This is a genomic window from Paracoccus sp. J56 (genome assembly GCF_019633685.1).
In the GTDB taxonomy this organism is placed as follows: domain Bacteria; phylum Pseudomonadota; class Alphaproteobacteria; order Rhodobacterales; family Rhodobacteraceae; genus Paracoccus; species Paracoccus kondratievae.
The window spans coordinates 1-54,677 of sequence record NZ_JAFL01000017.1 but is presented as its reverse complement, the minus strand read 5'-3'; the positions used below and the strand labels follow the sequence as shown (position 1 = coordinate 54,677).

The 54,677-nt window shown below is 63.0% G+C and carries 59 protein-coding genes and 1 riboswitch; of the genes, 29 read left to right on the top strand and 30 right to left on the bottom strand.

Annotated features, from left to right (window positions below; all coding sequences use genetic code 11):
- Position 1: 1 nt before the first annotated feature.
- The 4 genes from M511_RS13300 to aqpZ form a co-directional block, all read right to left on the bottom strand.
- Complete coding sequence (locus M511_RS13300; RefSeq protein WP_010396248.1) at positions 2–346, bottom strand: YbaB/EbfC family nucleoid-associated protein; 345 nt, start codon at positions 344–346, stop codon at positions 2–4.
- A 3-nt stretch (positions 347–349) separates the two neighbouring features.
- On the bottom strand, positions 350–2,125 hold the full coding sequence (locus M511_RS13295; RefSeq protein WP_085502440.1) for a DNA polymerase III subunit gamma/tau: 1,776 nt from the start codon (positions 2,123–2,125) through the stop codon (positions 350–352).
- Between the two features lie 59 nt (positions 2,126–2,184).
- On the bottom strand, positions 2,185–2,481 hold the full coding sequence (locus M511_RS13290) for a DUF2218 domain-containing protein (RefSeq protein ID WP_010396242.1): 297 nt from the start codon (positions 2,479–2,481) through the stop codon (positions 2,185–2,187).
- Positions 2,482–2,655: 174 nt separating this feature from the next.
- Entirely contained in the window at positions 2,656–3,342 is a 687-nt protein-coding gene (gene aqpZ / locus M511_RS13285; RefSeq protein WP_085502439.1) for an aquaporin Z, read from the bottom strand.
- A 155-nt stretch (positions 3,343–3,497) separates the two neighbouring features.
- On the opposite strand from aqpZ, the gene M511_RS13280 reads away from it, so the two are divergent.
- The 3 genes from M511_RS13280 (at position 3,498) to M511_RS13270 (ending at position 5,988) form a co-directional block, all read left to right on the top strand.
- Positions 3,498–5,318, top strand: a complete 1,821-nt coding sequence (locus tag M511_RS13280; protein ID WP_085502438.1) for an ABC-F family ATP-binding cassette domain-containing protein — start codon at positions 3,498–3,500, stop codon at positions 5,316–5,318.
- Positions 5,319–5,499: 181 nt separating this feature from the next.
- Positions 5,500–5,706, top strand: a complete 207-nt coding sequence (locus M511_RS13275) for a cold-shock protein (protein WP_010396232.1) — start codon at positions 5,500–5,502, stop codon at positions 5,704–5,706.
- 54 nt (positions 5,707–5,760) lie between these two features.
- Entirely contained in the window at positions 5,761–5,988 is a 228-nt protein-coding gene (locus M511_RS13270) for a hypothetical protein (RefSeq protein WP_010396230.1), read from the top strand.
- Positions 5,989–6,115: 127 nt separating this feature from the next.
- On the opposite strand, the gene M511_RS13265 is transcribed toward M511_RS13270, so the two are convergent.
- The 3 genes from M511_RS13265 to groES all read right to left on the bottom strand — a co-directional run bounded on the left by M511_RS13265 (position 6,116) and on the right by groES (position 8,626).
- Positions 6,116–6,403, bottom strand: a complete 288-nt coding sequence (locus M511_RS13265; protein ID WP_085502437.1) for a hypothetical protein — start codon at positions 6,401–6,403, stop codon at positions 6,116–6,118.
- Positions 6,404–6,662: 259 nt separating this feature from the next.
- Positions 6,663–8,300 (bottom strand): chaperonin GroEL, encoded by a 1,638-nt coding sequence (gene groL, locus M511_RS13260; RefSeq protein ID WP_010396224.1) that lies wholly within the window; start codon positions 8,298–8,300, stop codon positions 6,663–6,665.
- Between the two features lie 38 nt (positions 8,301–8,338).
- Entirely contained in the window at positions 8,339–8,626 is a 288-nt protein-coding gene (gene groES, locus M511_RS13255) for a co-chaperone GroES (RefSeq protein ID WP_010396222.1), read from the bottom strand.
- Between the two features lie 197 nt (positions 8,627–8,823).
- On the opposite strand from groES, the gene M511_RS13250 reads away from it, so the two are divergent.
- The 10 genes from M511_RS13250 to M511_RS13205 all read left to right on the top strand — a co-directional run bounded on the left by M511_RS13250 (position 8,824) and on the right by M511_RS13205 (position 17,062).
- Complete coding sequence (locus M511_RS13250) at positions 8,824–10,158, top strand: glycosyltransferase family 4 protein (RefSeq protein WP_085502436.1); 1,335 nt, start codon at positions 8,824–8,826, stop codon at positions 10,156–10,158.
- 27 nt (positions 10,159–10,185) lie between these two features.
- The gene (locus tag M511_RS13245) at positions 10,186–11,229 is read left to right on the top strand and encodes a TraB/GumN family protein (protein ID WP_010396217.1); all 1,044 of its coding nucleotides are present in this window, start codon (positions 10,186–10,188) and stop codon (positions 11,227–11,229) included.
- On the top strand, positions 11,219–11,554 hold the full coding sequence (locus tag M511_RS13240; RefSeq protein ID WP_010396215.1) for a DUF4440 domain-containing protein: 336 nt from the start codon (positions 11,219–11,221) through the stop codon (positions 11,552–11,554). Before M511_RS13245 ends, M511_RS13240 begins: the two co-directional genes overlap by 11 nt.
- Positions 11,554–12,195 carry a DUF1345 domain-containing protein gene (locus M511_RS13235; protein ID WP_085502435.1) on the top strand — a complete coding sequence of 214 codons (642 nt, stop codon included), beginning with the start codon at positions 11,554–11,556 and terminating at the stop codon, positions 12,193–12,195. The genes M511_RS13240 and M511_RS13235 overlap by 1 nt, the downstream gene beginning before the upstream one ends.
- A gap of 66 nt (positions 12,196–12,261) precedes the next feature.
- Positions 12,262–13,182 carry a manganese-dependent inorganic pyrophosphatase gene (locus M511_RS13230; RefSeq protein ID WP_010396210.1) on the top strand — a complete coding sequence of 307 codons (921 nt, stop codon included), beginning with the start codon at positions 12,262–12,264 and terminating at the stop codon, positions 13,180–13,182.
- Positions 13,183–13,200: 18 nt separating this feature from the next.
- Positions 13,201–14,070: a TIGR01459 family HAD-type hydrolase gene (locus M511_RS13225; RefSeq protein WP_010396209.1), complete on the top strand. Its 870-nt coding sequence runs from the start codon at positions 13,201–13,203 to the stop codon at positions 14,068–14,070.
- Between the two features lie 104 nt (positions 14,071–14,174).
- Positions 14,175–14,618 (top strand): MaoC family dehydratase, encoded by a 444-nt coding sequence (locus tag M511_RS13220; protein WP_010396206.1) that lies wholly within the window; start codon positions 14,175–14,177, stop codon positions 14,616–14,618.
- A gap of 34 nt (positions 14,619–14,652) precedes the next feature.
- Positions 14,653–15,582 carry a bifunctional riboflavin kinase/FAD synthetase gene (locus M511_RS13215; RefSeq protein ID WP_085502434.1) on the top strand — a complete coding sequence of 310 codons (930 nt, stop codon included), beginning with the start codon at positions 14,653–14,655 and terminating at the stop codon, positions 15,580–15,582.
- Positions 15,582–16,022: a YcgN family cysteine cluster protein gene (locus M511_RS13210; protein ID WP_010396202.1), complete on the top strand. Its 441-nt coding sequence runs from the start codon at positions 15,582–15,584 to the stop codon at positions 16,020–16,022. The genes M511_RS13215 and M511_RS13210 overlap by 1 nt, the downstream gene beginning before the upstream one ends.
- A complete protein-coding gene (locus M511_RS13205) occupies positions 16,019–17,062 on the top strand; it encodes a threonine aldolase family protein (protein WP_085502433.1) in 1,044 nt (347 codons plus the stop codon). Before M511_RS13210 ends, M511_RS13205 begins: the two co-directional genes overlap by 4 nt.
- On the opposite strand, the gene M511_RS13200 is transcribed toward M511_RS13205, so the two are convergent.
- Genes M511_RS13200 through M511_RS13190 form a run of 3 tightly spaced genes read right to left on the bottom strand, consistent with a single transcriptional unit; the run spans position 17,059 to position 19,180 of the window.
- A complete protein-coding gene (locus M511_RS13200; RefSeq protein WP_085502432.1) occupies positions 17,059–17,541 on the bottom strand; it encodes a CinA family protein in 483 nt (160 codons plus the stop codon). The genes M511_RS13205 and M511_RS13200 overlap by 4 nt on opposite strands.
- Positions 17,538–18,035 (bottom strand): phosphatidylglycerophosphatase A family protein, encoded by a 498-nt coding sequence (locus tag M511_RS13195; RefSeq protein WP_010396197.1) that lies wholly within the window; start codon positions 18,033–18,035, stop codon positions 17,538–17,540. Before M511_RS13195 ends, M511_RS13200 begins: the two co-directional genes overlap by 4 nt.
- Positions 18,032–19,180: a bifunctional 2-C-methyl-D-erythritol 4-phosphate cytidylyltransferase/2-C-methyl-D-erythritol 2,4-cyclodiphosphate synthase gene (locus M511_RS13190; RefSeq protein WP_085502431.1), complete on the bottom strand. Its 1,149-nt coding sequence runs from the start codon at positions 19,178–19,180 to the stop codon at positions 18,032–18,034. The genes M511_RS13195 and M511_RS13190 overlap by 4 nt, the downstream gene beginning before the upstream one ends.
- 151 nt (positions 19,181–19,331) lie before the next feature.
- Here M511_RS13190 and rpiA point away from each other — a divergent pair, with 151 nt between their 5' ends.
- The 4 genes from rpiA to hflC are packed head-to-tail and all read left to right on the top strand — an operon-like array spanning position 19,332 to position 23,815.
- Positions 19,332–20,057 carry a ribose-5-phosphate isomerase RpiA gene (rpiA, locus tag M511_RS13185; RefSeq protein ID WP_085502430.1) on the top strand — a complete coding sequence of 242 codons (726 nt, stop codon included), beginning with the start codon at positions 19,332–19,334 and terminating at the stop codon, positions 20,055–20,057.
- Complete coding sequence (gorA, locus tag M511_RS13180; RefSeq protein ID WP_085502429.1) at positions 20,054–21,454, top strand: glutathione-disulfide reductase; 1,401 nt, start codon at positions 20,054–20,056, stop codon at positions 21,452–21,454. The genes rpiA and gorA overlap by 4 nt, the downstream gene beginning before the upstream one ends.
- Positions 21,455–21,512: 58 nt before the next feature.
- Positions 21,513–22,715 (top strand): FtsH protease activity modulator HflK, encoded by a 1,203-nt coding sequence (hflK, locus tag M511_RS13175; RefSeq protein WP_085502428.1) that lies wholly within the window; start codon positions 21,513–21,515, stop codon positions 22,713–22,715.
- Positions 22,716–22,717: 2 nt separating this feature from the next.
- On the top strand, positions 22,718–23,815 hold the full coding sequence (gene hflC, locus M511_RS13170) for a protease modulator HflC (RefSeq protein WP_010396190.1): 1,098 nt from the start codon (positions 22,718–22,720) through the stop codon (positions 23,813–23,815).
- Positions 23,816–23,886: 71 nt separating this feature from the next.
- On the opposite strand, the gene M511_RS13165 is transcribed toward hflC, so the two are convergent.
- Entirely contained in the window at positions 23,887–25,068 is a 1,182-nt protein-coding gene (locus M511_RS13165; RefSeq protein ID WP_010396189.1) for an AI-2E family transporter, read from the bottom strand.
- A 192-nt stretch (positions 25,069–25,260) separates the two neighbouring features.
- Positions 25,261–25,383: riboswitch (TPP riboswitch) on the top strand.
- A gap of 76 nt (positions 25,384–25,459) precedes the next feature.
- Here M511_RS13165 and M511_RS13160 point away from each other — a divergent pair.
- Positions 25,460–26,101 carry a TenA family protein gene (locus M511_RS13160; protein WP_010396187.1) on the top strand — a complete coding sequence of 214 codons (642 nt, stop codon included), beginning with the start codon at positions 25,460–25,462 and terminating at the stop codon, positions 26,099–26,101.
- A 3-nt stretch (positions 26,102–26,104) separates the two neighbouring features.
- Here the strand turns inward: M511_RS13160 and M511_RS13155 are convergent, their stop codons facing one another.
- Positions 26,105–26,578, bottom strand: a complete 474-nt coding sequence (locus tag M511_RS13155; protein WP_176224550.1) for an NUDIX hydrolase — start codon at positions 26,576–26,578, stop codon at positions 26,105–26,107.
- A gap of 87 nt (positions 26,579–26,665) precedes the next feature.
- A complete protein-coding gene (locus M511_RS13150; protein WP_010396181.1) occupies positions 26,666–26,989 on the bottom strand; it encodes an FYDLN acid domain-containing protein in 324 nt (107 codons plus the stop codon).
- 148 nt (positions 26,990–27,137) lie between these two features.
- On the opposite strand from M511_RS13150, the gene M511_RS13145 reads away from it, so the two are divergent.
- Both M511_RS13145 and M511_RS13140 read left to right on the top strand, forming a co-directional pair.
- Positions 27,138–27,821, top strand: a complete 684-nt coding sequence (locus M511_RS13145; protein ID WP_010396178.1) for a M48 family metallopeptidase — start codon at positions 27,138–27,140, stop codon at positions 27,819–27,821.
- 52 nt (positions 27,822–27,873) lie between these two features.
- A complete protein-coding gene (locus M511_RS13140; RefSeq protein WP_010396176.1) occupies positions 27,874–28,518 on the top strand; it encodes a GntR family transcriptional regulator in 645 nt (214 codons plus the stop codon).
- A gap of 49 nt (positions 28,519–28,567) precedes the next feature.
- Here M511_RS13140 and M511_RS13135 read toward each other — a convergent pair whose 3' ends face one another.
- The 5 genes from M511_RS13135 to scpA form a co-directional block, all read right to left on the bottom strand.
- Complete coding sequence (locus tag M511_RS13135; RefSeq protein WP_010396174.1) at positions 28,568–29,884, bottom strand: homoserine dehydrogenase; 1,317 nt, start codon at positions 29,882–29,884, stop codon at positions 28,568–28,570.
- Between the two features lie 65 nt (positions 29,885–29,949).
- A complete protein-coding gene (locus M511_RS13130; protein WP_010396172.1) occupies positions 29,950–30,483 on the bottom strand; it encodes a hypothetical protein in 534 nt (177 codons plus the stop codon).
- The gene (locus tag M511_RS13125) at positions 30,471–31,295 is read right to left on the bottom strand and encodes a glycosyl transferase (RefSeq protein WP_085502427.1); all 825 of its coding nucleotides are present in this window, start codon (positions 31,293–31,295) and stop codon (positions 30,471–30,473) included. Before M511_RS13125 ends, M511_RS13130 begins: the two co-directional genes overlap by 13 nt.
- Positions 31,296–31,356: 61 nt before the next feature.
- Positions 31,357–31,845, bottom strand: a complete 489-nt coding sequence (locus tag M511_RS13120; RefSeq protein WP_029372022.1) for a GNAT family N-acetyltransferase — start codon at positions 31,843–31,845, stop codon at positions 31,357–31,359.
- Positions 31,846–31,913: 68 nt separating this feature from the next.
- Positions 31,914–34,058, bottom strand: coding sequence for a methylmalonyl-CoA mutase (gene scpA / locus M511_RS13115; RefSeq protein ID WP_010396166.1), 2,145 nt, complete (start codon positions 34,056–34,058; stop codon positions 31,914–31,916).
- Positions 34,059–34,115: 57 nt separating this feature from the next.
- Between scpA and M511_RS13110 the strand changes: the two genes are divergently transcribed.
- Complete coding sequence (locus M511_RS13110) at positions 34,116–34,643, top strand: DUF4174 domain-containing protein (RefSeq protein ID WP_085502426.1); 528 nt, start codon at positions 34,116–34,118, stop codon at positions 34,641–34,643.
- Positions 34,644–34,770: 127 nt separating this feature from the next.
- On the opposite strand, the gene M511_RS13105 is transcribed toward M511_RS13110, so the two are convergent.
- From M511_RS13105 to M511_RS13080, 7 genes are all read right to left on the bottom strand, one after another.
- Complete coding sequence (locus tag M511_RS13105) at positions 34,771–36,828, bottom strand: acetyl-CoA carboxylase biotin carboxylase subunit (RefSeq protein WP_010396162.1); 2,058 nt, start codon at positions 36,826–36,828, stop codon at positions 34,771–34,773.
- Positions 36,829–36,927: 99 nt separating this feature from the next.
- The gene (locus M511_RS13100) at positions 36,928–37,152 is read right to left on the bottom strand and encodes a hypothetical protein (protein WP_029372019.1); all 225 of its coding nucleotides are present in this window, start codon (positions 37,150–37,152) and stop codon (positions 36,928–36,930) included.
- 66 nt (positions 37,153–37,218) lie between these two features.
- On the bottom strand, positions 37,219–37,464 hold the full coding sequence (locus tag M511_RS13095) for a hypothetical protein (RefSeq protein ID WP_010396156.1): 246 nt from the start codon (positions 37,462–37,464) through the stop codon (positions 37,219–37,221).
- 142 nt (positions 37,465–37,606) lie between these two features.
- Positions 37,607–38,041 (bottom strand): hypothetical protein, encoded by a 435-nt coding sequence (locus M511_RS13090; RefSeq protein WP_010396154.1) that lies wholly within the window; start codon positions 38,039–38,041, stop codon positions 37,607–37,609.
- A 93-nt stretch (positions 38,042–38,134) separates the two neighbouring features.
- A complete protein-coding gene (locus M511_RS19450; protein ID WP_010396153.1) occupies positions 38,135–38,266 on the bottom strand; it encodes a hypothetical protein in 132 nt (43 codons plus the stop codon).
- A gap of 184 nt (positions 38,267–38,450) precedes the next feature.
- Positions 38,451–39,104: a DUF6497 family protein gene (locus M511_RS13085; protein ID WP_085502425.1), complete on the bottom strand. Its 654-nt coding sequence runs from the start codon at positions 39,102–39,104 to the stop codon at positions 38,451–38,453.
- A gap of 24 nt (positions 39,105–39,128) precedes the next feature.
- Positions 39,129–40,661 (bottom strand): acyl-CoA carboxylase subunit beta, encoded by a 1,533-nt coding sequence (locus M511_RS13080; RefSeq protein ID WP_085502424.1) that lies wholly within the window; start codon positions 40,659–40,661, stop codon positions 39,129–39,131.
- A 157-nt stretch (positions 40,662–40,818) separates the two neighbouring features.
- Here M511_RS13080 and alr point away from each other — a divergent pair, with 157 nt between their 5' ends.
- From alr to M511_RS13050, 6 genes are all read left to right on the top strand, one after another.
- On the top strand, positions 40,819–41,838 hold the full coding sequence (gene alr / locus M511_RS13075; RefSeq protein WP_085502423.1) for an alanine racemase: 1,020 nt from the start codon (positions 40,819–40,821) through the stop codon (positions 41,836–41,838).
- The gene (locus M511_RS13070; protein WP_010396139.1) at positions 41,835–42,593 is read left to right on the top strand and encodes an MlaE family ABC transporter permease; all 759 of its coding nucleotides are present in this window, start codon (positions 41,835–41,837) and stop codon (positions 42,591–42,593) included. The genes alr and M511_RS13070 overlap by 4 nt, the downstream gene beginning before the upstream one ends.
- On the top strand, positions 42,593–43,330 hold the full coding sequence (locus tag M511_RS13065) for an ABC transporter ATP-binding protein (RefSeq protein ID WP_085502422.1): 738 nt from the start codon (positions 42,593–42,595) through the stop codon (positions 43,328–43,330). Before M511_RS13070 ends, M511_RS13065 begins: the two co-directional genes overlap by 1 nt.
- A gap of 115 nt (positions 43,331–43,445) precedes the next feature.
- Positions 43,446–44,555 (top strand): PhoH family protein, encoded by a 1,110-nt coding sequence (locus tag M511_RS13060; RefSeq protein WP_010396135.1) that lies wholly within the window; start codon positions 43,446–43,448, stop codon positions 44,553–44,555.
- Positions 44,548–45,066, top strand: a complete 519-nt coding sequence (ybeY, locus tag M511_RS13055) for an rRNA maturation RNase YbeY (protein WP_085502421.1) — start codon at positions 44,548–44,550, stop codon at positions 45,064–45,066. Before M511_RS13060 ends, ybeY begins: the two co-directional genes overlap by 8 nt.
- Entirely contained in the window at positions 45,063–46,016 is a 954-nt protein-coding gene (locus M511_RS13050; protein ID WP_085502420.1) for a CBS domain-containing protein, read from the top strand. Before ybeY ends, M511_RS13050 begins: the two co-directional genes overlap by 4 nt.
- A gap of 6 nt (positions 46,017–46,022) precedes the next feature.
- Here the strand turns inward: M511_RS13050 and M511_RS13045 are convergent, their stop codons facing one another.
- Positions 46,023–46,832 carry a GNAT family N-acetyltransferase gene (locus M511_RS13045; RefSeq protein ID WP_085502419.1) on the bottom strand — a complete coding sequence of 270 codons (810 nt, stop codon included), beginning with the start codon at positions 46,830–46,832 and terminating at the stop codon, positions 46,023–46,025.
- Between the two features lie 258 nt (positions 46,833–47,090).
- The gene (gene fdhA / locus M511_RS13040; protein ID WP_010396125.1) at positions 47,091–48,275 is read right to left on the bottom strand and encodes a formaldehyde dehydrogenase, glutathione-independent; all 1,185 of its coding nucleotides are present in this window, start codon (positions 48,273–48,275) and stop codon (positions 47,091–47,093) included.
- 227 nt (positions 48,276–48,502) lie between these two features.
- Here fdhA and M511_RS13035 point away from each other — a divergent pair, with 227 nt between their 5' ends.
- Entirely contained in the window at positions 48,503–50,134 is a 1,632-nt protein-coding gene (locus tag M511_RS13035; RefSeq protein ID WP_085502418.1) for an acyl-CoA dehydrogenase family protein, read from the top strand.
- Between the two features lie 18 nt (positions 50,135–50,152).
- On the opposite strand, the gene M511_RS13030 is transcribed toward M511_RS13035, so the two are convergent.
- Positions 50,153–51,715: a CYTH and CHAD domain-containing protein gene (locus M511_RS13030; protein ID WP_085502417.1), complete on the bottom strand. Its 1,563-nt coding sequence runs from the start codon at positions 51,713–51,715 to the stop codon at positions 50,153–50,155.
- Positions 51,716–51,811: 96 nt separating this feature from the next.
- Positions 51,812–52,447 carry a hypothetical protein gene (locus M511_RS13025; protein WP_085502416.1) on the bottom strand — a complete coding sequence of 212 codons (636 nt, stop codon included), beginning with the start codon at positions 52,445–52,447 and terminating at the stop codon, positions 51,812–51,814.
- 415 nt (positions 52,448–52,862) lie between these two features.
- Here M511_RS13025 and M511_RS13020 point away from each other — a divergent pair, with 415 nt between their 5' ends.
- Positions 52,863–54,404: a calcium-binding protein gene (locus tag M511_RS13020; protein ID WP_085502415.1), complete on the top strand. Its 1,542-nt coding sequence runs from the start codon at positions 52,863–52,865 to the stop codon at positions 54,402–54,404.
- On the opposite strand, the gene M511_RS13015 is transcribed toward M511_RS13020, so the two are convergent.
- Positions 54,392–54,677 (bottom strand): transposase (locus tag M511_RS13015; protein WP_139824587.1); only part of this gene is annotated, 286 nt, incomplete at its 5' end. The two genes, M511_RS13020 and M511_RS13015, sit on opposite strands and share 13 nt — an antisense overlap.

Genomic DNA, 54,677 nt, shown 5'->3' with positions numbered 1-54,677 from the left:
GTCAGAACGGCATCTTCATGTCGGCGGGCAAGCCGAGTTCGCGGGTCAGCCGCGCCATTTCTTCGGCCGCCTTGTCCTGCGCGCGGCGCTGCGCGTCCTTGATTGCCGCCAGGATCAGGTCCTCAACCACTTCCTTGTCCTCGGCCTTGAAGATGGAAGGGTCGATATCGAGGCCCGTCAGTTCACCCTTAGCGGTGGCGGTTGCCTTGACCATACCTGCCCCGGCCTCGCCGGTAACGGTCAGGCGGTTCAGCCCCTCTTGCATCTCGGTCATTCTGGTCTGCATTTGCTGGGCCGCTTCCATCATTTTCGACAGATCGCCCATGCCGCCAAGGCCCTTGAACATCGCTTAATCCTCGTCCTCGAAGGGGTCCCATTCCTCGACCTCGGCCACAGGGCCTTCGGTCAGCTCATGTGGTGATCTATCCTCGCCCGCGGTCATTTCAACCGTCTCGGGGGCCGGAGCGGGTCGGACATTGGTGATCTTTGCGCTGGGAAAAGACGCAAAGATAGCCTGCACCACCGGGTTATCCATGGCGCGGGCGCGGGCCTCGGCCTCGCGTGCGGCGCGCGCCTCGCTGATTGTGGGCTGGCCGGGATCAGAGGTCACGATGACCGCCCAGCGTTGCCCGCCCGTCCAGCCGCGCAGTCGTTCGGCCAGACGCTGGGCAAAGTCGCGCGGCGCGTTATCGGTCGGCTGAAACTCGATCCGGCCCGGAGAATAGCGCACGAGACGGAGGTGATCCTCGACATCGAGAAGCAGCTTCATGTCGCGCATACGGCGGATCAGCTCGACCACAGACTGAAAATCCGGGAACCCCGCCAGCGCATCAGGCGAAACTGCCAGCGCGGTGGCGCTGCCGTTTTGCTGCACCGCAATCGGCGCTCGCGGTGCGGCGGCCCGCGGACCCTCGCTGCGCTGCGCGGAAGGGGGGGCGCTGCGGTTGAACTCGCCCGCAGCGGCACTGGCCTGCACCTTGCGGATCAGCGCCTCGGGGTCGGGCAGGTCGGCGACATGGGTCAGGCGGATGATCGCCATTTCAGCGGCCATCATCGCATTCGGCGCATTTCCGACCTCTTCCAGCGCCTTCAGCAGCATCTGCCACAGTCGCGTCAGCACCCGCATCGGCACTTTTTGAGCGATCTGCTGGCCCCGCGCGCGTTCATCAGGGCCGACGGTCGGGTCCTCAAGCGCCTCGGGGGTGATTTTTACGATCGAGACCCAATGCGTGATCTCGGCCAGATCGCGCAGGATGGCGAGCGGATCGGCGCCATCGGCGTATTGGGCCTGCAACTCGGCCAAAGCCTCGGCTGCAGCGCCGCGCAGGATCATGTCAAAGAGGTCAAGTACCCGCCCACGGTCGGCCAGCCCCAGCATGGCGCGAACCTGCGCAGCGGTGGTTTCGCCGGCGCCATGGCTGATCGCCTGATCAAGCAGGCTGGTCGCGTCCCGGGCCGAACCCTCGGCCGCGCGGGTGATCAGCGCCAGCGCGTCATCGGTGATCTCTGCCCCCTCGCGCCCGGCGATCTTGCGCAAAAGCGCGATCATCACCTCGGGCTCGATCCGGCGCAGGTCAAAACGCTGACAGCGCGACAGAACCGTCACCGGAACCTTGCGGATTTCTGTCGTGGCAAAGATGAATTTCACATGCGGCGGCGGCTCTTCCAGCGTTTTGAGCAGCGCGTTGAAGGCGCTGGTCGAGAGCATATGCACTTCGTCGATGATATAGATCTTGTAGCGCGCCGAAGCCGCGCGATAGTGCACCGATTCGATGATTTCGCGGATGTCGCTGACGCCAGTCCGCGAGGCGGCGTCCATCTCCATCACGTCGACATGGCGACCCTCAGAGATCGCCACGCAATGTTCGCAGGTGCCGCATGGTTCGGTCGTCGGGCCGCCCTGACCATCAGGGCCGATACAGCTCAGCCCCTTGGCAATGATGCGGGCGGTGGTCGTTTTGCCGGTGCCACGGATGCCGGTCATGATAAAGGCCTGCGCGATGCGATCGGCGGCAAAGGCGTTCTTCAGCGTCCGCACCATCGCATCCTGGCCGACCAGATCGGCGAAGGTTTCGGGGCGGTATTTCCGCGCCAGTACCTGATAATTCCGTTCGCTTACGCTCATGCCTCGGCCTTCTCTGACCGCCGCAGATTAACGGTGCGGGCAGGGCGCGGCAACCGCCCTTACGCGGTTTGCCAGTCAAAGCTCAGCTCTTCACGAAAGGCAAAGCGGGCAATGTGACTATCCACGATATGCCGCATGTGTTCGGTCGTGTCCCCGGGCGCATCCAGCCGGATCTCAAGCGTCTGGGGCGTGGCGGTCAATATCACGACACGATCTTCGGGCATGGCGATGCGGCCGCGTTCGGCGTCGAACTCGACCTCGAACTTATGTGCCCAGTGTTTGCACAGCTGTTGCAGATAGCGGCTGCCGTTGGTGGTCGCAACGCTGCAGCGGGACTGGATGATCGGCTGGGACATGGGGCTTTCCTGTCTTGTGATCGGTCCGGCTGGCGATGGCTGGCAAAGGACGGTGTGAATGATGCGGGGCATCGGCCTGATCCCATGAATAAGGGTGCAAGGCCGCAATGTCCAATCGCCGCAGCATGCCCCGGTTTCGGGGCATGCGCAGGCCGATGCCCGCAGGCAGAGGCGTCAGTTCTGTTCGCCCGCGCCTTTCCACAGCAGGGCGCCGATCACGGCCCCTACGATCGGCGCGACCCAGAACAGCCACAGCTGTTGCAGCGCCCAGCCCCCGGCAAAGATCGCCTGGCTGGTCGAGCGTGCAGGGTTTACCGAAGTATTGGTCACCGGGATCGAGATCAGGTGGATCAGCGTCAGCGCCAGACCGATAGCGATCGGGGCAAAGCCTGCCGGAACGCGGCCGTGAGTCGCGCCAAGGATCACGATCAGGAAGCCCGCTGTCAGCACGATTTCGATCAGCAGGGCCGAAAGCGTGCCATAACCGCCCGGCGAGTGCTCACCGTAACCGTTCGCAGCAAAACCACCCAGATCCACGTCCGCCTTACCCGAGGCGATCAGGTAAAGAACAGCCGCCGCAAGGATCGCGCCAACGAGCTGCGCGATGATATAGGGCAGCAGACTGGCCGCCGGAAAGCGACCGGCAACCGTCAGGCCGACCGAAACGGCCGGGTTGAAGTGACCGCCCGAAATGCCGCCCACGGCATAGGCCATGGTCAGGACGGTAAGGCCAAAGGCCAGGGAAACACCAGTAAAACCGATACCAAGCCCGGGGAAGGCCGCTGCAAGAACCGCGCTGCCGCAACCACCGAAAACAAGCCAGAAAGTACCGATAGCCTCGGCCAGAAGTTTTTTCTGCATTTGAAACCTATTTTTCAGCTTAAGAATGAATCCAGCGTCCACCGGCGGTCTGGATTGTCAATATTTTGTAGTAGCGCGGCCAGAAAATCGGCAAGGAACGCTGGGTCACCACGCGCCCCGTTGACCGCCGCGCGGGGGCGGCCTATCTGCGGGCCATGGCACGCGCTCCTCTTTTGCAACTCACCGATATTTCGCTGACCTTCGGGGGCAATCCCGTGTTCAGCGAGCTGAACATGACCGTCCAGCAGGGCGACCGGCTGGCGCTAGTCGGGCGCAATGGCTCGGGCAAGTCCACGCTGATGAAAGTCATGGCCGGGCTGGTCGAGCCTGACAGCGGTGAGGTCATCACCCCCGCCGGCACTCAGGTCGGCTATATGGAGCAGGACCCCGACCTTTCGGGCTTTGCAACGCTTGGTGATTTTGCCCGCGCTGGTCTGGACGAGGGTGAGGGTTACCGGGTCGAAATGGCGGCCGAGGGGGTGAAATTCGATCCTGACCGCCCGGTCGCGACCGCGTCGGGTGGCGAACGGCGGCGGGCGGCCCTGGCAAGGATGCTGGCGCAGGCGCCCGATCTGATGCTGCTGGATGAGCCGACGAACCATCTGGATATCGAGGCGATCGGCTGGCTGGAAGAGCAGCTTTCGACGACCAGGGCAGCTTTCGTGCTGATCTCGCACGACCGCGCCTTTCTCAGGGCGCTGACCCGCGCGACGCTATGGATCGACCGGGGTGAGGTACGCCGTCAGGACAAGGGTTTTGAGCATTTCGAGGATTGGCGCGAGACTGTCTGGACCGCCGAAGATGAGGCCCGTCACAAACTTGACCGCAAGATCAGGGCAGAGGCCCGCTGGGCGGTCGAGGGCATCAGCGCCCGGCGCAAGCGCAACCAGGGTCGGCTGCGCGCCCTTGCCGCGCTGCGCGAGGAACGCGCCAGCCAGATCCGCCGGCAGGGCACAGCGGCGATGGAGCTGGACGCGGGCCAGCAATCGGGCAAACGGGTGATCGACGCCAAGGGCATCTCGAAAGCCTTTGGTGAGCGGGTGATCCTCAAACCCTTTGACCTGCGGGTGTTGCGTGGCGACCGCGTGGCTTTTGTTGGCCCGAATGGCGCGGGCAAGACAACGCTGATCAAGATGCTGACCGGCGAAATTCCGACCGACAGCGGCGAAATCCGGCACGGCACCAATCTGGAAATCGCCGTGTTTGATCAGGCCCGCGCGGCCATCGACGACAGCGTAACGCTGTGGGATGCGCTGGCGGGGGATCCGTCAATGCGGGTTTCGGGCCGGTCGGATCAGGTGATGGTGCGCGGCAATCCACGCCATGTCGTCGCCTATCTCAAGGATTTCCTTTTTGACGATGCGCAGGCGCGCGCGCCGGTCGGCAGCCTGTCGGGTGGGGAAAAGGCGCGGCTGCTGCTGGCGCGGATCATGGCGCATCCTTCGAACCTGCTGGTTCTGGACGAACCGACGAACGACCTGGATGTCGAGACGCTGGACCTCTTGCAGGACCTGCTGGGCGAATATGACGGCACGGTTCTGCTTGTCAGCCACGACCGCGATTTTATCGACCGCGTTGCCACGACCACCGTGGCGATGGAGGGAGATGGCCGTGCGGTGATCTATCCCGGCGGCTGGTCGGACTATCGTGCGCAGCGTCCCGAAAGTGAGGCGCCCACGCCCCAGCCCAGGAAAACCGCCCCGGCACCTGCAGCCGAAAAGCCCGCAACCAAACCCGCAGCGAAACGCTCGGGGCTGAGCTTTAGCGAAAAAAAGCGGCTAGAGGCCCTGCCAGCCATCATCGAACGGCTTGAGGCCGAGATCGGCAAGCTTGGCGAGTTCCTTGCCCAGCCCGATCTGTTCCAGACCGCGCCTGAGAAATTCGCCAAAGCAAGCGAAGGTCTGGCCGAGCGCCAACAGGCGCTGGCCAAGGCCGAAGAGGAGTGGCTGGCGCTCGCAGAACGGGATCAGGAATAGCCGCCCGGCCCGGAAAATAATGCATAGCCCCTTGCAACCTGCTGCAAGGGGGCCCATGTTAAAAGGGCTAGGTTATTTCTTCCGCATTCCTGTCTCCTTTCCGGCTTCAGACTGTGTTTCGATCTGACTGAGCCGGGTCGCCGCATGTCGCGGGCGACATTAATATTCAGGAGACATCACGATGGCCAATGGCACCGTGAAATGGTTCAACAGCACCAAAGGTTTCGGCTTTATCGCCCCGGCAGATGGCGGCAAGGACGTGTTCCTGCACATCTCGGCGCTCGAACGTGCAAACATCCATCACATCGATGATGGTCAGGCTGTGACCTTCGACATCGAAACCGGCCGCGATGGCCGTCAGTCGGCGCGCAACCTCGCGCTGGCCTGATCGTGGCCTATGGTCCGGCCCGTTTCGGGCCGGACCAATCATAAGGAGGCCCACATGTCAGGCAAGACCGACAGTAAAACCGACAGGTTGAATCGAATCTTTCGCGCTCCGGCACCTTTGACCGCGCTGGATCGTACCACCGCAGAAGCCAAGCTGATCATCGAAGAGCAGACCCAGCGTCGGCAGGAGTTGACCGCCACGCTACGAGCCGCCAGATTAGCCAAGGAAGCCGCTGAAGCCGCCAAAGGCACGCTGGCCTCCAAAGCCCGTAAAAAGAAATAGGCGCTTTGCGCCGATTTCAGAACCGGGTCGCAAGCACACATTTTGCCTAAGCTGGCACCCGTGTGCCCATGCAGTCGCTTTGCCATAATGCCCCGAAGTGTCGGGACAAAAGGGAAAGGACTGCCCGTCATTCAACAAAGAAAAGAGAAAAAGAATGGCCAAGACACAGAGCAGACGCGCGCCGCGCAGAAAGGTCGCGCAAAAACAACGAGACAGACGCCGTCTGGCAATCATGTTCGACAGCAAACAGGGGGTAATCCCGGTCATCGCCGCTGATGATGACGGTGAGGACAAAAGGCCCGCGCAGCTTTAAATCGCGCGTGCAGGGGACAACCGCCCTTTCCGTTAAGCCGCAGCCGCCCTCCGACCGGGGGCGGCTTTTTTTGATGTGCAAAGGAGTTGTGACGACCCACATGTGATCCTCACTGCGGCGAAGAGCCATATTCACGAAGTGAACAATCCCCTGGCCGCAACCTATCAAATATGGGCAGTGATCCAAGGAGGTTCAGGCGTGAACAACTACAAAATAACTACTGCTCCCCCGACGGGACCGGGACATCTTGCGGATCGCCCGAGCATTGCCGTGATCGGACTGCCAGCTTTACCAGCTCCAAATGAAACAGGCCGCCCCGGACGGAGCGGCCTTTTCCTTGCCGGATCGGCGAGGCGGGTGATTACATCATCCCGTCCATGCCGCCCATGCCGCCCATGGCCGGAGCCGCAGACTTCGGCTCGGGCTTCTCGGCAATCATCGCTTCGGTGGTGATCAGCAGACCAGCGACCGAGGCGGCGTCTTCCAGCGCGGTACGAACGACTTTCGCCGGGTCGATAACGCCGAACTTGAACATGTCGCCATATTCTTCGGTCTGAGCGTTAAAGCCAAAGCTCTTGTCGTTCGAGTCGCGCACTTTGCCGGCAACCACAGCACCGTCGACGCCAGCGTTTTCGGCGATCTGGCGCAGCGGCGCTTCCAGGGCGCGGCGGATGATGGTGATACCGGCGTTCTGATCGGCGTTCGCACCGGTCAGACCCTCCAGCGACTTGGCACCCTGAACCAGAGCAACGCCGCCACCGACAACGATGCCTTCCTGAACCGCAGCGCGGGTCGCGTTCAGAGCGTCATCGACGCGGTCCTTACGCTCTTTGACCTCGACCTCGGTCAAGCCGCCGACTTTGATGACAGCAACGCCGCCGGCCAGTTTGGCCACGCGCTCTTGCAGTTTTTCGCGGTCGTAGTCCGAGGTGGTTTCTTCGATCTGCTGACGGATCTGGCTGACGCGGGCTTCGATCTCGCTCTTGTCACCAGCGCCATCAACGATGGTGGTGTTGTCTTTGTTGATCGAGATCTTTTTCGCACGGCCCAGCATGTCGATGGTGACATTCTCAAGCTTCATGCCCAGGTCTTCCGAGATCACCTGACCGCCGGTCAGGATCGCGATGTCCTGCAGCATGGCCTTGCGGCGATCACCAAAGCCCGGAGCCTTGACGGCAGCGATTTTCAGACCGCCGCGCAGCTTGTTGACGACCAGGGTGGCCAGAGCCTCGCCCTCGACGTCTTCGGCCACGATCAGCAGCGGCTTTTGGGTCTGGATGACCGATTCGAGCAGCGGGACCATCGGCTGCAGCGACGAGAGTTTTTTCTCGTGCAGCAGGATGTAGGCGTCTTCCAGCTCTGCAACCATCTTGTCGGCGTTGGTCACGAAATAGGGCGACAGGTAGCCGCGGTCGAACTGCATGCCTTCGACGACGTCAACCTCGGTTTCCATGCCTTTGTTTTCTTCGACGGTGATCACACCCTCGTTGCCAACGCGCTGCATGGCTTCGGCGATTTGCTGGCCGATGGTGGCTTCACCGTTGGCCGAGATGGTGCCGACCTGGGCGACTTCGGATGAATCGTTGACCGGACGGGCAGCGGCTTTGATGGATTCGACGACTTTGGCGGTGGCCAGATCAATACCGCGCTTCAGATCCATCGGGTTCATGCCGGCGGCAACCGCCTTCATGCCTTCACGGACGATGGCCTGGGCCAGAACGGTCGCGGTGGTGGTGCCGTCACCCGCTTCGTCATTGGTGCGCGAAGCGACTTCGCGGACCATTTGCGCGCCCATATTTTCGAACTTGTCAGCCAGTTCGATTTCCTTGGCGACCGAAACACCGTCCTTGGTGATGCGCGGGGCGCCGAAGGATTTGTCGATCACGACATTGCGGCCTTTGGGGCCCAGCGTCACCTTGACGGCATCGGCGAGGATGTTCACGCCTTTCAGCATGCGGTCGCGGGCGTCGGTGTTGAATTTGACTTCTTTCGCAGCCATTTGAGGTGCTCCTTGAATGGGTTAGCGTAAATGGACGATCAGCCGATGATGCCCAGGATGTCGCTTTCCTTCATGATCAGCAGCTCTTCGCCATCGATCGTAACTTCGGTGCCCGACCATTTGCCGAAGAGGACACGATCACCAGCCTTGACCGCAGGGGTGATCAGCTCGCCCGAATCTTTGCGCGCGCCCTCGCCAACGGCGATGACCTCACCTTCGGCCGGTTTCTCTTTTGCGCTGTCGGGGATGATCAGGCCGCCTTTGGTCTTTTCGTCTGACTGGACGCGACGGACCAGAACGCGGTCGTGCAGCGGTTTGAAAGCCATTGTAGAACACTCCGGTGTTTCAGGTTGCAGTGTTGCGGCTGTTGGCACTCGCTTGTGGTGAGTGCCAATGCCGCCCATCTAGGCTGGCAATCCAGAGCTGTCAACGGTCTGCCATCGGAAAATTTTACTTGGAAATCCGCTTGACGGAGTTTCCGCCCCGTGGCTACGCCCAAGGAAAAGCAGTTCGGGCGGATAAGATGGTGGAACGGCGTCTCAAGGCCCTTGTCATCGCCGAAGCGGCCAACCCCGAATGGGTTTCGGTGCCGCTGGTCGGCTGGTCTTTGGCCAACGCCCTGCGCCGCGTCGCCGATGTCCATATCGTCACTCAGGTCCGCAACCGAGAGGCCATCCTGCGCGCCGGCCTGATCGAGGGGCGGGATTTTACCGCCATCGACAGCGAGAAACTGGCTGCGCCGATGTGGAGGCTGGCCGAACGGCTAAGCATGGGCAAGGGCGTCGGCTGGACGATAAAGACCGCCATCTCGACCCTTGGCTATGGCTATTTTGAACGGCTGGTCTGGCGCGCTTTTGGCCCACAGATCCGCGCCGGCGCATATGACATCGTGCACCGCGTGACGCCGTTGACGCCGACTGCAAACAGTCTGCTTGCCCCGCGTTGCCGTCAGGCTGGCGTGCCCTTTGTCCTTGGCCCGCTGAACGGCGGCGTGCCATGGCCCAAAGGTTTCGACAGCGAAAGACAACGCGAGAAAGAATGGCTCTCTTACGTTCGGGGCGCTTATCGGGCGTTGCCGGGCAGGGGGGCGATGCTGCGCGATGCCTCGGCGATCATCTGCGGCTCGCTTCACACCCGCAACGAGATCCCTGCGCGCCATCACAGCAAGGCAGTCTGGCTGCCCGAAAACGCCATCGACCCGGCGCGTTTCAGCCTGACTGCCCCGCAACCGGGTACCCTGCCGCTGCGGGGTTGCTTCATTGGCCGGCTCGTGCCCTACAAGGGCGCGGATATGGCGATCGAGGCAGCATTGCCCCTGCTGCGGGCCGGAAAGCTGGTGCTCGACATCGTTGGCGACGGGCCGCAGGCCGGTGCGCTGCGCGATCTTGTCGCGCGCGAAGGCGCAGGGCAGGCGGTCCGCTTTCACGGCTGGCTGGCGCATGAAGAGGTTCAGGGCGTCGCAGCCCGGGCGCAATTGCTGGTCTTTCCCTCAGTGCGCGAATTCGGGGGCGGCGTCGTCCTTGAGGCGATGGCGCTTGGCGTCGTTCCCGTGGTGGCCGATTACGCCGGGCCGGGCGAGCTTGTCGATGATGCGACCGGCTTGCGCATCCCCATGGGAAGCCGGGCCGAGCTGGTCGCAGAATTACGCCGGCAGTTGCAGGCCATTGCTGCTGATCCTTCGGTCCTGCCCGGCATGGCCGCAAGGGCGCAGGCACGGGTAATGCGCGACTTTACATGGGACGCCAAGGCCGCGCAGGTCGAACGGATCTGGCGCGCTGTTCTGGCCGGAACGCCGCTGCCACAGGAACTGTCACCGCCCGGCCGGACTGGCATCGCATCTGCACCCATGCCATGCTGATCCCCAGACGATACGGGAACCGAACGCATGCGCCTGAAGCCGACCTTGACCGCCCTTTTTGTCGCCGCAACACTGGCCCTGCCGGCAGCGGCACAGGAATGCGTCGGGCAAAACCTCTTTGACCAGTTGCCGCCCGAGCGGATGGCCGAGATGCAGGCGGCGGTCGAGGGGGTACCCTATGCGCATGGTCTGTTCTGGCGCGCGGAAAAAGGTGATCAGCGCATCACCCTGATCGGCACCTATCACTTTCCCGATCCGCGCCACGACCTGATCTTGCGGCACTTCACCCCCGAGATCGGGGCCGCAGCCAAACTGCTGGTCGAGGCCGGCCCCGAGGAAGAGGCCCTGCTGACCAAGGCCCTCTCGTCGGATGTGGCGCTGCTTGTCAACGCCGAAGGGCCGACCCTGCCCGAGCGGCTGAGCGAGGATGAGTGGCAGGCACTGTCCTCGGCGCTGGAAAAGCGGGGCGTACCGCCCGTCAACGCCAGCCGGATGCGGCCCTGGTATGTCGCGGTCATGCTTGGGGTGTCGCCCTGCATGCAACGGATGATGCAAGACGGCGACGGTCTGGACGGGCTGGACCGGCTGCTGATCCGAAAGGCCGAGGCGGCCGATGTCCCGGTGCAGGCGCTGGAACCCTGGAACGCCCTGTTCACCGTGTTCGAGGGCATGACCCCGCGCGAGGAAGAGGACATGATCCGCGCTGGTATGCCCGCCGCCGAACATGCCGACGACTATACCGTGACCATGACCGAGACCTATTTTGCAGAGAACGGCTGGCTGATTCTGGAGTTCTCGCGCTTTAACGCCTATTACAACTCGGGCCTGTCCCGGGCCGAGGTGGACGCCCAGACAGAGATGGCGCAGGACAGGATGTTGAACCAGCGCAACGCCCGCTGGATTGAACCGCTTGAAAAGGCCGCGGCGGCAGCCGCCGAACAGGGCAAGGGCGTCGTCGCCGGTTTCGGCGCCCTGCATCTGCCCGGCGAAAAGGGCGTGCTGCGCCTGCTGGAAAGCCGTGGCTGGAAAATCAGCCCGATCAGGGTGGAGGGGATTGGCGATGGCGGATGAGCTTTGGCGCGAAGAGCGCGAATTCTGGCTGGCGGGCGTGGCCGAGGCGGGGCGCAAGCTTGACACCTCTTGCCTGATGGCATTTCCCCGGACCGGCATCCTTGACCGCACGGCGGCGATTGCCGCGTTGCAGGCCGCGCCGCGCTGGCAGGAGATCACGATGACCGAACGGGCCAGTATCGAGACCGATGATGTCTGCGTGCTTGCCTATCACGCTACCGCCCGCCGCGCGGGGGCAGACACATATCGCGCCTTCTGCACCACCACCTGGATTCAGCGCGCTGGCGACTGGCGCATCCTGCAACACCAGCAAACGCCGGTGTGATGCTGCAGGACCTGCGCCGTCACCGGCGTTTTCTGTTTAGCTTTGCGCTGGGGCTGGCAGCAGGTCTGGGGTTGTACCGGTTACAGATCGTCGACCGGCTGCTGATCTTTTCGGTCCTGTTTTGCACGACTTATCTGGTGCTGACCGGGTTGCTGATGCGTGGCATCGACGCGCGGGCCATGCGCCATCAGGCCGATAGTGATGATGAAGGTATGGTGCTGATCGTTCCGCTGGCAATCGGGACAGTGGCGATCAGCCTGGTCGCGATCCTGATGACCATCCGTGCTCCCCACGCGGGGCTCGCACTGCGTCCGGCACTGGCGCTTGCCTGGGTTCCGCTGGGCTGGCTGATGGTCCATACGGTCATGGGCTTTCACTATGCCCGGCTTTGGTATGGGCGCGGCCCCCACGGGACCGAGGCGCGCGATCTTGGTTTTCCCGGCCTTGCGCCACAGGGCGACGCGGATATCTGGGACTTTCTTTATTACAGCTTTACCCTGGGGATGGCAGCGCAGACCGCGGATGTAACGGCGCTAAGCACCCGAATGCGACGGGTGACGCTGTTTCACTCGGTCTTTTCGTTCTTTTACAATACGGTGCTGCTGGCGCTGGCGGTCAATGCTGCGGTTGTGCCGGGTTGATAGACATTACCGGCCCGCGCCCCTATAACCCCGGCGAATTTTCCGCCCAATTTGCAGGGGACCCCCATGATCAAGGTTTTCGGCCACAAAGCTCCCGACACCGACTCGACCGGCTCGCCCATCATCTGGGCGTGGTATCTGAACGAAGTGCGCAAAACCCCGGCCAAGCCGGTGTTGCAGGGCGAGCCGAACACCGAGGCCGCCTGGATGCTGTCGAAATGGAATCTTGATAAGCCCGAGATCATCCCGGACGTCGCGGCTGGCGATCAATGCGTGATCGTGGACACCAACAACCCCGCCGAACTGCCCGATTCGCTGGCCGAGGCCGATGTGATCGAAATCATCGACCACCACCTGCTGGCCGGCGGCATCCGCACCCGCCTGCCGATCAATATCACCATCCGTCCGCTGGCCTGCACCGCGACTATCATGCATGACCTGATCGGCGACGAGGATCTGGCCCGTGCACCGCGTGCAATCAAAGGCGCGATGCTGACCTGCATCCTGTCGGACACGCTTGAATTCCGCAGCCCGACCACCACGCCGCACGACCGTTTTGTGGCCGAGAAACTGGCCAAGGACCTTGGTATCCCGATCCCCGAATATGCGGCCGAGATGTTTGCAGCCAAGTCGGATGTGTCGGCCTTTACCGACGAGGCGCTGCTGCGCATGGACAGCAAGGAATATGAACTGGGTGGCAGGCAGCTGCGCGTTTCGGTGCTGGAAACCACTGCGCCCCAGGTGCTGCTGGACCGCAAGGCCGCGCTGATGGCCGCCATGCCCAACGTTGCCGCCGCGGATGGTGCGGATGAGGTGCTGCTTTTCGTCGTCGATATCCTGAACGAAGAGGCGACGCTGCTGGTCCCGAACGATTTTGTCAGACGGGTCGCTGAAAAAAGCTTTGGCGCCACCGTGACCGGCGATACCGTCGTGCTGCCCGGCGTCATGTCGCGCAAAAAACAGATCATTCCGGCTCTGGCCGTCTGACCCCAAAAGGCCGTTTTCATGACCCAGATCATCCGCGCGCTCGACGAGATCGCACTGAATTACGATGTCCTGTTCTGCGATCTTTGGGGGTGCCTGCACAACGGCGTTGAGGCCTATCCGGCCGCCGTCGCCGCCTTGCAGGGCTTTCGCGCCAGGGGCGGGCGGGTGGTCCTGATGACCAATGCGCCGCGGCCGCGCAAATACGTGGCCGAGCAGCTGGACGGTATGGGCGTGCCCCGCGATGCATGGGACATGATCGTCACCTCGGGCGATGCGGCACAGGATGCGATGTTTGCCGGCGCTGTCGGCCGCCGCGTCTGGGCCATCTCTCAGCCCAAGGACGAGGGGTTTTTCACCGATATCCCCGAGGAATGGCGCGACGCCCCTCCGATCCAGAGGGTCGAGCTGGACAAGGCCGAAGGCATCGTCTGCTGCGGCCTTTTTGATGATCTGACTGAGGTACCTGACGATTATCGCGCCCGGCTGATGCTGGCGCGCGAACGCGGGCTCAAGCTGCTTTGCGCCAACCCTGATGTGGTGGTCGATCTGGGCGAAAAGCGGCTTTACTGCGCCGGTGCACTGGCCGAGCTTTACGAAGATCTGGGCGGCACCTCGCTGTATTTCGGCAAGCCGCATCCACCGATCTACGACCTTGCTCGGCGCAGGCTCGGACTGGACGACAGGGCCAGGATCCTTGTGATCGGGGACGGAATCGCGACCGATATCTCGGGCGCCGTGGGTGAGGGGCTGGATGCGCTGTTCGTGACCGGCGGCCTTGCTTTTGATCAGTTTGGCCCCGATGTCGAAAACCCCGAGCCTGCGCGGCTGCAGGAATGGCTGGCCCTGCGCGCGCAGGATCCGACCTATAGCATCGGCAGGCTGCGCTGAGCGGGTAATAATCGGTCCTCTTTTTGTGGTCGAGCGTTATTTTCTTGCGCGCCCGGTGCGTTGCTGCTATGCAGCATACAGCCACTCATCGGGAGCATTGAATGATGCTGGACAACCTTCCGCGCGGCACGATCGTCATCGAGGATCTTGAAGTCGGGATGATGCGCTACCTGCAGAAGGTAGTCACCGACGAGGATATCGAGATGTTCGCCCAGATCTCGACCGACCGAAATCCGGTGCATCTGGACGATTCCTATGCCCGGGACACGATCTTTCAGGGCCGCATCGCACACGGGATGCTGACTGCTGGCCTGATCTCGGCCGTGATTGGTGAGCAATTGCCCGGTCATGGCACGGTCTATCTGGGCCAGACGCTTAAGTTCATGGCGCCGGTCCGACCGGGTGATCTGGTCCGCGCCGAGGTGTCGGTTGAGGCAATCGATCACGCAAAGCGCCGCGTGACCCTTGCAACCCGCTGCCTTGTCGGTGATACGGTCGTCCTGAAAGGCGAGGCGGTCGTTCTGGCGCCAAGCCGCAAATTCGACTGAGACAGGGCCGGTCGCCGGCCCGGCGGGGGCCTGATTGCGCATCCATAACGACTGGAAAGCTCTGCCGCTCGATGCCCGCGGGGCGACTGTCGCCATGGGCAATTTCGACGGCGTTCATCTGGGGCATCGCTCGGTTATCGACGCGGCTCGTGCCGCCTGCGATGCGCCCCTGGGCATCATCACCTTTGAGCCGCATCCGCGCGAATTCTTCTTTCCCGACGCCGCGCCATTCCGGCTGATGAACGCGGAATCGCGGGCGAACCGGCTGGCGCGGCTGGGGGTCGGACATCTGTATCAACTGCCCTTTGACGCCGTTCTGGCCGGTCTGTCGCCCGAGGCTTTTGCGCGTGAGGTACTGGTACAGGGCCTTGGCGTGCGCCATGTCACCGTCGGTGAGGATTTCTGCTTTGGCCGCCAACGTTCGGGCAACGCCCAGACCCTGACACAACTGGGGCAAGAGCTTGGTTTTGGGGTCACCGTGGCGCCGCTGATCGGCAATGGCGAGGTCGAATACAGCTCGACCGAGATCCGCAAGGCGCTGGCCGCCGGCCGCACCCGCGATGCCGAGCGTATGCTTGGCCATTGGCACCGTATCGACGGCGAGGTGCTGCATGGCGACAAGCGCGGCCGTGACCTTGGCTATCCGACCGCCAATATGGCGGTGGACGGGCTGCACCTGCCTGCACTTGGCATTTACGCTGTGCTGGTCGATGTGCTGACCGGGGCTGATCGCGGCAGTTACAAAGGCGTGGCAAGCCTTGGCGTGCGGCCCATGTTTGGTCAAAACCGGCCCAATCTGGAAGTTCATCTTTTTGATTTCGCGGCTGATCTTTATGGTCAGCACCTGTCGGTCGCGCTGGTTGAATATCTGCGCCCCGAGGCAAAGTTTGACAGTCTTGAGGCGCTGATCGCGCAAATGGACCGCGACAGTGCCCAGGCGCGCGAGATCCTGGCGACGCGCTGATGCGCCCGCGGTTCTGGGAGCAGCCCCTTGATTCCCTCGATTCCGAGGAGTGGGAGGCGCTGTGCGACGGGTGCGGCAAATGCTGCCTTAACAAGATCGAATATGAGGACACGGGCGAACTGGCGTTCACTCGCGTCGCCTGCCGGCTGCTGGATGGCGAGACCTGCCGCTGCATGAGCTATCCGAACCGCCATGACTATGTGCCCGATTGCGTGGTCCTGACCCCCAAGAAGCTGGCCGAGATCGCCTGGTGGCTGCCCGCGACCTGTGCCTATCGGCTGCGGGCCGAGGGCAAGCCGCTTTACGACTGGCACTATCTTATCTCGGGCGATCCCGAATCGGTCCATCTTGCCGGGGCATCGGTGCGCGGCTGGACGGTCAGCGAACTGACGGTGACCGAAGACGACTGGGACGAACATATCATCGAGGATCTGGCATGAATTTTGCCTCGGACAATGCGGGCGGCGTCCATCCCCGCATCATGGCGGCGCTGGCTGCTGCAAACGAAGGCCATGTGCCATCCTACGGTCAGGACAGCGTGACGCTGGCGGCTCAGGATCGGCTACGCGAGCTTTTTGACGCCCCCGACGCGGCGGTTCATTTCGTGACCACAGGCACGGCTGCCAATGCGCTGGCGCTGTCGATGCTGTCGCCGGGCTGGGGCAAGATCTTTTGCCATCCCGATGCCCATGTGCAGACCAGCGAAACCGGCGCGCCCGAGTTCTTTACCGCGGGTGCCAAGCTGGTGCCTGTTCCGGGGACGGGCGGCAAGATGACGCCCGAGTCGCTTTCCGAAACGCTGCATGTTCATGGTCGCGATGCCGTTCATGCCGGAGAGAACGCGGCGCTGACCCTGACCAACGCCACCGAATGGGGAACGGTCTATTCCCCGGCCGAGGTCGAGGCGCTGACCGCCGTCGCCCACGCCAAAGGTCTGGGCGTGCATATGGACGGGGCGCGGTTTGCCAATGCATTGGCCGCGCTTGATGTTTCGCCCGCTGATCTGACCTGGAGGGCAGGGGTCGATATCCTCTCACTCGGTGGTACCAAGAACGGCTGTATGGCAGTCGAGGCGGTGCTGATCTTTGATCCCGCCCGGTCCGAAGAGTTCGAATTTCGCCGCAAACGTGCCGGGGCGCTGATCTCGAAGCACCGTTATCTGGGGGCGCAGATGCTCGCCTGGCTGGAGGGCGATCTGTGGCTGGATCTGGCCCGTCACGCCAATGCCATGGCCAGTGAGCTGGCTCTGGGGCTGGCGCGTCTGCCCGGTGTCAGCATCGACCAGCGCGTCGAAAGCAACGCCGTCTTTGCCACCATTCCGGCAGAGCTGCATGACCGCGCCCGCGCCAGCGGGATTGCATATCACCTGTGGCCGCACACCCAGAGCGCCCTGGCCGATGAGCCGGTCTCGATCCGTCTGGTCTGTGGCTGGGATACGCGCCCCGAGGACGTCAGTGCCGCCCTGCAGGTGCTGGCCTAGGAAAGCGCAGCGCTAAGCAGCGCCAGCGCATGGCGGACCGTGGCGGCGCGCACGGCATCGCGGCCGCGCGGGCCAAATTCGACCGTTTCGGTCCGCACGCCCTGTGCATCGGCGATGCCAAAGCAGACCCGGCCCTCGGGCTTACGCTCGGACCCTCCCGGCCCGGCAATCCCGGTGACGGCGACCGCAACCCCGGCCTGAGAGCGGGCCAGCGCGCCCGCCGCCATCTCGGCCGCGATTTCTTCGCTGACCGCTCCATGGACGGCAAGCGTCTCGGGGCGGATGCCCAGCATCTCGATCTTGGCGGCGTTGGAATAGGTGACAAAGCCCCGATCCACCGCATCCGACGACCCCGGCACATCGGTCAGCCGCCCGGCGATCAGCCCGCCGGTGCAGCTTTCGGCAGTGGCGATCATCACCCCTCGCCGGCGGGCAAGCTCAAGAACATCGGCAGGATCGACAGGGGCAGGGTCGGTCACAACATCGGCTCCAGTACCGCATGATAAATCCCGGCAAGGATGACCGAAACCAGCCCGGCAAACAACCCGGCCCACAGGTCATCCAGCATTACCCCGACGGTGCCGCCACGCCGGTCGGCACGTCCGACCAGCCACGGTTTCCATATGTCAAAAAGGCGAAACAGCAGGAAGGGCACGACAAACCCCGGCCATGCATCAAGGATCGAAACCCCGTGCCGCGCAAGCGGGATCACTGTAAAGCACATCGCCAGCCATTGGCCGGCAACCTCGTCAATCACCACCTCCGACGGGTCGCCGTCGGCGCTTTGCGCAAGGACGGCGGGCAAGGCCCAAAAGCCCAGCAGGGTTGCAAGAGCAAAGCCCGCCGGGATCAGCATCGGGTGGATCAGCTCATAGGCCGCGACGCCCAGCACCACTGCCGCGGCGGAACCCCAGGTGCCGGGCGCCGGGCGCAGATGGCCGATGCCAAAGAAAGTTGCGATCAGATGCTTCATGGCGCGCCCTTGATCAGCGTGGCGGTGGCAATGGCGGCGATGCCTTCCTCGCGCCCGGTAAAGCCCAGCCGTTCCGAGGTGGTGGCCTTGACGCTGACCCGATGGGCCTCGATTCCGATGATCTCGGACAGGCGCAGCATCATCGCCCCGGCGTGAGGGCCGACCTTGGGCCGTTCGCAGATCAGCGTCACGTCGACGTTAGAAATCTCATAGCCCATCTGGCGCGCCAGCATTGCGGCATGGCGCAGAAAGATATGGCTCTCAGCCCCTTTCCATTGCGGGTCCGAGGGCGGGAAATGCCGCCCGATATCGCCTTGGGCCAATGCGCCATAGATCGCGTCGGTCAGCGCATGCATCCCCACATCGGCATCCGAATGGCCAAGCAACGCTTTGTCATGCGGGATTTTCACCCCGCACAGCCAGACGTGATCGCCCCCGGTAAAGGCATGTACGTCGAACCCGTTGCCAAGGCGAATGTCCATTCCGTCCCCCAAGATACGTTCGGCCCGGGCAAAATCCTCGGGCCAGGTGAGTTTCAGATTATCGTCATCGCCCGGCGTCACGGTAACAGGCAGACCGGCGCGGATCGCCAGTTCCACATCATCCGCCGCACCTTCGGGATGGGCGCGATGGGCAGCAAGAATTGCATCAAGCGCGAAACCCTGCGGGGTCTGGGCGCGAAACAACCCCTCGCGGCTGGCGGTGCCGGTGACATGGCCTTTCTCAGCGCGCCACAGCGCATCGGTGACGGGCAGGGCCGGGGCGGCAGCCGGGGCGCCAGATTCAAGCGCAGCGACCACCGCCTTGATCACCGGGGCTGAGACAAGCGGCCGGGCGCCGTCATGGATCAGCACATGGGTCACGCCGCTGCCCTCAAGGCTTTCCAGTGCGGCGCGCACGCTTTCGGATCGGGTGGCACCGCCCGCGACCAGCACCACTGGTCCGGCAAGCTCGGCCACACCTTGCGCCATATCCTCGGGCGCTAGGGTCACGACGATGCGCGAAAAGCCGGAAAAGGCGGCGATGCTGCGCGCGATAACGCTTTGTCCGGCAAGGCGGCGCCATTGCTTGGGCGGACCGTCCCCGGCGCGGGTGCCGCGGCCAGCGGCGGTGATGATGGCGGCATATGTGGCGGGTATCGTCATGTTGGCCAGCTTTAGGTCAGCCGCCCGCGCGAGGCAATCGCCGACCGTCGGGCTTTTCGTCGCGCCTTTTGGGGTGCAGCAAGTGTGGCCCACGCCCAGAGTTCTGCGTATAAGGACGCCAAGCGTGAACCTCTGCCAAGGACAATTGCCGATGACCGATCCCTCGATTGCCGATCTTTCCAAGGATGCTGCCGCCCGGGCCGCCGTGGCACTGGTCGAGCCGGGGATGCGGCTTGGGCTTGGGACCGGCTCGACCGCCGCAGTCTTTGTGCGCCGGTTGGCCGAACGGGTAAAAGCCGAGGGGTTTTCGCTGCGATGCGCCGCCACCTCGAAAGCGACGGCCGAGCAGGCGACCAGCCTTGGCCTGCAAGTCGAAGAGCTGGATGAGATCGGCTGGCTTGATCTGACCATCGACGGGGCGGATGAGGTTGATCCCGATCTGAACCTGATCAAGGGCGGCGGTGCTGCGCATCTGCGCGAAAAGATCGTCGCCACCGCGTCCAACCGCATGGTGGTGATCGCTGACCAGAACAAGGTTGTCGAGCAACTGGGCCAGTTTCATCTTCCGGTCGAGGTGATTCCCTTTGGCTGGCAGGCGACGCGCACCCTGATCCAGCGTGCGCTTGAACGGCTTTCGCTTTGGCCGCGCCCGATCCTGTTGCGCAAACGCGGTGAAGAACCTTTGCGCACGGATGAGGGCAATCTGATCCTTGACCTCGCGCTTGAGGCCATTCCCGACCCTGAGGCGCTGGCGGCCGAGCTTTCGGCAATTGCCGGAGTGGTTGAACACGGGCTTTTCCTGAATATCTGCCAACTGGCGATCATCGGCCGGCCTGATGGTTCGGTGGTCACACTGCGGCGTGAGGACAAGGAATGAAATTCGATTACGACCTTTTCGTTATCGGCGGCGGCTCGGGCGGGGTGCGCGCCGCGCGCATCGCGGCGGGCGAATACGGTGCCCGGGTGGGGCTGGCTGAAGAAAGCCGTATGGGCGGTACCTGCGTCATTCGCGGCTGTGTGCCGAAAAAGCTGATGATCTTTGCCTCGCAAGCCGGCACCGCAGCGACAGAATCGCGCGGCTATGGCTGGCAGGGTGCTGGCGAGGGCAGCTTTGACTGGACCAGCTTTCACGGCAAGCTTGAACGCGAACTGGACCGGCTGGAGGGCGCATATTCCTCGGGCCTGTCGAATGCGGGGGTCGAGGTTCATATGCAGCGCGCAAGGCTGCATGATGCGCATACGGTCGAACTGGCGGACGGTCAGCGCCTGACCGCCAAACATATCCTTATTGCCGTAGGCGGACGGCCGCAGCGTCCCGATATTCCGGGCAAAGAGCTGGGGCTGATCTCGGACGATCTGTTCACGCTCGATCGGCTTCCTGGTCGGGTGCTGGTGGTGGGGGGCGGTTTTATCGCCTGCGAATTCGCCACCATCCTGCAGGGTCTTGGCAGCGCGACCGTCCTTGCCTATCGCGGCGATGCGGTCCTGCGCGGCTTTGACGATGAGATGCGCCGCCATGTCACCGAACAGCTGCGTACCGTCGGCATCGACGTGCGGCTGAACACCAATCCGGCGCGACTGGATCGCGAAGGTGCGGCCGTCCGCGTCGGTTTCGAGGACGGCAGCAGCGAGGTCTTTGACGCAGTGATGTTTGCGACCGGTCGCGCACCCTATACCAAGGGGCTTGGGCTCGAAGAGGCTGGCGTCCGCCTTGGTCGCAAAGGCGAGATCGTTGTGGACGAATGGTCGCAAAGCTCGGTCCCCTCGATCTATGCCGTGGGCGATGTGACCGACCGCGTGAATCTGACCCCGGTGGCGATCCGCGAAGGGCACAGCTTTGCTGATACGGTCTTTGGTGCGCGTCCCCGCAAGGTCGATCACCGGCTGGTAGCCAGCGCCGTCTATACCCGCCCGCATGAGCTGGCGACCATAGGTGTGACCGAGGAAGAGGCCGCGGCCATCGGCCCCGCTGACATCTATGTCGCTAGCTTCCGGCCAATGCGTTCACTGTTTGCGGGGTCGGATGCGCGGGCGGTGATGAAGCTGATCGTCGATGCCGAAACCGACCGGGTGCTTGGCTGTCACATCTTTGGCCCCGAGGCAGGCGAGATGATCCAGATGGTTGCGGTGCCGATGGGCATGGGCGCGACCAAGGCCGACTTTGACGCAGCCATCGCCGTGCACCCGACACTTGCCGAAGAGCTTGTGACCATGCGCAAACCCTCGCGCCGGGTCGGGGTGGAAAAGACTGACAAACCTGCCGCATCGGCTTGATTTTTCGGCCCAAGGCACCAGTTTCAACCAGACAGACATAGAACGAGGCACGAGACGCATGGCACCACAAGGCCCCTGGGGCGGCGGCGGAGATGACGGCAAGGGCGGCAAAGAGCCGCCGCAAGGGGGCGGTCAGCGCCCCTGGGGCAGCGCAGGGGGCGGCAGGGACAACCGGCCGCAAGGCCCTCAACGCGGCGACCAGATTCCCGAAATCGAAGAGCTGGTGCGCAAGGGTCAGGACCGGCTGCGCGTGCTGATGGGCGGCAAAGGCGGCTCGGGTGGCAATCGCGGCGGCGGACCGCGCCGCCCGCAAGGCCCCCAGTTCCAGATGAGCCGCGGTGCCTGGGGCCTGGCGGCGCTTGCAGTGGTCGCGGTCTGGGCCTTTACCAGCTTTTACACCGTCAAGCCCGAGGAACGCGCAGTCGAGCTGCTGTTCGGCAAGCCGGTCGGCACGGGTGAGCCGGGCCTGAACTTTGCGCCCTGGCCCTTTGTCACCGCCGAGGTCGTGCAGGTCTCGGGTGAGCGGACGACCGAAATCGGCACCGGCCGGGCAGGTCCGATGGATTCGGGGCTGATGCTGACACGCGACCAGAACATCGTGGATATGGCATATCAGGTGGTCTGGAACATCTCGGACCCCGAGAAATTCCTTTTCAACCTCGCCGACCCCGAAGACACGATCCGCGCCGTCTCGGAATCGGCGATGCGCGACATTGTGGCACGGTCGGAACTGGCGCCGATCCTGAACCGCGACCGGGGTGCCATTGCCGACGACCTGAAACTTGCGGTGCAGAACACGCTGAACGACTATGAGGCGGGGATCAACGTGCTGCGCGTCAACCTTGACCGCGCCGACCCGCCGCGCGAGGTCATCGACAGTTTCCGCGAAGTGCAGGCCGCCCAGCAGGAACGCGACCGGCTTGAGAAAGAGGCCGATGCCTATGCCAACCGCGTGCTTGCAAGCGCCCGGGGTGAGGCTGCCGCCGTGATTGAACGTGCCGAGGCCTATCGCGCCGAGGCAGTGAACACAGCCGAGGGTGAGGCCGCGCGCTTTAACTCGGTCTACGCAGAATATGTGAAGGCGCCTGAAGTTACGCGCCGCCGGATGTATCTGGAAACCATGGAGAAAATCCTTGGCGGCGTGAATAAGGTCATTCTGGATGGCGAAGGCGGGCAGGGCGTCGTGCCCTATCTGCCGCTGGATCAGCTGCGCAGCAGGGCGCCCGGCTCTGCCAATACCAATACCGGCGGAGGGAACTAGTAATGAATCGCGCCATTTCGCTTTTGGCTCTGCCGTTTCTGGTCGTGGTGGCTGTTCTGGTCGTCGCTGCGCTTTATATCGTCGATGTGCGTGAAAAGGCGCTGGTCCTGCGCTTTGGCGAGGTGGTCGAGGTGCGCGAAGAGCCCGGTCTGGGCATCAAGGTGCCTTTCCTCGACAATGTGGTGAAATACGACGCCCGCATCCTTGGCCTGCCGACCCCGCCGATGGAGGTGACGCCTCTTGATGACCGCCGTCTGGTCGTCGACGCCTTTGCACGCTGGCAGATTACCGATGTCGTGCAGTTCCGCCGCGCGGTAGGCGCAGGCGGTATCGAGTTCGCTCAGCGCCGGCTTGAACCGATCGTGACCAATGCCATCCGTCAGGTGCTGGGTTCGGTCCCCTCAACCACTGTTCTGTCTGATGACCGGACCCCGCTGATGAACCGCATCCGCGACCTTGCGCGCGAAGATGCCAAAGATCTGGGCATCCGGGTCATTGACGTGCGTCTGACCCGCACCGATCTGCCCGAGCAGAACCTGACCGCCACCTATGCCCGGATGCGGGCCGAGCGTGAGCGTGAAGCGGCTGATGAGATCGCCCGTGGTGGTGAGGCCGCGCAGCGCGTCCGCGCCGCTGCCGACCGTACCGTGGTCGAGCTGACCTCCGAGGCGCGCAAGCGGGCCGAGGTGATCCGGGGTGAGGCCGATGCCCGTCGTAACGCGATTTATGCCGATGCTTTCGGCCGCGACCCTGAATTCTTTGCCTTCACCCGCTCGATGACCTCTTACGAGCGTGCGCTGAAGGGCGAGAACAGCTCGCTGGTTATCAAACCCGAGGGCGAGTTCTTTGACTATCTGCGTTCGGATGGTGCAGAGAACGCCCGCCCGGTGCCGCTGCCTCCCCCGGCTGCTGCTGCCACCGAGGCGGCGGATGAGGGCGATGTTCAGGGGGCTTTGCAGCCGGGTGAAACCCCTGCGCCGGTCCAGACGAACCGCGACGGCCAGCCCCTTGGGGCCAATGCGGGGGTGACGCTGACGCCCTTGCCGGAAACGCTGGCCAGCCCGCCGCAAGAAGAACCGGTGGTCACGCCCACCGAATGATCCGGGAAGGATCTGAATAGCAAAAGGGCGGGACAAGATGTCCCGCCCTTTTCTCATGCCTGCTTTCCGTTTCACTCGATGCGGGCGGCCTGCCGCTGTTCCTCTTCGGCCAGTTCGCGCTGCCATTCCCGCCAGATTGATACCAGCAGCGCCATCAGCACCGGGCCGACAAACAAACCCACGATACCCATGGTCTTGACCCCGCCGATCAGGCCGAAAAATGTCGGCAGGAAGGGCAGCTTGACCGGTCCTCCGACCAAGACCGGGCGGATGGTCTTATCGACTACGAAAAGCTCGCAAGTGCCCCATAAAAACAGCGCCGCCCCCGCTACGGGCGAGCCGCTGGCAGCAAGATAGGCCGAGACAAGGGTAAAGCACAGCGGTGCGCCACCCGGGATCAGCGCCATAAAGCCGGTGATGACGCCAAATGTCACGGGTGAGGGGACACCAGCCAGCCAATAGGCCAGCCCCAGCACCACACCTTCGCCAATCGCAATCAGGGTCATGCCGGTCACTGTCGAGCTGATGGTGGCAGGCACAACGCGCGACAGCCGCTCCCACCGGTCGGGCAGGATGCGCCGGCCGACCTGGTCGATCTGGGCGACAATCCGATCTCCGTCGCGGTAAAGTACGAACAGCGTAATGAGCATGAAAAGCAGCGTCAGCGCCAGATGAAAGGCCAGCGTTCCGGCTGTCACCGCACCGCGATAGATAGCCCCGATATTCGAGCCGCTGACCAGCTGCACGATCTCGCTGATGCCGCCCGGGCGGCCGACATAGTTCTGCCAGTTCTCGTCCAGCCAGTCTCCGATCTGGGGCAGCTCAACCATCCATGCCGGGGTTGGTGCGCCAGAACTGTTGATCATAATCGCCCAGTTGATCCAGTCGCGCAGCTCCCGAAAGGCATAGATCAGCGCCATGGCGATGGGAATCAGCAGAAAGCAGACCAGTACCAGCACCAGAAGCGTCGCCGCTCCGGTCCGGCCGAGATTGAGCTGAAATGCCGCGCGGTCGCGCAGGGGCCAACTTGCCAGCGCGATGACCGAGGCGGCCAACACAGGCACCAGAAAGCCGTGAAAGAAATAGACCGAAGCCGCCACGATAGCGAGCAGCAGCCAACGCGCAGCCGATATATTGGTCAGCAGGGGGGGGCGGTGCAGGCGCAGCCCGACCTGTTTCTGGCCTTGCCGCAACGCGGCGGTGGGGTTCGGTGCTGTCGCGCTTGTCGGTTTCGGCATTTCGCCTGTCGTCATGGTCCCGATCCTGCCTGCGTGCGGGTAAGCCCGCCATGTCGCAACAGGATAACATCTGGCCCCGGGCTGCAAGTCGGAATGCCACCCCGCCACGCGGGCAAGTCCTTGATCCCGGCTCACGATCCTGTGTGCTGGCCTGCGCGCGGGCGATCCGGACGATGCGTGACAGCCCCTCCCGACCTGGCTAACCTGTCGCGCACCAGGGGGTGTCCCGGCAAGGGGCTGAGAGGCTGCTGGCGCATATACTGCGCGGCGCGGCGACCCTTTGAACCTGATCCGGATCATGCCGGCGAAGGGATGGGAAGGGACCAGCCGTCATCTGCCCGCCCTTTGCCGGCCCCACTGCGAGGCCGTCCGACTATCCGGTCTTGCCCCCGCCAAAGAGGATGCGATGACCGAAACCTTTTTTGAAACCTTGCGCCAGGAAACCGTTGCCCAATGGGATGCCGCCGTGAATCACCGCTTTGTGCGCGAGCTTTGCACGGGCGAGATCAGCGATGCGGTCATGGCGCGCTATCTGGTGCAGGATCACCGCTTTCTGGATGCTTTTCTGACGCTTCTTGGGGCGGCAATCGCCTCGGCAGACCGGTTCGAATCGCGCCTGCGCTTTGGCCGCTTTGCCGGCATGGTCTCAGGGGATGAAAATGATTATTTCCTGCGCGCCTTTGATGCGCTGGGGGTCAGCGCCGAGGCTCGTGCGCAGATCCCCGACAGCGCGCCAACCACGGGTTTTCAGGCCCTGATGCGCGAGGCTGCTGCGACGCGCAGCTATCCAGCGGTGCTGGCAGTGCTGAATGTGGCCGAAGGTCTATATCTTGACTGGGCAAGCCGTGCGCCCCAACCGCTGCCCCCGAATTTTGTCCATGCCGAGTGGATTACCCTGCACGATAATCCCTTTTTCCGCGATTTTGTCGCGTTCCTGAAAAAGGAACTTAATCGCGTCGGCTCACAGGGGGCGGATCAGGCACGGGACTTTTTCCGCCGGGCCGTTCAGCTGGAGCTGGAGTTTTTCGATGACAGTTACACTGGTTAGCGATTAATTCTCGACAATTTCGAGATACAGCGGACCATTTGGCGGACCGCATTCCCGGTAGTCGAGAATGATGCGCAGCAGCCCGGCAGGCGCTACCCGCTCAGAGGTGTGGCGCAATTCAGGCGGGCTCCACCAGCGGAACTCACGAAAGGTGGCGGCCTCGGGCGCGTTAAGTACCCGGGGCACAAATTCCGGGGTCTCGATCAGAAAGTAGTCCTCGGACTGCCGCCAGCGGTGCTGGTGCAGGGTCATCATGACCTGCCGTTTCCAGACCAAAGGGCCAAGGGCGGGCAGGGTAAAGCCCAACTCTTCGGCCAGTTCGCGGCGCAGGGTTTCTTCGGGCGTCTCACCCGGCTCAACGCCGCCGCCGGGAGTGATCCACCAATCGCCGCCGCCGTAATCGACACGCATCAGCAACACCCGGTCCCCGGGTGTCAGCAGAATGGCCCGCATGGCCTGTCGGTCGATGATCCTCATGCAGTCTGGGCCTTGGACAACAGGCAAAAGAAAAGGCCCCGATCCGGCACATGGCCGGGACCGGGGCCCCAATATGGTCAGCGACGCTTACTCGTCGTCATTGTCCGGCACATCGGCGATGTCATCCAGCGACACGTCGCCGTCGTCATCGTCATCGTCCAGCAGATCGTCATCCAGATCGCCGGCATCGGCGTCATCGTCCAGATCGTCGTCAACAACCAGATCCGTTTGATCGTCATCGCGCGAGGCGGTCTTTTCCGCGATCAGCGAGCGTGTGCGGCCGTTGCTCAGGCTTTCCACCGTGAACTCGGCCCCGCAGGCGGGGCAGGTCATCGGATCGTTAGTCAGATCGTAAAAGCGCGTGGCGCAATGGGGGCAAAGGCGTTTCGTGCCCCATTCCTCTTTGGGCATGGTGTTCTCTTTCTGCCGCGTTCAGCTAAATCCGCTGTCCCCTGCCACAGCCGGAACAGGCTGTCAAAGCCTTTTCCCCCTTGCAGGGCAGAGGTGGTGCAGGGGAAACATGGGGCCAGAGGCAATGCTTGGCAAGATGCGATAAATCATGGACAGGATTCTGGTCGGAGGCGACATTCCCGTGACGTTGCGCCGTTCGGCCCGGGCGCGACGCATGACGTTGCGCGTTACACGGGCGGGGGGCGAGGTGGTCCTGACCCTGCCCAGCCGCGCCAGCCTAGCTGCAGGCCGTGCCTTTGCCGAATCGCGAGCCGAGTGGCTGCGCAATACGCGCGCAGGGATGCCGCCCCTGCAGCTGGCCGAACCCGGCGCGCTATTGCCTGTCGAGGGGCGGTTGCGGCGCATCGTCCCGGCAGCGACGCGGCGGATCGAGCTGGCCGGGGACGCAATCCTTGTCCCCGAACACCGCCCGGCCGGAGTGGTGGTTGAGGCATTTCTGAAACATCTGGCACAGGCGCGGCTGGCACCCGCCTGCGACCGTCATGCTGCGGCATTGGGACGCGGCTTTCAGGCGCTGGTCCTGCGTGACACCCGCTCGCGCTGGGGCAGTTGTACCCATGACGGCAGGCTGATGTTTTCATGGCGCCTGGCCATGGCCCCACCCGAAGTACTGGACTATGTCGCAGCGCATGAGGTCGCGCATCTGGCGCATATGGACCACTCGCCAGCCTTCTGGGCCGCGACCGCCCGCCTGCGGCCTGATTACGCCCGGCAACGCGCCTGGCTGCGCGCCCATGGCCATGAGTTGCAGGCATGGCGTTTTCGTGGCTGAAAGGGTCGCTCCTTTGCCTTGACGGCGGCCCCGTTTGTGATCACATGCGGGCATGAGTCCTTCGCGTTCCTCGGAAACCTCGGCCCATGAGCGGCTGTATCGTAACCTGCGTCAGCGCATCATGCTGGGCGAACTGCCGCCCGGTCAGGCGCTGACCCTGCGCGGCATCGCCGCCGAGCATCGCGTCTCGATGACACCCGCGCGCGAGGCGGTGCGGCGGCTGGTAGCCGAAGGGGCACTGTCGCTATCGTCATCGGGACGTATCGCCACGCCGGAACTGTCGGTCGAGCGGATCGAAGAGCTGGCGGCGCTGCGCGGCCTGATCGAGCCAGAACTGGCCTCACGCGCGCTGCCGCGCGCCCATCAGGCGCTGATCGAGCGTATGGCAGTCATCAACGCCGCTATTGGCGAGGCCGCAGAAAGCCATGACGCCATCGGCTATATCCGCACCAATCTTGAATTTCATCGCCTGCTTTACCTGCGTGCGCAGGCCCCGGCGATGCTTGCCATCGTCGAGACGGTCTGGCTGCAACTGGGACCGACGATGCGGGCGCTATATGGCCGGGTCAAACGCAATGAGCCGCCGCGCCATCACCGCATGATCCTCGCCTCACTGCGCGCGGGCGATGAACCGGGTCTGCGGCTGGCCGTGCGCGCCGATGTGACACACGGGCTACGCCATCTGGGCACGACCTGAGGCCATGCCGGACGAAGGGGGGTAAGCCCGGCGCATAGGCCGGGCCCCCTCAGACCTCTTCGATTCGCAACTCGACCGGCTCGCCTGCGATCACGCCGGTGCGGGGCAGGGCCTCGATTGCGTGGTCGATAGCCTCGGGCGTGGTCTTGTGGGTGACGATCAGCACCGGCGCGATGCCTTCATGACCCGAGTGGCCATATTGCCGCATCCGGTCGATCGAGATACCGGAATCGCCCAGGACCGCGGCAACCTTGGCCAGCGCTCCGGGTTTGTCGGTCAGTTGCAGGCGGATGTAATAAGCCGCCGGCACCGCCGTCCGGGCCGGTTGCGGCACCGACAGCCTGGCTGCGGGCTGGCCAAAGCTGGGAATACGCACGCCGCGCGCGATTTCGACCACATCCGAGATGACAGCACTGGCGGTCGGACCTTCGCCCGCACCAGCACCGCGCAGTACGATCTGACCGACCGAGTCGCCTTCGATCACCACCATGTTGGTACCGCCCTGCAATTGCCCCAGCGGGCTGTCAGCAGGGACCAGACAAGGCGACATGCGCTGTTCAAGCCCGCGCCCGGTCATCTGCGCCACACCCAGCAGTTTAATGCGATAGCCCATATCGGCGGCACGGCGGATATCGTCGATGCTGACGCGCTCAATCCCCTCGATCTCGACTGCGTCAAAACTTGGGCGGGTGCCAAAGGCAATGGCGGCAAGGATCGCAAGCTTGTGACTGGCGTCGATCCCGCCCACGTCAAGCGTCGGGTCGGCCTCTAGGTAGCCAAGCTGGCGTGCCTCTTCAAAGACGGTCTCATAGGGCAGGCCGGCGCTTTCCATCCGGGTCAGGATGTAGTTGCAGGTGCCGTTCATGACCCCCATGACGCGGCGGATCTCATTGCCTGCCATCGATTCAGTCATCGCCTTGATGACGGGGATGCCGCCTGCCACCGCTGCCTCGAACCGCAGGACGCGGCCATTCGTCTCGGCCAGCCCGGCCAGCTCCTGGCCGTGGATCGCAAGCAGCGCCTTGTTTGCGGTGACCACGTCCTTGCCGGACTTCAGCGCCGCCAGCACCGCTTCGCGGGCAATGCCTTCTTCGCCCCCGATCAGTTCGACGAAGATATCGACATCCTCGCGCAGCGCCAACGCGCGGGCATCATCTTCCCACGCGTAAGAGGACAGATCGACGTCGCGGTTTTTCATCCGGTCGCGGGCGCTGACAGCAGTAATGGTGATGGGTCGGCCAGCGCGAAGCCCAAGCAGCTCGGCATGTTTCTGGATGATCTTGACGGTGCCGGTGCCTACCGTCCCGAGACCTGCGATGCCGAGACGAAGCGGAGAGGCGTTTTGCCCCAAATTCTGGGCGGACATGCGAAACTCTTATCTATGGACCAAGAGGTGTTAGCGGATGAAACACGGGCTTGCAACGCGCTTGGCTAGGCCTCGTCGTCGCCGGCCCAATAGCCCTGGACACCCGTTGCCCGCATGACGCGCAGCACGCGGGCACCGATCTCGACCGTGTTTTCGCGGATGCGGTTCAGATCATCGACGCTAAGGGGGTCGCGTTGCACATCGCCCTTTGTGTTGACAAAGGCGGGATGCCAGCGCCCCCTTTCCTCGGTCGGTCGCCACGAGGCATGACAGAGCAGGTTGCGATGCAGCCGGATCTCGCCCAGATGGTCGGTGATCCGGTTACGGTCACGCAGCCCGGGATGGCGGCGCATCGCGGCATCAAGCTGCTCGATCAACGTGCCCATGGAATCATCGGCAAGATTGCTCATCCGGCTAAGCCAGGTCTGCAGCTCTTCTTCGGTCAGATCGTCTGCCAGACGGGCGCGATCAAGCGCATAGATGGTGCGCTTGATGATCTCTTCCAACCAGCCAAAACTTGCCACACATTGACCAAGTGCCGCAGAAAAATCCGAGGGCAGCGTGTAATGCGTCTCGGGCGGGGCTCCTATTCGCGCCATAATTTACTGACCCATGAAACAGGAAGAAGGTAATGGCGCAGGTGGCGCGACAGGCTTTCACGCCGACGCCCGTCAAAGGTGGCACGCAAGTGGTCCAGAGGTGCGCGATGGCTGTCCTTGTCGCTCCAGCGGCCAAGGATCGCGTCAGGCGGATTCAGGTCGCCAGGAAAGATCACGATGCGGGTTCCGTCCGGGATGCGCGCCTCGCGCAGATAGTTCAGCGGGAAATTCGGCACGCAATGCATGCGGAAATGCGCAAGCCACCCCCTGGGCCAGAATTTCACCCCGCCCGGAGCGTTGCGGGTCACAAAGCGCTGCTCATATTTGAACTTGTCGGCCGCCGCCTGCGGGTCGGCACGAAAGATGTCCTGCAAAGGTTTCAGCTTTCCAACCCGCATCCGATAAACCGAGGTCTGACCCATTTTCTCCAGCGGAGTATTCGGATTGAGCCCCAAAACCGTGTCATCCGGGTCGCCATAGGCAAAGAAATCATCAAGATTGCCGGTGATGATGACATCCAGATCCAGAAACAGCACCACACCTGTCACATCGCCCAGATCGCCCCATAGCCGCGACTTGGGCCATTTGCCTTTTGTGTTGACCGGAGCCTGATATTCGAACTCGGGCAGGGGACGCACAGCGATATCAGGATGCAGGCCGCTGCCATCATCGGTAAAGCAATACAGCCGAAAGGGCGGGGTGATATTGCGTGCAACCATACCGTAAAGGCGGTTGACAAATTCCGGGCCGAATTTCGTACCCCATTTGATGCAGATAATCTGCTTGACCGTGCCGTTGCGCCCGTCGTTCATCCTGCCCCCGAGTCTTCGGGCCGCGAGTGTTCCACAGGCCCCGCCGACAGGCAAGGCAGGGTCATAGGATCTTCTGCAACAGGACCAGATCCAGCCAGCGGCCGAATTTTCGCCCGACCTGCGGCAGAACCCCGACCTGCCGGTAACCGACGGCGCGATGAAAGCCCAACCCGACCTCATTTTCGCCCGAGACGGCGGCGATCATGCTATGAGCACCGCCATTACGGGCGTGATCCTCGACCGCAGTCATCAACGCCCGGGCCAGGCCGCGGCCACGCGCAGCCGGGGCCAGAATGATACTGTGTTCCATGCAATGGGCATAGCCGTTACCACCCCGGAACTGGTCATAGGTCGCCAGGCCCAGAACCTCACCCCCCTCATCGGCGACAAGGAATTCGCGCCCCGCCGCGCGTCGGCCCGAAATCATCCGTGCCAGCCCGCCGGGCGTCTTTTCCTCGCTGGAAAAGGTGATCGTCGTTTCGCGGATCAACGGGTTCCAAAAGGCAAGAAGGGCCGGGATATCCTCATTCGTCGCGGGGCGCAGCGCCATGACCTGATCCTTTCCATCCTCTGCCTGCCGGGCGGCGGGGCGCAGGCACACCCCGCCGCCGTCTGCTGTTATGCCGCCCGCGCCTCGCGGATCAGTGTCAGGATATCGCGCGCGGCAGCCGGGATATTGGTGCCGGGGCCAAAGATTGCCTTGACGCCCGCCTTTTTCAGATAGTCGTAATCCTGTTGCGGGATCACCCCGCCGCAGATCACGATAATATCTCCGGCCCCCTGATCCTTCAGCGCCGCGATCAGCTTCGGGGCCAGCGTCTTGTGCCCGGCTGCCTGACTGGAGATGCCGACCACATGCACGTCATTGTCGATCGCGTCCTGAGCAGCCTCTTCGGGCGTCTGGAAAAGCGGCCCCACATCGACGTCAAAACCGATATCGGCAAAAGCAGTGGCGATCACCTTGGCGCCGCGATCATGGCCATCCTGACCCATCTTGACCACCAGCATGCGCGGGCGGCGGCCCTCTTCCTCGGCGAATTTCTCGACGTCGCGCTGGATCTGCGCGAACTCGTCGTCGCCCTCATAGGCGGCGCCATAGACGCCGGCCAATGTCTTGACCTCGGCCCGGTGGCGGCCAAACACCTTTTCCATCGCCATGCTGATCTCTCCCACGCTGGCCCGGGCGCGTGCGGCCTCGACCGCTGCCTCAAGCAGGTTGCCGCCCTGTTCCGCCCGCCGCGTCAACTCGTCCAAAGCCGCCTGACAGGCCGTTTCGTCCCGCGTCGTACGGATGCGGTTCAGGCGGGCGATCTGTGCCTCGCGCACCTTGATGTTGTCGATGTCGAGAATGTCGATCGGGTCCTCTTTCGTCAGCCGGTATTTATTCACGCCGACGATCACTTCTTCGCCCCGGTCGATCATTGCCTGACGGCGGGCGGCTGTCTCCTCGATCCGCAGCTTGGGCATCCCCGAGGCGACGGCTTTGGTCATGCCGCCCATGGCCTCGACCTCTTCGATCAGCGCCCAGGCCTTTTCTGCAAGCTCAGCGGTCAGACTTTCAACATAATAGCTGCCTGCAAGGGGGTCGACGACATGGGTGATGCCGGTTTCCTCTTGCAGGATCAGCTGGGTGTTACGGGCGATGCGGGCGCTGAATTCGGTCGGCAGCGCGATGGCCTCGTCCAGCGCGTTGGTGTGCAGCGATTGCGTGCCGCCAAGCGCCGCCGCCAGCGCCTCATAGGCGGTGCGTACGACGTTGTTATAGGGGTCCTGCTCTTGCAGGCTGACGCCCGAGGTCTGGCAATGGGTGCGCAACATCAGGCTGGAGGGTTTCTTGGGATCGAACTCTTTCATGATGCGGTGCCAGAGCAGGCGCGCGGCGCGCAGCTTGGCCGCCTCCATGAAGAAGTTCATGCCGATGGCGAAAAAGAACGACAGCCGCCCGGCGAACTGGTCCACATCCATGCCCCGTTTAAGGGCGGCGCGGACGTATTCGCGTCCGTCGGCCAGCGTATAGGCCAGCTCCTGCACAAGGTTCGCGCCCGCCTCCTGCATGTGATAGCCCGAGATCGAGATCGAGTTGAAACGCGGCATCTCGTTCGAGGTATATTCGATGATATCCGCAATGATCCGCATCGAAGGCTCGGGCGGATAGATATAGGTGTTGCGGACCATGAACTCTTTGAGGATGTCGTTCTGGATCGTCCCCGAAAGGACGGCGCGGGAATGGCCCTGTTCCTCACCCGTGACGATGAAATTCGCCAGAACCGGGATTACCGCACCGTTCATGGTCATCGAGACCGAGACCTTGTCCAGCGGGATGCCGTCGAACAGGATCTTCATATCCTCGACGCTGTCGATGGCAACGCCCGCCTTGCCCACATCTCCTTCGACCCGGGGGTGATCGCTGTCATAGCCGCGATGGGTGGCAAGGTCGAAAGCGACCGAGACCCCTTGCTGACCGGCCGCCAGCGCCTTGCGGTAAAAGGCGTTCGATTCCTCGGCAGTTGAAAACCCCGCATATTGCCGGATCGTCCAGGGGCGGCCCGCATACATCGTTGCGCGCGGGCCACGCAAAAAGGGCTCGATCCCCGGCAGGGTGCCCAGATGATCGACACCCTTCAGATCCTCGTCAGTGTACAGCGGTTTGACCGCAATCCCCTCAAGCGTGTGCCAGGTCAGGCCGTCGGGATCGGCGCCTTTCAGCTCTTTGCTGGCCAGCCTGCGCCATTCTTCCAGTGAAGCTTTCGTGCTTTCGCTCATTTTGCATCCTTTCCCACGGCGCCCGGGCTCTTATATGAAGGAAGAGAAGAGGGCGTGATGAAACTGAAACGGTTGATTTTTCTGGCGATGATGCCGCTGGTTGCGGCGATGGGGTCCCGGCCCGATGGCGAGGCTGACGGGCATCGGCCGTATGTTCGCGGCGAGGTACCAGCGGCGCGCAGCGACGGCAATGACGGCACACCGGCCGCGTCAAACACCGCCGAGCTGAGGGTTCTTTCCGCGAGTGAGGCCGAACCTTCGGAGTTTCTGTGGCAGGCGCGCGCAGTGGTGATCTTTGCCGACACGCCAGCCGATCCCGCCTTTGTCGAACAGCTCGCCGCCCTGCGCCGTGACCCTGCACCGCTGATCGCCCGAGATGTGGTGGTGATCACCGATGCAGATCCTTCGGCGGCAAGCCCGTGGCGGCGACAATTGCGGCCCGAGGGGTTTTCGCTGGTGCTGATGGACAAGGACGGGCAGGTCAAACAGCGCAAGCCCGTTCCTTGGTCGGTACGCGAAATCACCCGTGCCATCGACAAATTCCCCCTGCGCCTGCAAGAGATCGGCCGGGCAGGGCTGCCGTAAACCACCACATCAGCCGTGCCACCGTCGGGCAGATGGTAGCTATGGGTCGGGCTGAGGGCTTGCGCTGCAACCGGCATTTCTTACGCTCCTTTAGCCGGGCGCAACGGATGCGCCCGGCGGTGCTGCGTCACTCGAACTCGATGATCACGTCATCGACCTTAAGGCTTTCGCCCGGCTTGGCGTTGACGGATTTCACCACCGCCTTTTTCTCGGCGCGCAGGATGTTTTCCATCTTCATTGCCTCGACGGTCGCCAGCGCCTGACCTTCCTGCACCTCGTCCCCGGCCTCGACATTGATGCGCACGACCAGACCCGGCATCGGGCAAAGCAGGAATTTCGAGGTATCGGGCGGCAGTTTCTCGGGCATCAGCCGCGCCAGCTCCGCAGCGCGCGGACGACGCACATAGGTCTTGAGGTCCGCGCCGCGCACCCGCAAGCGGAAGCCCGAGGGCAGGCGGTCCACCTTCATTACCAAGGGCGTACCGTCGACCGACAGTCGCGCCAGCGACTGACCAGGCAGCCAGTCGCTTTCGACGCGAAGCTTGCTGCCGTCGATTTCGACCGTCGAGCCCTGGCGGTCGGCGGTAATGCGCACCGGGATTTCTTTGCCCGCGACAAAGACAACCCAATGTTCACCGACATGGCGTTCGTGATTATCGAGCCGGCCCGAGATACGCGCGCGCCTGATTTCAGCCACGCGATGCATGGCGGCAGCCGATGCGGCGACGCGGATGATTTCGGTATCGGGCAGGGTCGCGCCCAGAAAGCCCTCGGGATATTCCTGTGCGATAAAGGCGGTCGAGATATCGCCCGAGACGAATTTCGGGTGATCCATCACCGCCGAAAGGAAGGGCAGGTTGTGGCCGATGCCCTCGACCTCGAATTCATCCAGAGCCAGCCGCATCTGCTCGATCGCCTCTGCCCGGGTCGGCGCCCAGGTGCAAAGCTTGGCGATCATCGGATCATAGTACATGCTGATCTCGCCGCCCTCATAGACGCCGGTATCGTTACGCACCCCGGCAGCGGCGGCAGGCGGCTGGTCGCCCGGATGGGCGGGCACCCATTTCCCTGCCTCATGCATCGGGCCTGCCGCCGTCTCGCGCGGGGGGCGATAGCGCGTCAGCCGCCCGATCGAGGGCAGAAAGTTGCGATAGGGGTCCTCGGCATAAAGGCGGCTTTCGATGGCCCAGCCGTTGATCTTGAGATCTTCTTGCCGGAAGGGCAGCGGCTCGCCCGCCGCGACGCGGATCATCTGTTCGACCAGATCAATGCCGGTGATCAGTTCTGTCACCGGGTGTTCGACCTGCAGCCGGGTGTTCATCTCAAGGAAGTAGAAGTTCTTTTGGCCATCGACGATAAATTCGACCGTGCCCGCCGATGCATAGCCAACGGCTTTGGCCAGCGCCACAGCCTGTTCGCCCATGGCCTTGCGCGTGGCCTCGTCAAGAAAGGGCGAGGGCGCCTCCTCGATCACCTTCTGATTGCGGCGCTGGATCGAGCATTCACGTTCATGCACATAGACGCAATTGCCATGCTGATCGGCCAGAACCTGAATCTCGATATGCCGGGGCTGGGTAACGAATTTCTCGATAAAGATGCGGTCGTCGCCAAAGCTTGCCGCAGCTTCGTTACGCGAGCTTTCAAAGCCTTCGCGCGCCTCTTGTTCGTTCCAGGCGATCCGCATGCCCTTGCCGCCGCCACCGGCGCTGGCCTTGATCATCACCGGAAAGCCAATTTCTTTCGAGATCTTCACCGCCTCGTCAGCATCGGCGATCAGGCCCATATAGCCCGGAACCGTGCTGACGCCGGCCTCTTGCGCAAGCTTCTTCGAGGTGATCTTGTCCCCCATCGCCTCGATCGCGGGCGAGGGCGGGCCGATAAAGGCAACGCCTTCCTTTTCCAGCGCCTCGGCGAATTTCATGTTCTCGGACAGAAAACCGTAGCCGGGATGCACAGCCTCGGCCCCGGTCTGGCGGATCGCCTCCATGATCCTGTCAATGACGATATAGGACTGGTTGGCCGGGGAGGGGCCGATATGGACCGCCTCATCCGCCATTTTGACATGCAGCGCATTGCGGTCTGCGTCGGAATAGACGGCGACGGTCTGGATGCCCATCTTTTTGGCGGTCTTGATGACCCGGCAGGCGATCTCGCCCCGGTTGGCGATCAGGATTTTCTTGAACATGCTTCCTTCCCTTGGGGCAGATCCCGGACATGAGAAAACCGCCCCGGCAAAACGCCGGGACGGCTTGAAAAAGGCAACAAATTGTGGATGCGCGGCTGGTTAGCGGCGCGAAGGCTCACACAGCCGGACGTCGTCGCACAGCGCACCGGCGGCAGCGCCGATGGCAGCGCCCTTGGCGACGTTATGGCCGCCGACATAAGCTGCGGTCGCGCCAACGCCGGCGCCGATGAGGCCGCGATCCATGTCGGTCGGATTGATGCCCTGGGTGCAGCCGGCAAGACCGGTGAGGCCCAGCCCCAGCACCAATACGAGTTTCTTAGACATCTCGTTTGCTCCGGGATGAGGGCGGCGGCGCAGGGCTGGTACCCCGCACCCCCGGCCCGGTTAAGTTCAGTAGTTGCGCTGGCAAACGCCGGCGTCGTCGCACAGCGCCCCGCCCGCAGCCCCGATAAGCGCGCCGGTCGCCACGTCACCGTCGACGATCTTGGCGACCGCCGCACCGGCCAGAGCACCGCCGGCAGCGCGCTGCGCGTCGGGCGACAGGCCGGTGGCGGTGCCGTAACCCTGGTCGCAGGCAGCGAGACCGGCGACCAGAAGAACCGCGCCGGAAAGACGGAGGAGGACGGAAGTTTGCATAGCTTTTTGCCTGTATTATGGACCCGTATACGGGCCGTTGATGATAGAGGTGCGCACAATATTACATGCGCCCCGCCGGGAAAAAACTGACAACGCTGTGAAAATGGGGCGCTACGCAACAATCCGCCCATCCTCCGGCCTGTCATCGGCGGTCGTCCTCGTCGTCCGGATCGCCTTCTTCCTCCCAGTCCTCATCCCAATCGCCGTCATCCTCCCAGTCGAATTCGGGGGCATCCTTGGCGAAAAGTTCGGGGAAAGCGGCCTCGGCGCGCTTCAGATCGACGCGCAAAAGCTGTCCGTAGTCAGTCGGGTCCAGTTTTCCGACGGCAACAACTTCGCGGCCGATGAGCCAGGACAGGCGTCCGGCATCAAGGTTACCGCGTTCGAACGGCTCTTCGCCGAAATGTTCGATCAATGCGGCGAGGAAAGCAGTATCTGCACGGCGGTCGGCCGGTTTGCGGTCGCGATAGCGTTCGCGCCGGACCAGCGGCGTTGCGCCTTTCTTGTTGGCGCGGCGGATAGTGAATTGAAAGTCAGAGCCCGGTAGGCGGCCCGGAAAGCCGCGATGCTTCAGCATGTCTTGCCCCCTGCGAGGTTTGCATAAGCGCGCGGGGGCAGGTCGGGGCGCGGATGGCGCGGGCCGCCTTGCAGCCCGCGCGCGGCCAATGGATTAGTTGGCGCCGTATTTGCCCTGGAACACCGGCTCGGGCTGGATGACCGGCGTGGTGACTTCGGGCTCTTTCTTGGCGCAGGCCGCGGCGAGGCCAACGAGGACCAGGGCCAGTGCAAGCTTCTTCGACATGTTGTCGTGCTCCTGTAATACGGGACGCTGGGGTCCCGACTGCTCGGTTGAGATTCGGCCGCCCAATGCGACCGTGTCGCTATGATAGCCAGCCACGTTGACGCCTGACAGCAGCGGTGCTTGCCCTTAGGCGCGGGTCGCATGGCCTGTGGCAGGCTTGCATCAGCAAGGAACGGAAAACACATCACCACGGCTCCCATTCGCAGGTGTCCCGGTCGGGGGGCAGGCGAAACGCCTCAAAGATCTGCACCGCCTCGGGATCGAAAGTGCCAAAGGGGATTTCGCGGTCGGCAAGGCTGATGACGATCTGACCCGGGCGTGGCGCAGGGCTGGCGATGCGTGGCAGGACCCAGTTTTCGCACAGCCATACGATATCGTCATGAACAGGGTCCTGGGCCAGAACGTCGGGGGCAGCGGGCACCGGCTCGTCAAGCATGGCGTCTGCCTCCTGCTCTTCGGCCATGTCGGGGGCATCGGCCTCGGCCATGTCCTCAAGCGTCGCCGGGTCAATCAGCCCGTCGTCCGAACTATTCTCACTGACCGTGCCGCTTTCGGTGTCGATGTCGATCGGGCCGCGCGGCTCTTCTTCGAAATCCGAGGCAGGGCCGCTGGTCGCGGGCACCCGGGCGGCCAGATCAGGCATGACAAAGCGAAAGCGGTAGGTCAGGCCGAATCCCCCGGCATTGTCTTGTCGCGTCTCGACCCAACGCACCATCGCACCCGAGGGCAGGGTGATCGAGGGCTCTTTCGCACCGGCTTCGGCGATGGCAGCATGCGCCGCCCCGGCCAGAACGGCCGGAGGCGTCAGCAGCAAGCCGATCACCGCTAGTCTTGCCATGGTTCCTCCCCTGGGCCTGCGCAGTCAGAGCGGAATGTTGTCGTGTTTTTTCCACGGGTTCGCCAGCTTTTTGCCCCGCAGTGAGGCAAAGGCGCGGGCGACGCGGCGGCGGGTCGAATGGGGCTGGATCACCTCGTCGATGAAGCCCTTTTCGGCGGCGACAAACGGGTTTGCAAAGCGGTCTTCGTAATCCCTGGTCCGCTGCGCGATCTTTTCGGAATCGCCAAGCTCGCTGCGGTAAAGGATCTCGACCGCGCCCTTGGCGCCCATCACTGCGATCTCGGCCGTGGGCCATGCATAGTTGAAATCGCCGCGCAGGTGTTTCGAGGCCATAACGTCATAGGCCCCGCCATATGCCTTGCGGGTAATGACCGTGACCTTGGGTACTGTCGCCTCGCCATAGGCAAACAGCAGCTTGGCCCCGTGCTTGATGACGCCGCCATATTCCTGTCCCGTACCCGGCAAAAAGCCCGGCACATCGACAAAGGTCAGGATCGGGATTTCGAAAGCGTCGCAGAAGCGCACAAAGCGCGCGGCCTTGCGACTGGAATCGATGTCAAGGCAACCCGCCAGCACCATCGGCTGGTTGGCAACGACGCCCACCGTCTGCCCCTCGATGCGGATAAAGCCAATGATGATGTTGGCGGCATAGTCCTTTTGGACCTCGTAGAAATCGCCCTCATCCGCAATCTTCAGGATCAGCTCTTTCATGTCATAGGGCTGGTTGGGGTTATCGGGGACCAGCGTATCAAGGCTGGCCTCGACGCGGTGCGGATCGTCAAAGAAGGGGCGTGTCGGCGCCTTTTCGCGGTTGTTGAGCGGCAGGAAATCGAACAGCCTCCGGATCTCGGACATGGCCTCGACATCGTTTTCAAACGCACCGTCGGCGACCGAGCTTTTCCTGGTATGGGTCGAGGCTCCGCCCAGCTGCTCTGCCGTCACCACCTCATTCGTCACCGTTTTGACCACATCGGGGCCGGTCACGAACATGTAGCTGGTGTCCTTTACCATGAAGATAAAATCGGTCATCGCAGGCGAATAGACCGCGCCGCCAGCACAGGGGCCCATGATGACCGAGATCTGCGGCACCACGCCCGAGGCCATGATATTGCGCTGAAACACCTCGGCATAACCCGCAAGCGAGGCGACGCCCTCCTGAATACGCGCACCGCCCGAGTCGTTCAGCCCGATGACAGGGGCGCCGTTCTGCATCGCCATATCCATGATCTTGCAGATCTTCTGGGCATGGGTTTCCGACAGCGAGCCGCCAAAGACGGTAAAGTCCTGCGAAAAGACATAGACCATACGGCCGTTGATCGTACCCCAGCCCGTGACAACCCCGTCACCATAGGGGCGGTCCGCCTCCATGCCGAAATCGGTCGAACGGTGGCGGACGAACATGTCGAACTCCTCAAACGAGCCCTCGTCCAGCAAAAGCTCAAGCCGTTCGCGCGCGGTCAGCTTGCCACGGGCGTGCTGGGCGTCGATGCGCCGCTGCCCACCGCCCAGCCGCGCATCGCGGCGGCGCGATTCCAGTTCGCCGAGGATGTCCTTCATGAGCCGTCTCCCTTGGGTTTGGGGCAACCTACCGGCTTGGCGCCATTGCGGGAAGCGGAAAGGCGAAAATTTGCAAAATATGTAAGCAAATGTCGCTGCAAATAGCAAATTTGTTAAAGCCCTTGACCTCGACAGGGCGAAAAGCCATGCCGCTTTCATGGGACTCGTCATTGATCTTTCGGCCATTGCGGCCAACTGGAAGACGCTTGCGGCCAAAGCTGAGGGCGCGCGGGCAGCTGCGGTCGTCAAGGCCGATGCTTACGGGTTGGGCGCCGAACGCGTGGCGCCGGCCCTTTATGCAGCCGGAGCGCGGGATTTCTTTGTCGCCCTTGCCTCCGAAGGGCGGGTGCTGCGCCCTCTTTTGCCCGAGGATGCACGAATCTTTGTCCTCTCGGGCCATATGGAGGGGGCGGATCTGAACGGGTTGATCCCGTTGCTGAACAGTCCCGAACAGTTCTTTCGCGACCGGGCGTTGCGCCCGAAAGGGGCGTTTGGCATCCAGCTTGACAGCGGCATGAACCGGCTGGGCTTTGAGCCCGGCGAATGGGCCGCGATCCGCGCCGAGGCGCTGGCCGCCAGCCCTGCGCTGATCATGTCGCATCTGGCCTGTGCCGATGAGCCCGATCACCCGGCGAATACGCAGCAGCTCGCCGCCTTTCGTGCCATGACTGACGGGACGGGCGTGCCGCGTTCGCTTTCGGCGACGGGGGGCATATTGCTTGGGCCGGATTATCATTTCGACCTCGTGCGCCCGGGTATCGGCCTTTACGGGGGCGAGCCCTTTGGCGAGGCGCGACCGGTGGTTACACTGGCACTGCCGGTGATCCAGACGCGCGAGGTGCAGCCCGGGGAATCCGTAGGTTATGGCTATAGCTGGACCGCAACCCGCCCCTCACGGGTGGCGACGGTGGCGGCGGGCTATGCCGACGGGCTGGCGCGGGCGCTGGCACGTGAAGGCAGGTTGCAGCTTTGGGCCGCGGATCGCGCAGTGCCTGTGATCGGCCGCATCTCGATGGACCTCATCACCGTCGATGTGACCGGGCTGGCCGAAGTTCCGCCGGCGCTGGAAATCCTGAACGCGCGGCAAGGCGTCGATGATCTGGCCGCACTGTCCGGCACCATCGGCTATGAGATACTGACCTCTCTCGGCCGGCGCTACGAGCGGACCTGGCTTTGAACCCGATCCGGCTGACCGGCAGGGCGGCGATCAGCCTGACCCGGATGACGGGCAGGGTTGCGATCTTTGCCGCCCGCGGGCTGGCGCGGGTCGGGCAACATCCCTCGGAACTGGTGCGGCAGATCATGCAGATCGGCTGGCTGTCGCTGCCGGTCGTCGGGCTGACGGCATTGTTCACTGGCGCTGCCTTAGCACTGCAGATCCATTCGGGGGGTGAGCGTTTTCAAGCCGGCGACGTCGTCCCTGCCATCGTCGCCATCGGTATGGCGCGCGAACTGGGGCCGGTCCTTGGCGGACTGATGGTCGCGGCCCGCGTCGCCAGCGCCATTGCAGCCGAACTTGGCACCATGCGTGTGACCGAACAGATAGACGCACTGGTCACACTATCGACCGATCCGGTCGGCTGGCTCGTCTCGCCCCGGTTATGGGCGGCGATCCTGTGCCTGCCGCTGCTGGTCGGGGTAGGCGATATCATCGGCATCATGGGCGGCTGGCTGATCGGGGTGAATGCGCTTGGCTTTAACTCGGCGATCTATCTGGCCAACTCATGGGCCTATCTGGAGGGCTGGGACGTGGTCTCGGGGCTGCTTAAAGGCGCGGCCTTTGGCTTGATTGTCGCGCTTTCAGGCTGCTGGTTCGGCATGACTGCCAGCGGTGGCGCCTCGGGTGTCGGGCGGGCGACGACCAATGCCGTGGTCGCAGCCTCAGTCGGCATCCTTGCCGCCAATTTCGCGCTGACAGGGCTGTTCTTCTGATGCTGGCGGTGCGGGGCTTAAGCAAAGCCTTTGGGCAAAAGCAGGTGCTCGACAGCGTCGATCTGGATCTGGCCGAGGGTGAGAGCCTGGTCGTGATCGGCGGCTCTGGCACCGGAAAGTCGGTGCTTTTGCGCTGTATCCTTGGGCTTGAGGTACCAGACGCGGGCGAAATCCTGTGGCGGGGTCGGCCGCTTGCGCAGCACCGCGCAGACTTCATGGACGATTTTGGCATGCTGTTTCAGAACGCAGCGCTGTTTGACAGCCTGCCGGTCTGGCGCAACGTCGCCTTTCGCCTGCTGCGCCACATGCCGAAGGCGCGCGCGCGCGCCATCGCTATCGAAAAGCTCGCCCGGGTCGGACTGGGCCCCGAGGTTGCCGATCTTTACCCGGCCGAGCTTTCGGGCGGCATGCGCAAGCGTGCGGGGCTGGCCCGCGCCATCGCCGCCGATCCCAGGGTGATCTTTTTTGATGAGCCGACGACCGGGCTCGACCCGATCCGGGCTGCGGCGATCAATGCGCTGATCCGCGGCATCGTCGATGAAACCGGCGCCACGGCGATCACCATCACCCATGACATGTCCTCGGTCCGCGCTATCGCCGACAGAGTCGCGTTGCTTGACCGTGGGCGCTTGCGCTGGCAAGGACCGGTCAGTGAAATTGACCGGGCCGGGGACGACTATCTGCGCGACTTTATCGCAGGCCGCGCCCGGCCCATGGCGCGCGTACCGGCGTCGTAATGCCAAATTTTCTGCCGAAGCTTGTGCAAATGCGCCACAAAGCCGCCGTCCCCCTTGTGCGAATCCCGCACAGTTGCAACCATATATACCTGAGAACCCCACCTCGGAGACGAATTTGGGTCTGACCCCTACGCATCCCGCGACCGCGACTCCCGGCGAAACCCTGCTGGAATTCCACGACAACAGGCTGCTGATTGACCTTTGCGGCCCGCATGACCGCCACCTCGCACGGATCGAAGAGGCGCTGAAGGTGCATATCCTGCGCCGCGGCAACCTCTTGTCCGTGGTCGGCCCGGCCGATGCGCAGGCCGAGGCGGCGCAGGTTCTTGGCGCGCTTTATGCCCGGCTGGAACAGGGCCGTCCGGTCGAAATGGCCGAGGTCGAGGCCGCGTTGCGCATGGGCAGCGAGACAATGGCCGAAAGCCCGACCCCGGCCGAACAGCTGGAAATGTTCCAGACCGGCCCGATCGAGCTGCGTACCCGCAAAAAGACCGTCGAGCCGCGCACCGACGCGCAAAAAGACTATGTCCGGGCGCTGTTTGCCAATGAGCTGGCCTTTGGCATCGGTCCCGCAGGGACAGGCAAGACCTATCTGGCCGTCGCGGTGGGGGTCACCATGCTGATCGGCGGCCATGTTGATCGTATCATCCTGTCGCGCCCCGCTGTCGAGGCGGGTGAGCGGCTGGGCTTTCTGCCCGGCGACATGAAGGAAAAGGTCGATCCTTACATGCAGCCGCTTTATGATGCGCTGAACGATTTTCTGCCCGCCAAGCAGGTGCAGAAGCTGATGGAGGAAAAGCGTATCGAAATCGCGCCTCTGGCCTTTATGCGCGGGCGCACGCTGACCAACAGCTTTGTCGTGCTGGACGAGGCGCAGAACGCCACGACCATGCAGATGAAGATGTTCCTGACCCGTCTGGGCGAGGGTTCGCGTATGGTCATCACCGGCGACCGCACCCAGATCGACCTGCCACGCGGCGTGCACTCCGGTCTGGTCGATGCCGAAAGGATCCTGAAGGATATCAAGGGGATCAGCTTTAGCTACTTTACCGCCAAGGACGTGGTGCGCCATTCGCTCGTTGCCCGGATCATCGAGGCCTATGATGCCGAGGCCGAGGCCGCCCAGGCGCGAGGCGAGCTTTTTGACGAGCGCGGCCAGCGCATCCCGCGCCGCGAGCCGCGCATTGCGGGTGAAGGCGCAGTAAGGGGGACCCGCGATGGCTGAGACCGACATCGGAGAGGTGCCCGAAATCGTCGATATCGTTATCGAAGATGACCGTTGGGAGGATGCGGGCCTGCCCGCCATGGCCGAACGCGCCGCCCGCGCGGTGGGTGAGTGGCTTGAGCTTGGCGAATTCCAGATCGTGGTCATGGGCTGCGACGACGCCCGCATCGCCGCGCTGAACGCCGAGTTCCGTGGCAAGCCCAAGCCCACGAATGTGCTGAGCTGGCCCGCGATCGAATTCGAACCTCGTGCCCCCGGCACCCGCCCCGAACTGCCCGAGGCCGAAGAGCTGGGCGATATCGCCATCTCTTATGATACCTGCCTGCGCGAAGCCAAAGCGCAGGGCAAACCCTTTGAGCATCACGCAACGCATCTACTTGTCCATGCTATCCTGCATCTTGCAGGATATGACCATATTGATGACGAAGATGCCGAAACCATGGAGGATGCCGAGCGTTCCATACTGGGCAAGCTTGGAATCCCCGACCCTTATCTGGAACCTGAGACATGAGTAACGACCGAAGTCCCGACACGCCCGTTTCCACTGCCCCCGCCACCTGGCCAGAGGGTAGCGGAGGGGACGGGCGTGAGCAGCCGCAGTCACGCGGTTTTTTGGGACGTATTCTTGGTGCCTTCGGTGGCAGCGAACCCGAAACCGAAGGCGCCGATCAACACGAAAATGGGCAGACCCCTGCCTTGGCTGGCGGACCGGCAGTAGCCAACCTGCGGCGGATGCGGGTCGATGACGTGGCGGTCCCCAAAGCCGAAATCGCCGCCGCTCCGGTGACTGCCACCCTGCCGGAACTGGTCGAAATGTTCCGCGAGCACGGTTTTTCCCGCATCCCGGTCTTTCGCGGTACACTTGATAGCCCATTGGGGCTGATCCACCTCAAAGACCTTGCCCTGAAATACGGTTTTGGTGCCAAGGTCCCGGTCAAATTCGCGCTGCGCCCCATGCTGCGGCCGCTGCTTTACGTGCCTCCTTCGATGCCGATTGGCGTGTTGTTGCAGCAGATGCAGCAAAAACGCATCCATATGGCACTGGTCATCGACGAATACGGCGGAGTTGACGGGCTGGTCACCATCGAAGACCTGATCGAGCAGGTCGTCGGCGAGATCGAGGATGAGCATGACGAGATCGAGGGCGGGCTGGTCATCCTTGAAAAGCCCGGCCAATGGCTGATCCAGGCCCGGACCGCACTGGAGGATGTCGAAGCGCAGACCGGTCTGCGCCTTGCTACCGACGAGGAAGAGGATGAGATCGACACCCTTGGCGGGCTGATCTTCATGCTGACCGGCCGCGTACCGGTTCGCGGTGAGGTGATCCCCCATGAAAGCGGGGCCGAATTCGAGATCATCGAGGCCGATCCGCGCCGGGTCAAGCGGGTGCGGCTGCGCCTGCCGCAAGACAATGCGCAACCCGCCGAGGCCGAGGGCAGCACCCCCGCCGAAGAGGTCTGATCCGCCCTAGAGCCGCGAAAAAGCCGGGGCGTGGGTGATGCGGCTGCCTTTGGGCAGCTGCCCGCCCAGCACCTGCAAATGAGGTCCGGCATAGGGCGAATCGAGGTCAGCCGGGACAAAGCCAAAGCGGCCATAATAGGCCGGGTCCCCCAACACCACGATTGCATGATCCGCATAGGCGGCAATAGCTGCGCGGATTAGCGCGCTGCCGATACCGCGCGATTGTACAGCCGGATGAATGGCCAGGGGTGCCAGCGCAAGCGCCGGGGCTTCGGCAGCAATCGGCGACAAGGCGATATGACCGATGATCGTGCCCTCGGCCTCGGCCACCAGTGACAGGGCCAGATCGCCATAGGCACGCAGTTCGTCGACCAGCCGTCCTTCGTCCGGTCCGCCAAAGGCGCGGTCGAGCAGCGCGGTGATTGCCATGTGATCGTGCCGCATCTCGGGCCGGATGCGGGGCAGGGGCGCGGTGCGGGTGAAATCACGCTTGATGCCCTGGCTTTCACGGCCCCAACGGCTGTCGCGCAGCCGGGTGCGATGCGCCTCGAATGCCTCGTCGTCGGCATAAAGCTCATTCAGCTCCCAGATCAGCGGATCTTCGGCCTGATTGAGGTCAAAGCGCAGGTTGCCCGGCTCGGCCCGGCTCAGCTCGGTATGTTCGGTCAGCAGGTCCAGCGCCAGCAGCATCTGCGCGGTGTCAGCGCAGATCAACCGCCCGGTCAGCGCGACCAGAGGCCGGTCAAGGGCGATTTCCTCGCCTGCCGGGCTGGTCGGCGGGGCGTGATGGTGATGATGTCCGCATGCGCAATTCATGGCCATGGTCCTTACCGTCTGATGGTCACCGCAACGATGTATTGACCAGAGGCGGAGCAGTCAGGCGCGAAAACCGCGCCCGTCCGTGGTCGGGATCGTCAGCAGCCCCATGGGGCGGTATCGGACGAACCTTGTCAATTTGGCAGGCGTATTTTTCTGACTGGCCGTCACATTTTTCGGGCAGTTGACCCGACCGCCGGATATAAAGGGACCGGCCACGGGATCGTGACCGGCCTTGCTGCGCAACGGTTTTCCGGCTTACGCCGCCAGCATACCGTGAGGGTCCAGGACAAATTTCTTTGCCACGCCCTGATCAAAGCTTTCGTAGCCCTGCACGGCCTGATCCAGCGGGATGATCGTCGCGTTGACGATATCCGCGATGGGAAGGCGGTCATGCAAAATCGCCTGCATCAGCTGACGGTTATATTTCAGCACCGGGGTCTGACCGGTGTGAAAGCTTTGCGCCTTGGCCCAGCCCAGACCAAAGCGCAGCGACAGGCTGCCGAATTTGGCGGCCTCATCGGCCGCGCCCGGGTCCTCGGTCACATAAAGACCGGGGATGCCGATCTGACCGGCGGCACGGGTGATCTCCATCATCTGGTTCAGAACGATGGCGGGCTGTTCGCCCCCCGAATGGCCCCGCGCCTCAAAGCCCACGGCGTCGATAGCGGCATCGACTTCGGGGCTGCCGGTGATCTCGGCGATCATCTCGGGCAGGTTGTCGCCTTTGGAAAGGTCGACCGGCTCGAACCCGACTTTGCGGGCATGTTCCAGCCGTTCCTTGTTGAAATCGCCGATCATCACCACCGCAGCGCCAAGAATGCGGGCCGAGGCGGCCGCAGCAAGGCCCACAGGCCCCGCGCCAGCGACATAGACGATCGAGCCGACACCAACACCGGCCTTGACGGCACCATGAAAACCGGTCGGCAGGATGTCCGACAGCATGGTCAGGTCGCGGATCTTTTCCAGCGCCCGGTCACGATCAGGAATCTTCAGCAGGTTGAAATCGGCATAGGGCACCATGACATAGCGCGCCTGACCGCCGATCCAGCCACCCATGTCCACATAGCCATAGGCGCCGCCGGCACGCGACGGGTTCACAGACAGGCACACCCCGGTGTCGCCTTCGCGGCAGCAGCGGCAGCGTCCGCAGGCGACGTTGAAGGGAACAGAGACGATGTCTCCGACCTCCAGCATCTCGACATCGGCGCCTTTCTCGATGACCTCTCCGGTAATCTCATGGCCAAGAACCAGCCCCGCCTCGGCAGTGGTGCGGCCGCGCACCATATGCTGATCCGAACCACAGATATTGGTCGAGATCACCTTCAGGATCACCCCGTGTTCGATCTTGCGCCCGTCAGGCGACTGGAACTTCGGATCCGCAATGGCCTGAACCTCGACCTTCCCGGGGCCGATATAGACGACACCTTTGTTGCTGGACATGCGATCAGATCTCCCTCGATTGTCGGGGTAAGGGCCTCCTCGCCCAAGCCCCGCGCGAGCCACCTGCGACATGCAGGCGCAAATCCAGCCTAACGCGGGGTCAAATACGCAAGATGCTCCGATTGCGACGGTTTCAATGACGAAAGAGACATATGCGACCTGCCGGACTCGCCCGGGAAGGGAATCGGGGTTAGCATCCAGGCAGGGATGGCAAAGGGGGCCTTGCGATGCAACTTGACCCGATGGCGGATCTGGGAACGCATGAAGTACTGAACCAGCCCGACCCTGTGGGCGATATCGACCTGTGGCGCAAAGATCCGTTACTGCGCACCGTCCTTGCAGCCCGTGGCGTGCCCGAGAAGGCGCTGGCCCCTTATGGTGCCGAACTTGGCCGCGCCGATACGCGTGAAGCAGCGCGTGACGCCAACCGCTACCCGCCCGAGCTGCGCCTGTTTGACAGTGGTGGCAGACGGCTGGACGAGTTGCGCTTTCACCCTGCCTATCACCGCTTTATGCAGCTTTCGGTCGCGGCGGGCTATCACTCGGTCGCGTGGGAGGGTGGGCCGGCAGGGCATTTGACCCATGCCGCCATGGTCTATCTGGCCAGTCAGATCGAGCCCGGTCATTGCTGCCCCTTGACCATGACCTATGCCGCCGTGCCGGTCATCTTGGGCGCGGCAGATCTGCCGGGCGACTGGCACGCCGCGCTGATGTCGCGGCGCCATGACCCGAGGGTCGCGCCCCTTGCGGCCAAGACGGGTGCGACGCTGGGCATGGCCATGACCGAGAAACAGGGTGGTTCGGATGTGCGGGCCAATACCACCCGGGCCGAGCGCGACGGAACGGTCTGGCGGCTGACCGGCCATAAATGGTTCTGCTCGGCCCCCATGTCGGACGGGTTTCTGACGCTTGCCCGGACCGGCCGCGGACTGACCTGTTTTCTGGTGCCGCGCTGGCTTGAGGACGCGCGCAACCCCATCCGCATCCAGCGCCTTAAGGACAAGCTTGGCAACCGCTCGAACGGCTCGGCCGAGATTGAGTATCAGCGCGCGCTCGCCTGGCAAATAGGCGAAGAGGGCGACGGCATCCGCACCATCGTCGAGATGGTGCATCACACCCGGCTTGACACCGCGATCGCACCAGCCGGGCTGATGCGCGCGGCCCTGCACGAGGCACATCACTGGGCTGCCCATCGCCGCGCCTTTCAAAAGCGGCTGATCGACCAGCCGCTGATGCGCGCGGTGCTGGCCGATCTGACGCTTGACTGGCTGGGCAGCCTGATGCTGGGGCTGCATGTCGCTGCAAGTTTCGATGGCAGCAGCGCCGAGGATCGCGCCTTTGCCCGCATCGGGGTCGCTTTGGCGAAATACCTTTCGAACAAACTGTGCCCACAGGTGGTGGTCGAAGCGATGGAGGTGATGGGCGGCATGGGCTATGTCGAGGATACGCCCTTGCCGCTGCTTTACCGCGAGGCGCCGCTCAACGGCATTTGGGAAGGGTCGGGCAATGTGATCTGCCTGGATGCACTGCGCACGCTGGCGCGCGAGCCGTTGGCGGCCGAGATGCTGGCGGCGCGGCTGGAGGGGGCGGCGGGCCGGGACCGCGCCTACGACTCAGCCCTTGCCGCCCATCGCAACCGCTGGAGCGACGGCGTGACCGAGGCCGAGGCACGGCAGTTCGTCGAGGGCAGCGCGCTACTGCTGACCGCCGCCGTTCTGCTGACCGAGGGCGATCCGGCATTGGCCGAGGCCTTTGTGCAGACACGGCTGAACGGAAACCGCGCCCGTACCCCCGGCACTATCCCGGCCGCCTTTGCCGAGACGGTGCTGGCGCGCGACCTGTTCCCGCAGGAAACCTGAGTGCCACGTCAGGGCGCCTTAGCGCCAGAACCGCCGGGCATCGACAAAGGCTTCGTGCGCCTCGGCTACAGCCTTGATCAGCGCCCGGCGTTCCTTGTCGCTGCCGGTCAGCCGGATCAGCGCCGGATCATCGGCAAGCCCGATCCGCGCAAGGGTTGCTGACGCCGTGGCAAGATCGTTCAGCGCGCCCAACTGGTCCTGCAACTCGGCCAAAGCAGCCACAAAACGGGCCGCCCGCCGCCGTCGCTTATCGCGGAAAAGCGGGACAAAGAATTCGGCCCCGTAGCGCAGTTTCTTGGCATCCTTGCGGATTTCATGCAGGGCTGCATCGCCAAGTTCGGACAGATCGGCCCCGTCTTTTTTGACCTTGCGGCGATAACGGTCGAGTGCCGCCCCGGCAAACTCTCGTATCGGGGTCTGGCGAACCTCAGCCGCAGAGGGCAGGGCGCACCACGGCCCCAGCGCCGCATATTCCACCAGATCAGGCATCAAAATCCGCGCCCGGCGTGACGCAAGCACCGCCTCTGCCCGATCATAAGCGGTGCGGCGCGCGGGCTGAAGCCTTTGGCGCTGATCTTCGGTCGTGCAGCGCGCTTGCAGGACATCAATATCCCGCGCCTCACCCAAAACCGCCGCCAGCCACTGGCTTTCCTCGCTCAGCCGGGTCAGCTGATCATCGCCAAGCATCGGCCTGAACAATGAGAAAGCCGAGCGAAGACGACGCAGCGCCACACGGGCCTGATGCAGTGCCTCGGGGTTTGCGGGGCTGATCAGCGGTTCATTAAGCCGGAACTGGCGCAGACAGGCGGCGACGATCAGACGGAAACTGTCGGCGGCGGTCATGTCGTCATTCAACGCCACCTGCCCGGCCTTGTGTATGAGGGGCAAGGGATCAATCAGGCGAAAACCCCGCTCGGCCTCACTCACAACGCCAAGGCGCAGCGGAGCCAGTTCGTCCAGCCTGCGGGCAAGGGAATAAAGCGCCGATGCCGGACCATGGCCGATCGTCAGCACCAATTCGCAAATGGGCGCACGACGGTCCCCGGCCATGATTTCACCGCGCTCAAGGGTCAGCACGACCTCGGCACCATCCGATTGCAGCTGCCATTCCTGACGGGCAAGTTCCAGCTGAAACGCGGGTGTGAGATGATGCGCCCGGCTGCCCAATACCGCGCGCAGAGGCGTGGAATCGTCAATAACCGGTCCTTCCCCTTTGATCCGGTGCCGCCATTCAGGCAGGGCGAACAGGCCCGCGGGCGCGGCGCTCGCCTCGACGATCTGAACCCACGCCCCCTCCGCCTCACGGATCTGCAGGGTAAAACCGGCCGCAGAAAGATCGCGCGAAGGGGTATCAAAATAGATGGCCCGGACTGTGACAGGCCGCGCCTGCGCCGACAGAAGGTCTGACGCGATCAGCACCTCAGCAGCCTCTGGCGTAAGCTCAAGGCGCAGGGTCCCGGTCGAGATGATGGCACAGTTCTGCAGCCCGACCTCGGCCTTCAGAGACGAAAGATAGCCGGCCCCTGCCAGATCAGGCCCGACCAGAACGGTGGTTGCATCGCTGCGTTTACCCTGCGCCATATCAGTCCTGTCTGTCCGCCCCATCCGCAACCTATGCGCGCGGTTGGTGTCGGAAATATGTCACCGCCCCTTCACGGATTTGCGAGGGCAGGAGGCTCAGCTTTCCCTCACCGGATCGACCGTGTGCAGGATCTTGCGAATGAAAAACCGCATTGCCTGCCGTGCGGCCTCCAACGGCTCGTGATCCTCGGGCGACCAGCGCGACAGATCGCCAAGCGCCATTTTGCGTGCAACGCCATAGGCAAAGGTGTGGGCGACCGCGATGACCATTTTCGGATCGTCATCTTCAGCCAAACGCCCTTCGTCACGGGCTCGCAGCAGCAGCTTCAACATCAGTTCGTGCAACGATTCCTCATAGCGCATCAGGCGATGGTTGCTTTCAAACTGCCCCGCGGGCATCGCGCCGATGATGTATGATTCGCGCGGGTGGCGATAGGCCCACTCCAGATACGCATCCGCCAGCGCCGCGAATTGTGCCAGAACATCGCCGCCTTCTACCTGCACGACCGAGCGCACGCATTGGTCCAAAAGCAACAGCATGGCGTTTTCGCCCAGGGCATCGGCCAGCCGCGCATCGTCGGGAAACAGCGCCGACAGCGCCTCGATGCCGATTCCGATCCGCTCTGCCACCTCGGTCAGACCGGGAAGCCTACCGTTTTCATTGGCAAGAACCGTCGCCACCTCGATAACCCGGGCATATAAATTGCTGCCCGGCTGAGAGAGATCTGACATGTCGTTCCGCTGCGTCATTTCCCGCATCCCCGATAGGATCAACCAGGAAGTGTATCCGGAAGCCGCAGCCCAAAGGCAAGGAAAGATTTTGCGGCCTATACAAGCGTATAGCCCAAGTGTATAAAGCAGCCAGCAACGCTCCAAATGTGAGAAATCAGCGCCTGACAGCAGTCCGGGCACATAAATCGGGCCACAGACCGGACGGTGAAGCAACCGTGGCCTATGTTGTATAACCCCCTTTTATCTGCTACCCACTCACGCTTTCCGCTCACCCGAGTATAGCGGAATCGAAAATATAAAACCACAGATACATAAAAAGCCGTTCAATAAACTCAGCGACCAGCTCTCCGGCTGCGCAGATAAAACGCCTCTGTCCGACAAATAGCGAACAATCGATCAGAAGGTCTGATGTGACATGCCCTACTCCCTATCGCTCACCTCTTTCTGGAACCTTGCGCAGGGTCCGACAACTGACCAACCGGGCAGTGACTTCACTCTGGCCACCAGCTATGATCCGAGGCTGAACGATACCCGGATCATCTTTCCGACCCCGGATCAGACGCTGGACGACATCGCTGGTGGAAGCGACACCCCGCCGGGCCCGACCTCGGACCACCAGTACGAAAACTCTGCCGGACAGCCGATCAGCCTGGACGAGGTGCAGACCGCCACCGTCATACAGGCCGGCATCACTTACGAAAACGTCAGGATCCTGATTGGTCCCAAGACCGATGCAGACTGGAGCGTGACAGGAGGTGGCGATGTTTCCGCGCTGAACGCTGCCGGCTTCCAGATTCTTGCCGTCTGGGCCGAGCTGACCCCCGGAAACTGGCAGATCATCGGCTATACTTCGAGGGGCATGTCGATCGAAGATGCCACCAGGCTGGTCCCCGGTGCCGACGCCTCGTCCTCGCTTGATGCCGATGATGGCCTTGCCGCAACCGCCTTTCAGCAAGCTTCCAACGGCATCGTCGAAGGTACCGACGATGATGATAGCATTGATGAAAATTACACTGGCGACCCTGAAGGCGACATGGTGGACGGGGGCAACACCCCCCCTCCGCATGGTCCGTACGATGATGTCATCTACGGCTTTGGCGGCAACGACACCATTCATGGCGGTGACGGAAACGATACCATCGACGGTGGTGACGGCAATGACATCATTTTTGGCGGCCGGGACGACGACTCAATCCTTGGCGGCATGGGCGACGACTCCATTTATGGCAATGAGGGCAACGACTACATTGATGGCGGTCTGGGCAGCGACACCATCGATGGCGGGGACGGCAACGACATCATTCTTGGCGGTGATGGTCCCGACTCCCTCATTGGCGGCCTGGGCAACGACGTCATAATCGCCGGCTCGGGCAACGATACCATCGACGGCGGGGACGGAAACGACACCATTTATGGCGAAGAGGGCGACGACACCATTTATGGCGGTGACGGCAACGACTTCATCAACGCCGGAAAAGGCAACGACTTCGTTGAGGGCGGTGCGGGCGACGACTTCATTCTGGGCGGTGAGGACAACGACACCATCGATGGCGGTGATGGCGAAGACCTCATTTTTGGCGATGAAGGCGACGACTCCATTTTTGGCGGGGCGGGCAACGACATCCTGCAAGGCGGTTTGGGCAATGACACCATTTATGGCGGTGAGGACGACGACTACCTTTTTGGCGAAGATGGGGATGACTCCCTCATCGGCGGAGCGGGCAACGACACCATTTATGGCGGTGACGGCAACGACTTCATCGACGCCGGAAAAGGCAACGACTTCGTTGAGGGCGGTAGTGGCAACGACTCTATTTATGCCGATTATAATGACGCGGGAAACGCCACCCTCTATGGGGGAGAGGGCGACGACTTCCTCCAGGGTGGAGATGGTGACCACCTGTATGGCGAGGCCGGAAACGACACTCTGATTAGGGTCAGGACTCATAACCAATAAATGACGATTGCGGCGAGGGCGATGGCTGAGAGGAAGACCTTTGGGCATCTGTCATATCGGGTTGCCACACGCCGCCAATCCTTGAGCCTGCCGAACATGATCTCGATCCTGTTGCGCCGTTTGTATCGGCGCTTGTCGTACTTCACCGTCATCTTCCGCTGTTTTCGACCAGGGATACACGCCCGTATCCCCTTGTCTTTCAATGCTTCTCTGAACCAGTCGGCGTCATAGCCGCGATCCCCGAGCAACCAATCGACATCCGGCAGGCTGCTC

What these genes read in the sequence shown, in the direction of transcription:
- M511_RS13300 (WP_010396248.1), bottom strand. Translation starts at nt 346, where the DNA reads ATGTTCAAGGGCCTTGGCGGCATGGGCGATCTGTCGAAAATGATGGAA.
- M511_RS13295 (WP_085502440.1), bottom strand. Translation starts at nt 2,125, where the DNA reads ATGAGCGTAAGCGAACGGAATTATCAGGTACTGGCGCGGAAATACCGC.
- M511_RS13290 (WP_010396242.1), bottom strand. Translation starts at nt 2,481, where the DNA reads ATGTCCCAGCCGATCATCCAGTCCCGCTGCAGCGTTGCGACCACCAAC.
- aqpZ (WP_085502439.1), bottom strand. Translation starts at nt 3,342, where the DNA reads ATGCAGAAAAAACTTCTGGCCGAGGCTATCGGTACTTTCTGGCTTGTT.
- M511_RS13280 (WP_085502438.1), top strand. Translation starts at nt 3,498, where the DNA reads ATGGCACGCGCTCCTCTTTTGCAACTCACCGATATTTCGCTGACCTTC.
- M511_RS13275 (WP_010396232.1), top strand. Translation starts at nt 5,500, where the DNA reads ATGGCCAATGGCACCGTGAAATGGTTCAACAGCACCAAAGGTTTCGGC.
- M511_RS13270 (WP_010396230.1), top strand. Translation starts at nt 5,761, where the DNA reads ATGTCAGGCAAGACCGACAGTAAAACCGACAGGTTGAATCGAATCTTT.
- M511_RS13265 (WP_085502437.1), bottom strand. Translation starts at nt 6,403, where the DNA reads ATGTGGGTCGTCACAACTCCTTTGCACATCAAAAAAAGCCGCCCCCGG.
- groL (WP_010396224.1), bottom strand. Translation starts at nt 8,300, where the DNA reads ATGGCTGCGAAAGAAGTCAAATTCAACACCGACGCCCGCGACCGCATG.
- groES (WP_010396222.1), bottom strand. Translation starts at nt 8,626, where the DNA reads ATGGCTTTCAAACCGCTGCACGACCGCGTTCTGGTCCGTCGCGTCCAG.
- M511_RS13250 (WP_085502436.1), top strand. Translation starts at nt 8,824, where the DNA reads ATGGTGGAACGGCGTCTCAAGGCCCTTGTCATCGCCGAAGCGGCCAAC.
- M511_RS13245 (WP_010396217.1), top strand. Translation starts at nt 10,186, where the DNA reads ATGCGCCTGAAGCCGACCTTGACCGCCCTTTTTGTCGCCGCAACACTG.
- M511_RS13240 (WP_010396215.1), top strand. Translation starts at nt 11,219, where the DNA reads ATGGCGGATGAGCTTTGGCGCGAAGAGCGCGAATTCTGGCTGGCGGGC.
- M511_RS13235 (WP_085502435.1), top strand. Translation starts at nt 11,554, where the DNA reads ATGCTGCAGGACCTGCGCCGTCACCGGCGTTTTCTGTTTAGCTTTGCG.
- M511_RS13230 (WP_010396210.1), top strand. Translation starts at nt 12,262, where the DNA reads ATGATCAAGGTTTTCGGCCACAAAGCTCCCGACACCGACTCGACCGGC.
- M511_RS13225 (WP_010396209.1), top strand. Translation starts at nt 13,201, where the DNA reads ATGACCCAGATCATCCGCGCGCTCGACGAGATCGCACTGAATTACGAT.
- M511_RS13220 (WP_010396206.1), top strand. Translation starts at nt 14,175, where the DNA reads ATGCTGGACAACCTTCCGCGCGGCACGATCGTCATCGAGGATCTTGAA.
- M511_RS13210 (WP_010396202.1), top strand. Translation starts at nt 15,582, where the DNA reads ATGCGCCCGCGGTTCTGGGAGCAGCCCCTTGATTCCCTCGATTCCGAG.
- M511_RS13205 (WP_085502433.1), top strand. Translation starts at nt 16,019, where the DNA reads ATGAATTTTGCCTCGGACAATGCGGGCGGCGTCCATCCCCGCATCATG.
- M511_RS13195 (WP_010396197.1), bottom strand. Translation starts at nt 18,035, where the DNA reads ATGAAGCATCTGATCGCAACTTTCTTTGGCATCGGCCATCTGCGCCCG.
- M511_RS13190 (WP_085502431.1), bottom strand. Translation starts at nt 19,180, where the DNA reads ATGACGATACCCGCCACATATGCCGCCATCATCACCGCCGCTGGCCGC.
- rpiA (WP_085502430.1), top strand. Translation starts at nt 19,332, where the DNA reads ATGACCGATCCCTCGATTGCCGATCTTTCCAAGGATGCTGCCGCCCGG.
- gorA (WP_085502429.1), top strand. Translation starts at nt 20,054, where the DNA reads ATGAAATTCGATTACGACCTTTTCGTTATCGGCGGCGGCTCGGGCGGG.
- hflK (WP_085502428.1), top strand. Translation starts at nt 21,513, where the DNA reads ATGGCACCACAAGGCCCCTGGGGCGGCGGCGGAGATGACGGCAAGGGC.
- hflC (WP_010396190.1), top strand. Translation starts at nt 22,718, where the DNA reads ATGAATCGCGCCATTTCGCTTTTGGCTCTGCCGTTTCTGGTCGTGGTG.
- M511_RS13165 (WP_010396189.1), bottom strand. Translation starts at nt 25,068, where the DNA reads ATGACGACAGGCGAAATGCCGAAACCGACAAGCGCGACAGCACCGAAC.
- M511_RS13160 (WP_010396187.1), top strand. Translation starts at nt 25,460, where the DNA reads ATGACCGAAACCTTTTTTGAAACCTTGCGCCAGGAAACCGTTGCCCAA.
- M511_RS13155 (WP_176224550.1), bottom strand. Translation starts at nt 26,578, where the DNA reads ATGAGGATCATCGACCGACAGGCCATGCGGGCCATTCTGCTGACACCC.
- M511_RS13150 (WP_010396181.1), bottom strand. Translation starts at nt 26,989, where the DNA reads ATGCCCAAAGAGGAATGGGGCACGAAACGCCTTTGCCCCCATTGCGCC.
- M511_RS13145 (WP_010396178.1), top strand. Translation starts at nt 27,138, where the DNA reads ATGGACAGGATTCTGGTCGGAGGCGACATTCCCGTGACGTTGCGCCGT.
- M511_RS13140 (WP_010396176.1), top strand. Translation starts at nt 27,874, where the DNA reads ATGAGTCCTTCGCGTTCCTCGGAAACCTCGGCCCATGAGCGGCTGTAT.
- M511_RS13135 (WP_010396174.1), bottom strand. Translation starts at nt 29,884, where the DNA reads ATGTCCGCCCAGAATTTGGGGCAAAACGCCTCTCCGCTTCGTCTCGGC.
- M511_RS13130 (WP_010396172.1), bottom strand. Translation starts at nt 30,483, where the DNA reads ATGGCGCGAATAGGAGCCCCGCCCGAGACGCATTACACGCTGCCCTCG.
- M511_RS13125 (WP_085502427.1), bottom strand. Translation starts at nt 31,295, where the DNA reads ATGAACGACGGGCGCAACGGCACGGTCAAGCAGATTATCTGCATCAAA.
- M511_RS13120 (WP_029372022.1), bottom strand. Translation starts at nt 31,845, where the DNA reads ATGGCGCTGCGCCCCGCGACGAATGAGGATATCCCGGCCCTTCTTGCC.
- scpA (WP_010396166.1), bottom strand. Translation starts at nt 34,058, where the DNA reads ATGAGCGAAAGCACGAAAGCTTCACTGGAAGAATGGCGCAGGCTGGCC.
- M511_RS13110 (WP_085502426.1), top strand. Translation starts at nt 34,116, where the DNA reads ATGAAACTGAAACGGTTGATTTTTCTGGCGATGATGCCGCTGGTTGCG.
- M511_RS13105 (WP_010396162.1), bottom strand. Translation starts at nt 36,828, where the DNA reads ATGTTCAAGAAAATCCTGATCGCCAACCGGGGCGAGATCGCCTGCCGG.
- M511_RS13100 (WP_029372019.1), bottom strand. Translation starts at nt 37,152, where the DNA reads ATGTCTAAGAAACTCGTATTGGTGCTGGGGCTGGGCCTCACCGGTCTT.
- M511_RS13095 (WP_010396156.1), bottom strand. Translation starts at nt 37,464, where the DNA reads ATGCAAACTTCCGTCCTCCTCCGTCTTTCCGGCGCGGTTCTTCTGGTC.
- M511_RS13090 (WP_010396154.1), bottom strand. Translation starts at nt 38,041, where the DNA reads ATGCTGAAGCATCGCGGCTTTCCGGGCCGCCTACCGGGCTCTGACTTT.
- M511_RS19450 (WP_010396153.1), bottom strand. Translation starts at nt 38,266, where the DNA reads ATGTCGAAGAAGCTTGCACTGGCCCTGGTCCTCGTTGGCCTCGCCGCG.
- M511_RS13085 (WP_085502425.1), bottom strand. Translation starts at nt 39,104, where the DNA reads ATGGCAAGACTAGCGGTGATCGGCTTGCTGCTGACGCCTCCGGCCGTT.
- M511_RS13080 (WP_085502424.1), bottom strand. Translation starts at nt 40,661, where the DNA reads ATGAAGGACATCCTCGGCGAACTGGAATCGCGCCGCCGCGATGCGCGG.
- alr (WP_085502423.1), top strand. Translation starts at nt 40,819, where the DNA reads ATGGGACTCGTCATTGATCTTTCGGCCATTGCGGCCAACTGGAAGACG.
- M511_RS13065 (WP_085502422.1), top strand. Translation starts at nt 42,593, where the DNA reads ATGCTGGCGGTGCGGGGCTTAAGCAAAGCCTTTGGGCAAAAGCAGGTG.
- ybeY (WP_085502421.1), top strand. Translation starts at nt 44,548, where the DNA reads ATGGCTGAGACCGACATCGGAGAGGTGCCCGAAATCGTCGATATCGTT.
- M511_RS13050 (WP_085502420.1), top strand. Translation starts at nt 45,063, where the DNA reads ATGAGTAACGACCGAAGTCCCGACACGCCCGTTTCCACTGCCCCCGCC.
- M511_RS13045 (WP_085502419.1), bottom strand. Translation starts at nt 46,832, where the DNA reads ATGAATTGCGCATGCGGACATCATCACCATCACGCCCCGCCGACCAGC.
- fdhA (WP_010396125.1), bottom strand. Translation starts at nt 48,275, where the DNA reads ATGTCCAGCAACAAAGGTGTCGTCTATATCGGCCCCGGGAAGGTCGAG.
- M511_RS13035 (WP_085502418.1), top strand. Translation starts at nt 48,503, where the DNA reads ATGCAACTTGACCCGATGGCGGATCTGGGAACGCATGAAGTACTGAAC.
- M511_RS13030 (WP_085502417.1), bottom strand. Translation starts at nt 51,715, where the DNA reads ATGGCGCAGGGTAAACGCAGCGATGCAACCACCGTTCTGGTCGGGCCT.
- M511_RS13025 (WP_085502416.1), bottom strand. Translation starts at nt 52,447, where the DNA reads ATGTCAGATCTCTCTCAGCCGGGCAGCAATTTATATGCCCGGGTTATC.
- M511_RS13020 (WP_085502415.1), top strand. Translation starts at nt 52,863, where the DNA reads ATGCCCTACTCCCTATCGCTCACCTCTTTCTGGAACCTTGCGCAGGGT.